Annotated in this window: 39 protein-coding genes and 4 tRNA genes; 12 read left to right on the top strand and 31 right to left on the bottom strand. The window is 48.5% G+C overall.

The window, feature by feature from the left end:
* Positions 1 to 180: 180 nt before the first annotated feature.
* The gene (locus AC1DWB_RS22250; protein WP_477543274.1) at positions 181 to 1149 is read left to right on the top strand and encodes a helix-turn-helix transcriptional regulator; all 969 of its coding nucleotides are present in this window, start codon (positions 181 to 183) and stop codon (positions 1147 to 1149) included.
* 221 nt (positions 1150 to 1370) lie between these two features.
* On the opposite strand, the gene AC1DWB_RS22245 is transcribed toward AC1DWB_RS22250, so the two are convergent.
* The 7 genes from AC1DWB_RS22245 to AC1DWB_RS22215 all read right to left on the bottom strand — a co-directional run bounded on the left by AC1DWB_RS22245 (position 1371) and on the right by AC1DWB_RS22215 (position 9084).
* Entirely contained in the window at positions 1371 to 1442 is a 72-nt protein-coding gene (locus AC1DWB_RS22245; RefSeq protein WP_477543281.1) for a hypothetical protein, read from the bottom strand.
* 382 nt (positions 1443 to 1824) lie between these two features.
* Entirely contained in the window at positions 1825 to 2685 is an 861-nt protein-coding gene (locus tag AC1DWB_RS22240; protein WP_477543280.1) for a carbohydrate ABC transporter permease, read from the bottom strand.
* Between the two features lie 66 nt (positions 2686 to 2751).
* Positions 2752 to 3651, bottom strand: coding sequence for a carbohydrate ABC transporter permease (locus AC1DWB_RS22235; RefSeq protein WP_477543279.1), 900 nt, complete (start codon positions 3649 to 3651; stop codon positions 2752 to 2754).
* A gap of 170 nt (positions 3652 to 3821) precedes the next feature.
* Positions 3822 to 5216, bottom strand: coding sequence for an ABC transporter substrate-binding protein (locus AC1DWB_RS22230; protein ID WP_477543273.1), 1395 nt, complete (start codon positions 5214 to 5216; stop codon positions 3822 to 3824).
* Positions 5217 to 5371: 155 nt separating this feature from the next.
* The gene (locus AC1DWB_RS22225) at positions 5372 to 6988 is read right to left on the bottom strand and encodes a response regulator (protein ID WP_477543272.1); all 1617 of its coding nucleotides are present in this window, start codon (positions 6986 to 6988) and stop codon (positions 5372 to 5374) included.
* Complete coding sequence (locus tag AC1DWB_RS22220; protein ID WP_477543278.1) at positions 6981 to 8768, bottom strand: sensor histidine kinase; 1788 nt, start codon at positions 8766 to 8768, stop codon at positions 6981 to 6983. Before AC1DWB_RS22220 ends, AC1DWB_RS22225 begins: the two co-directional genes overlap by 8 nt.
* Before the next feature lie 10 nt (positions 8769 to 8778).
* A complete protein-coding gene (locus tag AC1DWB_RS22215; protein WP_477543271.1) occupies positions 8779 to 9084 on the bottom strand; it encodes a hypothetical protein in 306 nt (101 codons plus the stop codon).
* Between the two features lie 604 nt (positions 9085 to 9688).
* Between AC1DWB_RS22215 and AC1DWB_RS22210 the strand changes: the two genes are divergently transcribed.
* The 8 genes from AC1DWB_RS22210 (at position 9689) to AC1DWB_RS22175 (ending at position 14766) form a co-directional block, all read left to right on the top strand.
* Positions 9689 to 10381, top strand: a complete 693-nt coding sequence (locus AC1DWB_RS22210) for a hypothetical protein (RefSeq protein ID WP_477543270.1) — start codon at positions 9689 to 9691, stop codon at positions 10379 to 10381.
* Positions 10382 to 11147: 766 nt separating this feature from the next.
* A complete protein-coding gene (locus AC1DWB_RS22205; RefSeq protein WP_477543269.1) occupies positions 11148 to 11273 on the top strand; it encodes a hypothetical protein in 126 nt (41 codons plus the stop codon).
* 930 nt (positions 11274 to 12203) lie between these two features.
* On the top strand, positions 12204 to 12290 hold the full coding sequence (locus tag AC1DWB_RS22200; protein WP_477543277.1) for a putative holin-like toxin: 87 nt from the start codon (positions 12204 to 12206) through the stop codon (positions 12288 to 12290).
* A 204-nt stretch (positions 12291 to 12494) separates the two neighbouring features.
* The gene (locus AC1DWB_RS22195; protein WP_477543276.1) at positions 12495 to 12791 is read left to right on the top strand and encodes an RNA polymerase sigma factor; all 297 of its coding nucleotides are present in this window, start codon (positions 12495 to 12497) and stop codon (positions 12789 to 12791) included.
* Between the two features lie 298 nt (positions 12792 to 13089).
* Positions 13090 to 13485, top strand: coding sequence for a VOC family protein (locus AC1DWB_RS22190; RefSeq protein ID WP_477543268.1), 396 nt, complete (start codon positions 13090 to 13092; stop codon positions 13483 to 13485).
* Between the two features lie 75 nt (positions 13486 to 13560).
* On the top strand, positions 13561 to 13908 hold the full coding sequence (locus tag AC1DWB_RS22185; RefSeq protein WP_477543267.1) for a VOC family protein: 348 nt from the start codon (positions 13561 to 13563) through the stop codon (positions 13906 to 13908).
* An 84-nt stretch (positions 13909 to 13992) separates the two neighbouring features.
* Positions 13993 to 14340 (top strand): hypothetical protein, encoded by a 348-nt coding sequence (locus AC1DWB_RS22180; protein WP_477543266.1) that lies wholly within the window; start codon positions 13993 to 13995, stop codon positions 14338 to 14340.
* 6 nt (positions 14341 to 14346) lie between these two features.
* Positions 14347 to 14766, top strand: coding sequence for a hypothetical protein (locus AC1DWB_RS22175; protein WP_477543265.1), 420 nt, complete (start codon positions 14347 to 14349; stop codon positions 14764 to 14766).
* A 326-nt stretch (positions 14767 to 15092) separates the two neighbouring features.
* On the opposite strand, the gene AC1DWB_RS22170 is transcribed toward AC1DWB_RS22175, so the two are convergent.
* Positions 15093 to 15248 carry a helix-turn-helix transcriptional regulator gene (locus tag AC1DWB_RS22170; protein ID WP_477543264.1) on the bottom strand — a complete coding sequence of 52 codons (156 nt, stop codon included), beginning with the start codon at positions 15246 to 15248 and terminating at the stop codon, positions 15093 to 15095.
* A 764-nt stretch (positions 15249 to 16012) separates the two neighbouring features.
* Here AC1DWB_RS22170 and AC1DWB_RS22165 point away from each other — a divergent pair.
* Entirely contained in the window at positions 16013 to 16162 is a 150-nt protein-coding gene (locus AC1DWB_RS22165; RefSeq protein ID WP_477543275.1) for an AraC family transcriptional regulator, read from the top strand.
* A gap of 183 nt (positions 16163 to 16345) precedes the next feature.
* Here the strand turns inward: AC1DWB_RS22165 and AC1DWB_RS22160 are convergent, their stop codons facing one another.
* The 8 genes from AC1DWB_RS22160 to AC1DWB_RS22125 form a co-directional block, all read right to left on the bottom strand.
* Complete coding sequence (locus tag AC1DWB_RS22160) at positions 16346 to 18424, bottom strand: DUF5054 domain-containing protein (protein WP_477543263.1); 2079 nt, start codon at positions 18422 to 18424, stop codon at positions 16346 to 16348.
* The gene (locus tag AC1DWB_RS22155) at positions 18421 to 18633 is read right to left on the bottom strand and encodes a hypothetical protein (protein WP_477543262.1); all 213 of its coding nucleotides are present in this window, start codon (positions 18631 to 18633) and stop codon (positions 18421 to 18423) included. The genes AC1DWB_RS22160 and AC1DWB_RS22155 overlap by 4 nt, the downstream gene beginning before the upstream one ends.
* Before the next feature lie 96 nt (positions 18634 to 18729).
* The gene (locus AC1DWB_RS22150) at positions 18730 to 19131 is read right to left on the bottom strand and encodes an enolase C-terminal domain-like protein (protein ID WP_477543261.1); all 402 of its coding nucleotides are present in this window, start codon (positions 19129 to 19131) and stop codon (positions 18730 to 18732) included.
* Between the two features lie 251 nt (positions 19132 to 19382).
* Positions 19383 to 19823: a discoidin domain-containing protein gene (locus tag AC1DWB_RS22145; RefSeq protein ID WP_477543260.1), complete on the bottom strand. Its 441-nt coding sequence runs from the start codon at positions 19821 to 19823 to the stop codon at positions 19383 to 19385.
* A 16-nt stretch (positions 19824 to 19839) separates the two neighbouring features.
* Positions 19840 to 20820, bottom strand: coding sequence for an alpha-L-fucosidase (locus tag AC1DWB_RS22140; protein ID WP_477543259.1), 981 nt, complete (start codon positions 20818 to 20820; stop codon positions 19840 to 19842).
* A 25-nt stretch (positions 20821 to 20845) separates the two neighbouring features.
* A complete protein-coding gene (locus tag AC1DWB_RS22135; protein WP_477543258.1) occupies positions 20846 to 22141 on the bottom strand; it encodes an alpha-L-fucosidase in 1296 nt (431 codons plus the stop codon).
* A gap of 111 nt (positions 22142 to 22252) precedes the next feature.
* Positions 22253 to 23530 (bottom strand): ABC transporter substrate-binding protein, encoded by a 1278-nt coding sequence (locus AC1DWB_RS22130; protein ID WP_477543257.1) that lies wholly within the window; start codon positions 23528 to 23530, stop codon positions 22253 to 22255.
* A 27-nt stretch (positions 23531 to 23557) separates the two neighbouring features.
* The gene (locus tag AC1DWB_RS22125) at positions 23558 to 24961 is read right to left on the bottom strand and encodes a sulfatase family protein (RefSeq protein WP_477543256.1); all 1404 of its coding nucleotides are present in this window, start codon (positions 24959 to 24961) and stop codon (positions 23558 to 23560) included.
* A 230-nt stretch (positions 24962 to 25191) separates the two neighbouring features.
* Between AC1DWB_RS22125 and AC1DWB_RS22120 the strand changes: the two genes are divergently transcribed.
* Together AC1DWB_RS22120 and AC1DWB_RS22115 are read left to right on the top strand one after the other, a co-directional pair.
* Entirely contained in the window at positions 25192 to 26085 is an 894-nt protein-coding gene (locus AC1DWB_RS22120) for an AraC family transcriptional regulator (protein ID WP_477543255.1), read from the top strand.
* Between the two features lie 5 nt (positions 26086 to 26090).
* Positions 26091 to 26324 carry a hypothetical protein gene (locus AC1DWB_RS22115; RefSeq protein WP_477543254.1) on the top strand — a complete coding sequence of 78 codons (234 nt, stop codon included), beginning with the start codon at positions 26091 to 26093 and terminating at the stop codon, positions 26322 to 26324.
* A gap of 152 nt (positions 26325 to 26476) precedes the next feature.
* Here the strand turns inward: AC1DWB_RS22115 and AC1DWB_RS22110 are convergent, their stop codons facing one another.
* The 15 genes from AC1DWB_RS22110 to AC1DWB_RS22040 all read right to left on the bottom strand — a co-directional run.
* The gene (locus AC1DWB_RS22110) at positions 26477 to 26629 is read right to left on the bottom strand and encodes a hypothetical protein (protein WP_477543253.1); all 153 of its coding nucleotides are present in this window, start codon (positions 26627 to 26629) and stop codon (positions 26477 to 26479) included.
* Positions 26630 to 26876: 247 nt separating this feature from the next.
* Positions 26877 to 28706: a glutamine--fructose-6-phosphate transaminase (isomerizing) gene (gene glmS / locus AC1DWB_RS22105; RefSeq protein WP_477543252.1), complete on the bottom strand. Its 1830-nt coding sequence runs from the start codon at positions 28704 to 28706 to the stop codon at positions 26877 to 26879.
* A 765-nt stretch (positions 28707 to 29471) separates the two neighbouring features.
* Complete coding sequence (gene glmM / locus AC1DWB_RS22100; RefSeq protein ID WP_477543251.1) at positions 29472 to 30815, bottom strand: phosphoglucosamine mutase; 1344 nt, start codon at positions 30813 to 30815, stop codon at positions 29472 to 29474.
* 435 nt (positions 30816 to 31250) lie between these two features.
* Positions 31251 to 31418 (bottom strand): hypothetical protein, encoded by a 168-nt coding sequence (locus tag AC1DWB_RS22095; RefSeq protein WP_477543250.1) that lies wholly within the window; start codon positions 31416 to 31418, stop codon positions 31251 to 31253.
* A 93-nt stretch (positions 31419 to 31511) separates the two neighbouring features.
* Positions 31512 to 32984, bottom strand: coding sequence for a CdaR family protein (locus AC1DWB_RS22090; RefSeq protein ID WP_477543249.1), 1473 nt, complete (start codon positions 32982 to 32984; stop codon positions 31512 to 31514).
* The gene (gene cdaA / locus AC1DWB_RS22085) at positions 32977 to 33792 is read right to left on the bottom strand and encodes a diadenylate cyclase CdaA (RefSeq protein WP_477543248.1); all 816 of its coding nucleotides are present in this window, start codon (positions 33790 to 33792) and stop codon (positions 32977 to 32979) included. Before cdaA ends, AC1DWB_RS22090 begins: the two co-directional genes overlap by 8 nt.
* A 120-nt stretch (positions 33793 to 33912) precedes the next feature.
* Positions 33913 to 34515, bottom strand: coding sequence for a zf-HC2 domain-containing protein (locus tag AC1DWB_RS22080; RefSeq protein WP_477543247.1), 603 nt, complete (start codon positions 34513 to 34515; stop codon positions 33913 to 33915).
* 125 nt (positions 34516 to 34640) lie between these two features.
* The gene (gene sigW, locus AC1DWB_RS22075) at positions 34641 to 35213 is read right to left on the bottom strand and encodes an RNA polymerase sigma factor SigW (RefSeq protein ID WP_477543246.1); all 573 of its coding nucleotides are present in this window, start codon (positions 35211 to 35213) and stop codon (positions 34641 to 34643) included.
* Positions 35214 to 35330: 117 nt separating this feature from the next.
* Positions 35331 to 36233 (bottom strand): EamA family transporter, encoded by a 903-nt coding sequence (locus tag AC1DWB_RS22070; protein ID WP_477543245.1) that lies wholly within the window; start codon positions 36231 to 36233, stop codon positions 35331 to 35333.
* Positions 36234 to 36363: 130 nt separating this feature from the next.
* Positions 36364 to 39156: a phosphoenolpyruvate carboxylase gene (gene ppc, locus AC1DWB_RS22065; RefSeq protein WP_477543244.1), complete on the bottom strand. Its 2793-nt coding sequence runs from the start codon at positions 39154 to 39156 to the stop codon at positions 36364 to 36366.
* A 239-nt stretch (positions 39157 to 39395) separates the two neighbouring features.
* A tRNA-Gly gene (locus AC1DWB_RS22060) sits at positions 39396 to 39469 on the bottom strand.
* 18 nt (positions 39470 to 39487) lie between these two features.
* Positions 39488 to 39564 (bottom strand) — tRNA-Pro (locus AC1DWB_RS22055).
* A 39-nt stretch (positions 39565 to 39603) separates the two neighbouring features.
* Positions 39604 to 39680 (bottom strand) — tRNA-Arg (locus AC1DWB_RS22050).
* Between the two features lie 13 nt (positions 39681 to 39693).
* A tRNA-Gly gene (locus tag AC1DWB_RS22045) sits at positions 39694 to 39768 on the bottom strand.
* A gap of 270 nt (positions 39769 to 40038) precedes the next feature.
* Positions 40039 to 40375 (bottom strand): ROK family protein (locus tag AC1DWB_RS22040; RefSeq protein WP_477543243.1); only part of this gene is annotated, 337 nt, incomplete at its 5' end.

Raw genomic sequence — 40375 nt, 5'->3', positions numbered from 1 at the left:
CATTTTGTTCTCTCCCTTGTGGATTTATTTTTTACAAGATTGATTCTATTAGTTAAATGTATCAAAAAATGATACTCTTTATTGAAAATCAAAAAAGTAAAGTTTTATTTACTTTTCCCCTGACAAGTTATCTATCAGTACTGACATTTTTTTTTGCTACATTTTTGGTACAATAAAATCATGAAGAAAACAGAACGAGTGAACTTGATCATGCGCTATATCAATAACCGCGCGCATTTTACGATTGCCGAGATTCAGCGGGAGTTCAAGATTTCCCGCGCGACGGCGATCCGCGACATTAACGAGATTCAGGCAATGGGTTTTCCGCTGACGACCGAGCTTGGACGTGGTGGCGGCTACTTTGTCCTGCAAAATCAGTATTTGCCCGCCGTCCGCTTCACGCCAGAAGAGCTGAAGGCGATTTTTATCAGCTTTATCGCCTCGAAAAATTCGCAGCTGCCTTATCTGCAAAATCGCCGTTCTATCACTGAAAAACTTATCGGCATCGCGTCGCAAACCCAGCAAGACGAGCTGATCGAGCTGAATAATATCTTGCTTTTTGAAAATACAAATCCTGCCAACCCGAATCTTTTGGAGCTCGATGATGCGGCGCCTGCGGAGCTGAACCAGCTGATTTCGCTTGCTGTGCGAGATAGGCACTTGCGCTTGACTTATGAGCTGAGTCCGGGCTGGCCGCAGTTGATGGACGTTTTTTTGCTGCATATTTTTAACTCGAACGCTCAGTGGCGGGTCGAGGTTTATGATTTTGATACGGATGAGTTTCGTTATTTGCCTGTTGAGATGCTGCGGGATTCGGTAATTTCTGAGCAGGAGATGAAGTGGTCTGAGCGAGAGATTTTAAGCAAAAAACTGCTTGGTGCACGTGAGTCCAATCTTGTTGTGAAGCTTGATATGACTGGGATTCAGCGTTTTAAGCGTATGCACCCGCCGGGGATTATTTTGTCCTTAACTGGGATGTTTCAGTCGAGCGGGATTTTCAATGTTCAACTGGATGTGACCGATGTTGAGGCGCTGGCGTATTATGCGGATTGGCTTTTGTATTTGGGGAAAGGGGTCGAGTTTGAACGGATTCCTGATGAGCTGCGCGTGATTTTGGAAGAGCGTTTAGGGGTACCGCCAACATTTTAACGAAAATATACACTAAGCCAATAAATGTAACCGGTGTCAGATAAAGTTGATCATTCACATATCTAGGGTAAACATGGAGATGATAATGCCACACGTCTTGATTGYCAGCAGGCTCATTATGTTGCCGCGTAGAAATCCCATCACATCCATATKTACTTTTCATTGCAAAYGCTGTAAGCTGWGCCGCGCGGTGAATTTCAACAGCGTAATCCGCAGGGAGTTCAAAGCTCGAAATGTTGATTAGGMACAACAAGAACATGTCCTTTATTGTTTGGCCACCATTTGCTCGCTATAAATGCCGTTACCTTTTCATTCTGATAGATGATATCCCTTTGTTAGGTTGGTTGGAACTTGCTGCCGGATGACCTTCGGTACCGGTGCAAATCTTGTTTCGGGTTGTATACCCGGTAGGCCATGCTTCTAGTCACGCGTCTACAGAAAGAGCAAAACACGGGCGATGTAACATGACTCGATTCATAGCGGCAACCGACGGCATGATGGATTCGCCACTCACGGCCATGGCGTTGCCGCTCACGTAATATGTCGGCGTGAAACTTACCGACAATGGCGTTAGAATGGTACCGTCGACCCGACAAACAAATATTTGCTCCGATGCCCGCATATGCAAAAATCAGCCCCCGCGAGAGCGAGGGCTGGCTTGTATGAAAGCCGGTATTATCCTTTTAGCGAACCTGCCGTCATCTGCATAAACGATTTGTTCGCAAACACGTAAACGACGAGTATGGGCAGGATCGACAGACAGGCGCCGGCCATCATATAGTGCGTTTGCGCAGCCGCAGAAGCGCCGTAGCGCAAGTTGGACAAGCCTACCGTGAGCGGCTGCAATGTCGGCTGGCTCATCGTGAACACGAGCGGCATAATGTATTCATTCCAGGCCGCACGGAACGTAAAAAGCGCCGATACCCCCAGCCCCGGCCCAAGCAAGGGCAGGATGATCCGCCAATACGTGCCCAGCATCGAGCTGCCGTCGATTTTGGCGGCCTCGTCCAGCTCTCTCGGGATTGCCCTGACGAAGCTGTACAGGATGAAGTAAGTGGCGGCATGGGCGCTGACCAACAAAATAACGACACCCCACAGCGAAGCTTGCAGGTGCAGCGCGACCATGAGTCGGAATTGCGGATGCAGCACCAGCGGACCAACAGAGATAAACATCGTGGCCGCTTGGATGAAGATGAACATTCGTCTGCCCGCAAATCGCAGCCGATCCACCCCATAGGCAGCCATCGAGGCGACGAGCAGCGTTCCTACGGTCGTGGTCAGACTGATGAACAAGCTGTTCCACGTATAACGGGAGAAATTGGCTGTCTTCCACGCTTCCGCGTAGTTGGAGATGTGCCAAGTCTTTGGCAGTACGGTGGCGCCAGTGGTCAATTCGGCATTCGTTTTGAACGAACCGAGGATGGCCACGAGCACCGGAAATAACATGAGAAACGCCATGACCAGCAAAAAGATCCATAGGACGATCGTTCCGGGTCGCAGAAAGACGGGAACGACGCCGCTCGGAGCGCTCGGCATGGGCTTTCCTGCAATTGCTTGCTGCATGATCGATTCCTCCAAGAAAAGACGATAAGTATAATGGGGTTACATGATTCGATTCAACCTTCTGGACAAATAAAAGTACAGGGCTGTCACGCCGCCGACGATTAACGCCGTCACGAATCCGACCGCGCTGCCGTAGCCGATTTGTTGCTCCAGTACATTGCTAGCCGACGGCGTCGGGAACAGAAGACGATACAGGTACAGAAACATCACTTCGGTTTTGCCGATCGGCCCGCCGTCCGTCAGCACCATGATACTTTCATAGCTTTTGAGCGAGTTGATGATCGCCAGCATGATGATCATCTGCAGCACCGGACCGAGCATCGGCACCGTGATGTACCAAAACTTTTGCAAGGCGCCCGCGCCGTCCAATTCTGCGCTTTCGATGACCTCGTTCGGAATATTCTGCAGACCGGCGATGAACAAAATCATATAGTTGCCGACCGCGCCCCATACCGCGATGAGAATGATCGTCAGCATAGCGTATTTCGGTCCCAGCCATTCGACACCTTTGGCGGTGATTCCAAGCTTGATCAGAAACTGGTTCAAAATGCCGTTGTACGAGTTGAACACGATGAAAAACACGACGGCCATCACCGCGGAGCTGATAATCGTCGGCAAGAAGTAAATCGCCCGCAAGAGCTGCCGCCCTTTGAGCGCGCGGTTGAGAATGACCGCCAAAATCAACGCCAGCGGCAGCGTCAAAATCAGCTTCCCTCCGGCATAGACGAATGTATTGACGACGGAATTCCACAGCAAATCATCCGACCATAAGGTGCGGAAGTTGTCCAGGCCGATGAAACGGGGTGTTCCGTACCCTTTGTAATCGTAAAACATGTACCGGAACACCCAAAATATCGGATAAACCGTAAACACGAGTGTCAAGAGAAGACTGGGCAAGGTGAAAAAAGCGCCCGCCGCATTCGTTCTCCATTGTTTCATGAATCCCACGAACCTTTCCCCCGAGATTTGTCATTCCTCCATTGTAGGGCAATGGGTTCACATGCATAAGGTCGCCAGGCGAAGGTAAAGATCAGCTTTTCGCACAAGTTCCCCCAGGAGCGACGAAAGGCCAGAAGTCGCTTCTGACCTTTCGCCCTGCCGGTCTAATCTTACTTCACTAACATATTTTGCAAATTTTTCGGATCGAAGCTTGGATCGGGCTTCACATCCACTTCCTTGGCGGCGATCGCTTTGTCAAGACCCTCGTTGTAGCGCTTGTTTAGATCGGCGATGATTTTGTCCAGATCGCCGCCTAGCAGCATGTACTTGAAGAACGCGTCCTGGTATTTTTCGCCTTGTACGGCTACGGTTGGCTGAATCGGCCACGCGCCGTCGTACTTTGTCGGAACAAACCCTTCCATGCCTTTGATATCCGCTTTTTTCGCCTTGCTCAGCACCGATGGCACCATCGAGAGCCCGATTCCTTTTTCGTGATAATCGAGCAATATTTGCTCGCCGTACATGAAATTCAGAAACTTGGCGGCTTCTTTCTTATGCTTGGAGTTTTTGCTGATACTGAGCCACTGGCCGCCAAGGAAGCCGGATGCGCCGCGCACGGTTCCGTCGAACGTAGGCACCTGCGCCGCCGCCCAGCGGATTTTGGCCGGAAACTGGTTCTGGTAGACGCCCGGCTCGGAAGAGAATGAGATGTACATGCCGATTTTGCCTTCGGCAAACTGGGCGCGGAGCGGGTCGATGTCGAGCGATTCCATGCCCGGCAGGGTGCTGCCGTCGACTTGCATCTGTCGGAACGCTTCGACAATGGGCTTGAACCCGCTAACATCGAATCGACCGGTTTTGAAATCGAAGCCGAAACCGCCATAGCCGTTCAGCTCGGCGATAGCGCGCGCCGAACGGTCGAAGGCGCTTGCCGGGCTCTTGAAGTTGAGGGCGAAGCCGTAAGCTCCATCCGCTTTGCCGACGGCAGTAAGCTTCTTCGCCGTTTCAACCATTTCCTGCAGCGTGCTCGGCGGATTTTTGATGCCGGCCTTCTCGAACAGATTAACGTTGTATACAAGCCGCATCGTGAAGCCGTAGTTCGGAAAACTGTACAATTTGCCATCAAACAGGTTCAGATCTTTCAGCGGCGTGAACTTGTTTTTAAACTCGGCGCTAAAATAATCGTCGAGTGGCTCCATATAGCCTTTTTTGTAGAACGTCTGGATCGTGTTCTCCTTGACGCGAAAAATGTCCGGCGACTGCGAGGATGCAAAAGCGAGATCGATCGCCTGATTGTACTCTTCCGTCTTGACAACATAATTGATTTCAATCCCAGGGTTTTCGGTTTGAAACTTGGCGATTTTTTCTCGCGTGTAATCGGCGTCCGTACGATCAACCGACCAGAACTCCAGCTTCACCTTATCTTCCGAACCCTTTTTACTTGCGGACGCGGAAGCGCCCGGGCTTGCACCGTCGGTACCGCCTGTGCCACCACTGCTGCTGCAAGCGGCCAGCGCCAACGTCATCAGAACGCTGAGTCCCATATACCCGATCTTTTTCCTCATGCCGAAAATCCTCCCTTTAGTTCGTTACCCGCGCTGCGGTAACATCGTGCGGGCCCCCTGAAGTTTACTGCTTGCTCTTCCAGTATGAAGCCTGGGACACCGACTGTACATGCGGCACGACCAACATCCAGGGTAACAAAACGGCGAAGTTTCGCTTACGGCCCGGTCTTGCCCAAGTACTCCTGCCTGAACTCCGACGGCGTCATGCCGGTCATCTTCTTGAACACTTCGCTAAAGTATCGCCGGTGCTCATAGCTTAGCGCATCGGCGATTTCCTGCACCTGATAGTCTTCGATCAGCATCTGCTTGGCCCGTTCGATCCGCTCTTGCGTGATGAACTGTTGCACGGTCACGCCGACGATTTTCTTGAACACGTTGGAGAAGTAACCGGCGCTGAGGTTAGCCTGTTTGGCGCACTGTTCGACGGTAAGTTGCTGCTTGAGATTGTCCCGGATGTACTGCATCGACTGCCGGACGATTTGTTCCGACTCGCTCGTTCGCTGCATCTCAATCCACTCACAGCCCTTGCGGCAAATGTCGTCGAGCAACTGCCGTCGCTCTTGCATCGTTGGCTCCGCCGCCTTGTTCTCGCGAATGCGCCGCTCCAATCCCCTAACTTGCTCATAAGGCAGCTTCTCCAGCAACACCCGCAGCATCATAAACGCCAGCTCGTAACAAACGCTGATCACATAATCGGGCTTTGGCGTCCCGGCGAATAAGTCGTTTAGCAGTTGCGCAAGCAACCCCGAGCTTTTCTCGAGGTTCCCCGAACGCAAAGCGAACAGCAGCTCCTGAGCGGCTCCAGACGCGAAATGCGGCGGTTCCTTATCAGCGCCGGCGATATGAGCAAAGCTGAACGCCCCATTGCCCCCGGTGTAGAAATGGTAGGAAAAGGCGTGCAACGCTTGCTCGTACGAATCCGGAAGCTGGCTAATATCGTCCGCAATCAAGCCGATGCCGATCGAGATGGTGAAGCGGGTATACTGCGCGATATGAGCGCAGCAGCGGTCGGCGATACGGCTGGCCAGCTCCGGATCGTCACAATTGAGGATACAGACGTGGCGATTGTCACTCTCCCGGAATACGACGCCTTTCGTAAACGTGCCAATCGTTTCCTCGAGAATGTTTTGCATGGCAAACCGGATCAGTTCCACTTCGTGGGTAGGCAGCGCCGCGTAGTTGCCATCGAAACGATCGATTTCCACAATCATCGCCACGAGCTGCACCGGTTCCAGCGGAATTTGAAAATACCGCCAACGATTCTCGGCCTGCTCGGCGTTTGTTCGGTGATGAACGAGCGTGTTCAAATATTCCTGGCGCAGGAGCGGCATGCTTTCCTTCAGCCGTTTCTCCATTTCGTGAACCTCGATCATGCTGCGCCGCTCCTCTTCCCACGCCTCCTTCGCTTTCAGCACCACTTTGACTATTTCTGCGCGCGAGAACGGCTTCTTCAAAAAATCGAACGCACCAAGCCGAATGGCTTGTTGCGCATAGGCAAAATCGGTATAGCCGCTCAAAATAACGACTTTGCAGTGCGGATCCAGCTTCATGATGTGAGCGGTCATTTCCAGACCGTCCATTCTCGGCATCCGAATGTCCGTCAACACGATATCCGGGCGCATCTCCTCGACGAGCCGCAGGCCGTCGACACCGCTTCCGGCCGTACCTGCAACCTCGATCCCGTATGACGTCCAATCGATCCGGCTCGTAATCATCTCGACGACACTACTGATATCGTCGATCACGCATAGTCGAATGAGCCGTTCAATCATCTGCGTCTCCTCCTTCCGTTACCGGCAGCCGCAGCACGACTTCCGCGCCGCAGCCCGGCTCGCTGTATAGATCCATCCGCGCTTGTTCGCCATAATACAATTGCAGCCGATGCGCAATGTTGCGCAGAGCATAGCCTTTATTGCTTGTGGCGGCATGACGCATGTTGCGATAAACCTCCTCGATGTCCATGCCGCAGCCGTTGTCCTTGACCGAAAGGACGAGCTGCGCCGCCTCTGCACGGATGGCGATGTCGATGTGCCCGCCGTTTTCGATGTTTTGAAAGCCATGGATAATCGCGTTCTCGACAAGAGGCTGCAGCAAAATTTTCAGTACGATCGACGACAGGTTCACCCCGCTGCCGATTTCGAGGCGGTAATCAAATAGCGTGTCGTAGCATTTATTCTGGATCGCCAAATACATCTTCATGTGGGTAATTTCATCTTCCAGCGTAACCCAATCGCGGCCGTTGCTAAGGCCGAGCTGGAACATGTGGGCGAGCGAAAGAATCATGTCGTTCACGTCGTCGTTTGCCCCGAGCTCCGATTTGCAATAAATCGTGTTCAGCGTGTTATAGAGGAAGTGCGGATCCATCTGGGCGGTCAACGCTTTGATTTCCGCCTTCCGCTTTTCCATTTCCCCGTCCGTGACGTCCTGGATCAATCGTTTGATTTCGTCCAGCATGCGATTGAAGCGAAACCCAACCTGGGCAACCTCATCCCGGTAATGGCTTGCATAACGCACGTTCAAGTCGTTATGCTCCACCCGCTTCATCAGCTCCTGCAGCTTGTATAGCGGCTTGAGCAGCAGCCTCGTCAGCCCGTTCGACACGAACAGGGAGAGCAGCAGGCAGCCGAACAGCGCGTACAGCGTCGATCGTTTGATGCCGTTGACTTGGGCGAGCAGACGCTCCTTGGACTGGACGCCAAGTAAAATCCAGTTCCCGCCCACTTCCAGACGCGCGTAGTTGATGAGCGATTCGTTGCCATTCAGCGGATAAAAAAAGTAGCCGGTTTGGTCCCTGTGCAGCCGTTCGAGGAAGGAAGATCGCCACTTGGCGTCGGTAGCCGCATAAAGAGGCAAGCGAACGATTTCCTGCCCTTCCTCGTTGATGAACATATAGCTCAGTCCGGTCTCGGTCGTATCCTGGTTGTCCGTAATCAAGCGAAGCAAATCGGTTTCCTTGACATTGACAATAATGTAGACGTCATAATCCTGATTCGGTATTTCCCCGATCGTGCCCAGCACGAGCGATATGACCTGCTCCCGATTCGAGAAGAAAGCGTCTTCGTGGCGCGGCACCCAGAACGGCCGTTTCTCGATTTTGGCCTGCTTGTACAATTCGCTGTCGTAGAACGACTGATTCGTCAGACGCATCGAATTCGTCGGGTAAAAGTCGCCGATCGGGGTGGCGATCAGAATCGATTGGATGTAGCTGTCGTAGAAACTGAATTGCGAGAACACCTTCTGCAACAGTGTCAAATGCTGGTAGTACCGGCTCGTATTCGCCGATGCGACATCGTCCATCATCTCTTTGAACGGATCGCTCATTGTCAGCGACATCATCGAGACGGTAATGTTGCGCAGGCGCTGATCGACGACCTGGGCCGTCTTGTTGATCGTATCTTCGCTGAGCCGGAAGGCGTTTTTTTGCACGACCTTGGCGGCGATTAAGTACGAGATCGTCCCGTTCGCGCTTACGGCCAGTGTGATGAGCAGGACAAACGTGAGCCAGACCCGGCTCCGAAACGATAATCCGTAGAACCATGCTTTTATACGCATCACCAACGACCTACTCCACCGCCGCATACAGCAACGCCTTGATATGATTGCGGTCGTCGCCGGCAAGATCAGGCACGTGGCCTTGATTGGCGCAGCGGTTGAAAGCGACCTTCTTCAGCTCGAGCAAAAGTTGTATGTTATATTGCTCCGCAAGCGGCACCAATCGTTGATAGGCAGAATAAAACCGCTTCCAATACGCCTCAAGCTGTTCGTGCGTCGGTCCGTTCGGCTCCATGCGCAACCGTTCGCCGCGTACGACGTTCGTTTCGTTCTTCTCGGCGAACCCGCGCGGCGCCGCAATCGCAATTCTCATCATCGTTTACCGCCCCCCATACGATTGATATGCACGCATACGCTTAAGGCACCGCTATCGACCAGCGCAGCGATTCCGCATCGTGCCGCACATGACATTGCATTTGCAGCCCTTCAGCCTGCTGACAAAGAAAAAGACATTGTTAATCTCCTCTAATGGATACATTTCTAGAAATATTCGCTAAATCCATCGGATATCCTTTAATTCCTACACGTTGAGTGATTGAACTAAGCTGCCCGTTACTTCAGCAAACCAAAAAGGAGCTGCTCACAAGCAACTCCTAAACAATCGTTCTCCGTAACAAATTCAGTGCCCCTCTGTAGTGCATAATCATTCAGATCAATATGACGTCTTTATTATCAAGAAGTTGCAAGGGCTAGTTGGAAAGACATAAATGTTCTCAAACTAACCTGCCCGTTAGCACAGCAGGCCACCGATAGGAGTGGTGGCCTGCTGCTGATTAATTGACGGTCGGAGCCATAATCTAATTTTTGGATTGCCACCGCAATAGCAAACGGAATCCAACTTAATAAAATATAATGCCGCTAAATTCCTTATTATGGTAATGTGTAGAATAGGGAAATTATAATTGAATGGAAGGGATTGGATGGAGCGAAGAGTAAGGCCGCCCTATGGATGTTTGGTGATTCTCTTTTGCATTGGGTTTGTTTTTTTAGGTTTCATATTTGCTTCTGTAGATTGGGATGCCAGGCGGGCAGAACAAGTAGATCTAGTGCTTGATGACGTGGTTTTCAGCTTTAAGCACTATCCCAACCAAGGGCTTTTCGATAATAGACCCGCCAGGGATGTATATGTGATGTATCAAGAAAAGAAATATAAACTAAATAACGACTCCAAGAGAATGGCATACGAATTACGTGATCTTACTTTATTGCGGGACGGTCAAAGCATAAATCAGCTCGCCATTAACATGAGTCAGACCTCTCAGCAAGACCAAATATCAATCAACTATAGTAACTTTATTCTAGATTTAAATACTATGATACCGGTTTCCATCGAGAATCCAGTCAATAAAATACTTAGTTTATACAAGCCCCAACCGCATCTTGATCAATTTGGTATTCGCGTGGAAACGAAGGAAGGAGTTTTTTGGCTTGTAGGATCATCCGAGGAGAAGCTGCTCGAGAATGTTCAAATCCCTCGAATTAATTTTTTGTTAATGGATGGTCAAGTTGTTGCAAAAGTGTTCGTAGGTATTGTATCAACTGTAGATCTGCTAGTGAAATATGAGTTTAAAGAGGGGACCTACCAAGTCAAGAAAATCGAAATTGAACGATAAATCATCGAAATAAAAGACGAAGGCGGCAACCCTGCAACACAAGGAATGCCGCCGTCTGAATCACTAAATCCCCCCAGAGGATCGATTCCGAACGTCACTGATCTACCCATTAGTTGAGAAAACGGCAGCCGATCGTCTGCCGGCTACCGTCGTGTCTTCATTGAACTATAGTGCCCTTTAGTTTATCGTTAGTTCCATGCACCTATAACTTTTTTGCCCTTTCCTTTTGAACAAAGATTTCTCTTATGAAAGCTCCTAAACAACCTGAGACAGCTACAATTACAATCAAATTAATAACCCTAACAAATAAATGAGGTGTTCCAATAACGGTTAAGCAGGATAACAATATCATCATAGGGAAGGAAATTAGCCCAACATACAGTTGCTTGTTTGTATTAATGAATCTTACCTCCTTTGAATATCTGTATATGTTTACTTTTATTTGCATTGTTATAATACGATTAAAATCCTCTTTAAGGGTATTCAGCTCAATTAATCTGCCCGTTACTTTAACGAACAACGGCAGCCGATCGCTTGGCTGGCTGCCGTTGTGACTTTTTTAGCTATCGTGCCCGTTAGTGTAAAAACATTTTCAAAACCATTGAGTTAACGTAATTGTCGTGCTCCAAAAACCCATACTCCGATTTCAAAAGAGGAACGTAAGAACTTAGCATATGAATTTAATCTGCTTTTCATGTTTCTTTAAGGTATCGGGCTGACGAAAGTAATATACTTGTGCTATTCTAAAAATGGGAGATGACTTCTTATGAAAGCATTGAGACCTGTTCAGGCACTGAAGTCCGTTATGTTTGGCATGATGATGGCATTCGTTTCGATCGGCGCGATGCCCATTTTGATTATCAAAAGCTTTACGGAAACGTTTCTCCCCTAAGCGGTTTTGCGTCCCCATAACTCAAGCAAACAAACACCCGTACCTTCGCGGCCGGGTGTTTCGATTTTGTCCGATTCATTATGGTCTTCCATTCCCGGCTATGTACAAGTAACTGAAAATACTCCATAGTTAATAAAAGGAATATCCAGACTGCAAAATAACGATTGAGATTGATTATAATCGCCCCCTTATTAAAGATAATTTTACCATATTTCAACAAGTGTGTTCCTACATTATCCTGCCCGTTCGTATTATGAGGTCACCAGATCTTTCTGGTGGACCTCATTTTTGTGTGGTCGTAAGATAGCGGTAGCCGGGAATCGAACGTTTCTGCCCGTGGGAGTTGGATCCCGAGAGCTATACAGTTCATCCCCCCTACTTGTCAGTTCTAAAAAATTTTGGGGAATCAATTTAACTAACTCAATAGTGTCTGTTAGCCTTGACATTGCTGCTGCGGCAACAGGAAATACCGCATTAGGGACAATAGGCGCAGCATTAACTGGGATTCTAGGTGCCCCATCGTTCAAGGAAATATTCACTGAGGGTGGGAATCTCATAGAACAAAAAAAGAAAATTAAAAATTCAGCAGTTGGCATTCTTTACAGTAATCAAAATAGGTGAGGACCTCAGAGCTCATTCTTAATGTACGTGAAGATAATGATGCATGCCGAAGGTACTCGATAAACTCTTCATGTTGAAATGGTATTGAACATTTTAAGCTGTTGATTAAAACTTTATGCTCATTCGACATAAACATGCCTTTTATGATAGCCGGCAATTGCAGCTTGCATTTTCTGTTTTAATATGTTGCTAGAAATATGGTATAAATAGGCCCTTCCTCACTGACATTATTACCCATTTTGTATTATCATTAACAACACGACGACTTGTATGAAGGCGGACACCTCACTCGAAAGGTGGAGGCTGTGAATGGAAACATTTCAAGCTCTTTCAACTGTGTTTACATTTGGGTTTTTCATACTCACATTGTTAACCTACATTGATAAGAGGAAATGATCTAGATTGGATTTAGTTTTGGTTTGAAACCATACTAAACAAATCCGCCAATTACAAGCCGCCATGCAAGTCAGGTCATTTTCATTGATCTGACTTTTTTTCTCTTGAGTACCTGCATCATAGCCTCGTTTCAGAACTGCAATTTCGGTCTTGTTCCTCTAACCCTTTTCGAGAGAAGAATACCGGAGTAGATGCTCCGATCTCATCTACATACATAGCCAGCTCGGCAATGAGACGGATGGTGAAGACCTGTATCAAATTACGCTTGAGAAAGCTTATCGGGTTTATAGCGTGAAGTCAGCGATGAACCGGGCCTATTTGTTCCGTATTGCGAAAAATGCATGGATCGATCACCACCGGACGAAAACCATTCACGAGATGCCGCTGTTGGATGAGCATGTCGCACATCATATAGTGTACGATGTGAATGTCATGGAAGCTTTCGAGGTCATGGCAGTGCGTCTGTCCACCAGGCAATCCATCCTTCTGTTATGCCGATAATCGCCCGAAACTTCCGTCTTTGTCAGCGGACGGGATGACGCGGGAATGGGTGGAGCTTTTTATCCGAGCGTTTCGAAGCGGAAACATCCAGCAAATCTTCACTGCGTATAGGCAGCTTCGTAATCGTGGTATCGACGTGGCCAAAGTTTGCTTGATGGAGGAGTACATATACTTTGAGTTTCTTGATCCGAACGGTCACTTAATGCGAATCTACTCGAAAAAAGTTTTTGGATGACCGTTTCTTTTACGCTCAGGGAATCGTTATATACATTGAAAACTATTGGGGGAGGGATCGTAGTTGACGGTAAAGAGATTTCATCTTCAAGTAATAGAAGTACCGGTAAGAAATGTGAAGGAATCGGTGGAGTGGTATACGGGCATGTTCGGGCTCGGCTTCTGTTTTCCCTACAACGAAGGAGACGATGAAGCCTGGCTAAACGTGAACGGGATGGGGTTCGGTTTGATCCATACGAATGAGGTTCCGAAAATGGAGTTTATCTCTGTTAAAGGGGAAAGGAAGATTTTCTTCTCTTTCCAAGTGGATAACATCCACGAACTATACGAAGAGATGAAGCAGAAAGGTACTGACGTCAAGGAGATGGTCTATAAACAAGGCGGCGGCTACAGCTTCCAATTTGTCGACCCAGATGGCAATTGCATGGGCATATGGGGTGGATGGCCAAAAGAGGAGTAATAGACGAGGAGTTGATGGTTACAACTGGAGTTTTTATAATGAACATTGTTAGAGAATTGATAAAGGAGTGAGTATATGAATCGCGTCGTTTTGTTTGATTTGGGATCCCAGGATCCGGATGGGGCAACTCAGTTTTACTCAAAGGTGTTTGATTGGAAAATCGGGGATGAAAATTGGGATTACTGGCCTGTAACGACAGGATCAAGTGATTTGCCCGGTATTGATGGTGGGATTACACGCAAGGCGGATTTTACACAACGGGTACAAGTCACAATTCAAGTGGAATCCATCGATGAAACCATTTCAAATGCCTTGGAAAACGGTGCAAAATTGGACAAGGACAAAATGGACTTCGGGGGTTTTTATCTTGCCTACTTGTTCGACCCACAGGAAATTCGTTTTGGTCTGATCCAATATAAATAACGGTAACTGTTGCTAGTCATATCAGGCAGAATCTTTGGTTCATGGAACTAGTATGGTGAGGTGAGTGAATTCAGGATGATGACGATGGGTCAGTACAGCGGGGGAAGGCGTGCAATGGAATATGAACAGTTTAAAAAGCGATATGATGCAACGGAATTTAATATTGGGGTTGTCCCAGTAGACGCTAGGAAATTCTTCACCGAATCTTCGCGACTTCGGGCAGAAGAAGTTTTAGGTGAACGGCTATTGGGGCAATTCATTCTTGTGAAGGGATGTTGGTTGTTCTTCTGGCTTTTTATGTTGCGCCATACCAGTTACATTTTTTATCTATATGTTCAATCACGGCATGGCAGTGAGGTCATATCAAAAGCATGGACGAAGTTTGATATTCCTTATGGTCTGTATAGCAGGTGCTGTGATATGGCTGAGTGATTATTTATGGAAGAAACGATTACCGAACTTTTAAACCACTGGGATTTAAAAATGGTTGAAGAGGAGATTCCCCGCAAGAAAATTTTTATTGCACTTATTACGCTCGATATGGTTTCCATTGATGATCTGTTTCAGGAAAATGCTCCTATTGTTCGCAAGTGCGTCATTGACTACCTCATAAATATGTATGGAAACAAGGATTACATTGAAACGCTAGTGAACGATATTTATTCGCCTGTCGCAAAACAAGCGATGGCTCCAGATTGCTATAACGCAGATGAAGGATTTAATTCGGTAATCTGCCATCGCTTAAGACAACCTGCAAGCAGTGAAGCGATCAGAACTATCTCGATTTTATATGGGCACATGATGCAGACATGGTATACCGTCAAAGCGCTTATGACGAGTAGTGAAGAAACAGCTTAAAGAATATTTGGAAGGGGGTTCCGGTGGGTCTGTTCTCTTTATTCTAGGTGGGGAGCAAACAAATGCAGCAGTCATTAAGCTCTAACGAAGAACAATAGATCCATAACAGAGTGATCCACTAGTCTTCCCACTTTGTTCATTGTTTGATCAATTTTCGAATACTTCAACAACTGGAGAATATATAACACCCAAACTTTATCCTGAACCGCATAGCAGCATGTCGTATTTTATTTTCTAATACTTTATTTATTTTTCAGTCTAATACTCTATTTTCACAGAACATTATTCACATAATAGCCAATTAAGATCTATTCCAAATTCCTTTCTCAAAGCAATAAAGTCTCCGCAGATGGTTTTGTTTTGTCTTTTTCAATCTCACTTAATCGGCCTTGAAAAATACCAATACTTAATGAAAAATCGACTTGACTTATTTCCCTGGATTTTCTTATCTTTCTGATCTTTTTACCAATAGTATCTTCCATATTTATCACCCTTTGAAAAAGAGGGCAACCGTTATAAGATGCTTGCCCTCCCTGATGTTTAACAGAACAAAACTTAATTGTTCAAAACAACACTTTATTGGAATGAATCAATTGTTGGGTGACAAAAAAGGTTTGAAGTGCGGCAACCAAGTATTTCAAGGGTTTAATGGTTTTTATTGTAAAACAAATTCGCAAATATAGTTTTGAAATAGTGTTCCGTGGAAAAAAGTAAAAATTTGAAGCGCTTGAAATAAAACATATTATTAAATGATAGCGTACTAAGTTTATAATAATCTTCAACGGAGAAGTTAAGCTGCGTTCAAACCGCTTAATCCAGCCTGAAGTTGATTCCACTTAGGATTTTTTAAAAAAGTTAGTAACAAGCTGCCGTTCCGGATTCTGATCTTTGGCCGAAACCCGACCGTATGCCAATTTCTTAGTGGCACTCCCCCATTTATCGTGCCAAAATACCACTTCAAAACATGGCACATGTCTAAACTCATGTAGGGGCATTTGGGCATAATGAAACAAACCCTTTTCAAGCTGCCGAAAAGCATGCTTTCTGACACAGTTCCTAAGTATAGGAAAAGCTTCTGATTGAAGCCCATTCGATGAAATCCAAGTAATTTCGCAGACTGCTTTATCGAAGCATCGCTTTAGCGAGCTTAAAAATTCTGAAAGTTAAAAAAGCCGTCGAAGTAATCAGCGGCCTCCGGCTTCCCGACAAGTTTCTTACAATAAAAGAAATCGGTTGAGCGGTTGGCATTGTCGCTCCCTATTATTTCTCCAGATTGTTCAAAAAAATAATGGGTATTTCTCCGAAGGAATACGGGAAAATTCGGGTGGTTAATTCGCTGCCGTCGCATTCATTGAAAGTAAGTTCGGAAAAGTCGGGATTATTCTCTCGACGCTAAGTAGGGGGTTCAAATTCCAATTAAGAAGGCAACCGATTGCCAAACAGCTCGACCCTTTTCAGAAACAGTTTCCCTAGGAACGTTATGAACAATCATCGCTTGTCAGTGCAAATAGAAGAAGATCGCCTTCTGTTCAGCGCGATCGCTTACGTAGGACTCTTCCTATATCTATTTGGAATGCCGCTATCTCATCCGATTCGACTGCAGCATCAGCCGGAATCGAAACTTTATATCGTCTTCAAACCACATCGCGAAATTGGTGCCCCATACGTTATTGTGCAGGTTAAAATGAAACCCGCCGCCCAGCGGAGCAAACGTATTATCGAACTGTAGCAGCCGCCGTTCCCCCGGGCAAACGAGAGGCGCGTCAAGCGTCTCGATGACCGAGCAGCCTTCCGGACCTTCGTAGTACAATCCGCTGTCCACGCCATGCATATTCCGGTTTCCATCCTTCACGACAAATAATGGCGAAATCCGCGCACCCATCTTATCCATCGTCCATTGGTGCGGGCTGTCCGTAAGCGGCGCGAATGAAAACCATCCCGCCTCCGGCAAACGGCATGCCTGTTTATTCTGCGCATGCAGGTCGATATCGATTTTCGGTTCCCGATTGAAGAAGGTGTAAACAACGGCCAGCTTCCGGGGCGCACCGAAATGCTCGCAAGCGGCGGGAGGCAGTTTCATCTCGGCCAGGACAATGTCGCGATCCGCAAGCCGTTCCAGACTTAGTGACCTTACAGTAGCGCCAAACTGTTTATGCTCCGGCTTCGGCACCGCATATTCCATCCCGGGTTTGCCCAAGTCGTTGTCCGCCCAGCCATGATGCTGCTTCAAATTGGTTACGTATTCATTGAAAAAGCGGTCGTAATTTTCTTTCGCGAACGTTTCGTACCGATAAGTCCCGAGCCTGTGCTCGTCGTCCGCCCACTTTTTCCCTTTCGCATCAAGCAATAGGTTGATAGAACCGTCCGAAGCAAAGCGGACACGGAACATCCCCAAATCATAGCATTCGTTCACTTCCAGGCTGGCCGTCTCCTTATTAGTAATGACGGTTGTTCCAGGCTGCATACGTTCAAACGCCTCATGCGCTTCAGCTTTCAGCTCCTTATCGAGCACGGCCAGCGCCTGATCAAGATAGGCTCGCTGTTCCATCCAAGAGCTTTCAAAGAAGCTGTACGACCGATCGGGTTTTGCAGCCCTGGAGAGATAGTCATATTTTCTTATTTTTGCTTCCCTCACCTTGTCATGGGCTCTGGCTGAAGCGAAATCGGCTGCGGAATAGTGGTCGTAGTCGACCAAATAAACTTGTTCGTTCAGTCCCCACGTATGTTCCGGGATAAGCATCAAACGATTGCAAAACTGCGCGTACTGTTCGCCAAACGGGTCCAAGGCTCTGGATGCAACCCATTTGTCCCGCAAGCGAAGCAGTTCCCGGTACCGTGCCATTTTCCACGGATCGGAAGCGGCTCCGTGAATCCAGGTATCCCCTATTTCTTCGCAAATAACCGGAAGATGCTGCTTGCTTCCGACAAGCTTCTCGGCAAATGCGTCAAGCGTCGACGCCATGATGTGCGCACCCGGAAATTGCTCTTGCAATTGTGCGAACAAAGCGCGGACATCTTCTATTTTTGAAGGACCATGATTATCTCCCGTATGCGCGAAGTAAAGCGCATCTTCGAGACCGTCCATTTGCAGCGGGGTACCATAATTGTCCGAATAGTTCACGATAATTTCCGATCCGTCCGCCGCACGCCATACGAACACCGGCGGCACATGTGGATTTTTGCATACCGGGTTTACGCCCAAATGCAAAAATTGAATGCCGTTTCGTGCCAGAATCGGCACCATCGCAATCGTATGCCCCGGTACGTCGGTCATTTTCGCGGCGATCGTCATTTTGCCGAACTTCCGATCCAGCTTCTTCGAAAGAGACAAGCCGAATTCGAACAATTTCGTATCCATCAATTCCGTGTGCGTTGTAAACGGCAACCCGTGCCAGGCAATGCGACCCTGCCGGATGGCTTCTTCCATGCGGATACACATATCCGCATCCGCCGTATTCAGGTATTCGTGAATCAACCATGAACCGGTCGTCCATATGAATTTCGCATTCCCATCTTCCTGTGCCAGCTGCTCGGACAAATCCAACGCCTGCGGGATAAATTGCTTCATATAACGCTCAATCACATGCTCGGCCATATTCGTATAGCCGATATCCAAATGCGTTTTGAAAATAACATGAACTCTTTTGATCGTTGTCATGTTTTCTTTGCCTCCACTACGCCATTTTTTTGTTCCCTCTCTTCAATACCGGTAACTATACTTGCTAAAACGAATAAATTAGCAGAATCTGAATCATCGTGACCTTCAGCTTTGCGGCGTTCTGTCACGGTTGCGAGGGACAGTGGTAATTTAATTTCTTTATAACACATATTTTTCCATGCGTGACTCAGCTCCAACCCGATCAGCAAACAAGCCTTGCTGATCAGCTCGGCAAGCTAGTGCAAAGGATGATCAGGTTTCCCGGAGGATGTGAGATAGAACCGTCTTCGGCGTTTTACCCGCAATTAAGAAATATGAATGCGCAGGGTATCCAGTATATCGTTGCTTGAACGGCCAACGATCACCCGTTCAATACCGCGTAGGATCCGCCCAGCGCTCATTCGGCACGGGCGGGTACCATCCGGCCTTCCAGGGTCCTTATCGTAAGGATATCCGCCAAGTTCACGATATAATTCCGCATATTGGCGCACCTTATCGTGGTTGACCTGGATACCAAGACCCGGACCGTCTGGTACCTGTATGGCGCCGTTTACATATTTCATTTTGCCGCCGACTAGAATATCGTCTTGCAAATGATGGTAATGGGAATCCGCTGCATGTGAACAAATTCGGGACGACCGCCCCCCATGCAGTGTCGTCGCCAATTGAATACCCAGTTCTCCCGATGAGTGAACCGCTATTCCCATTTGGAACGTTTCGCATACGCCCGCCGCCTTGATGCACGGCCTGATTCCGCCCCAAACGTGGTATCCAGCAAAATCACATCCACAGCCAAATCAAGGATATTGGCGGCAAGCTTCAACTGACTGCCCCATCTTAGGCTAATTTACACCCGTTCCAAGCCTCTTTCTTCCTCTAACAACTTCAACTTCTTCTTATTTGTTCGGATAGAAGACCTTAATGTTATGCCGACATTCGCCGAGTCTTGCTGTCAAGTTTAAGCTTTGAGACTACTGTAGACACCGAAGCCGCTTATCATCGGGTACAATCTGTATTCGACGATCCGAAGCCGGATATATCTTGCGTTGGTTGCATTCAATTGGCATATTCTCTTATAACCGATCACCGTACCGTCATACAATGGTTTCCACTCTTCCTTATCTCTTTCCTTATATTCTAACTGGAAGCGTTCGATCCGTTGTCCGGAGCGGATATACTCTTGCAGCACGATACGGTCGAAAAGCGTGATGTCGCCAAGATCAAACTCAAGTATGGCTGGCTCGAATCCTTCCGAAAGGGACCAATACGTATCGGATCGTCCGTCTAGGACTCGGGATGCATCTCCGTCTCCTGCTCCGCTTCGGGAAGCCCATACGCTCGCACCCGCAGCCAAATTCATTCCATACGTACCGCGAATCCTTTGACCCAGTTCAGCCATATTCCGAACGTCATTCTCATGGATCAGACCTCGCGGATTCCGGGGGGAGATTCAGAAGGAAACACGCATTGCCGCCGACAATTTTCTCATAAAGCTCCACCAACTGATCGACCGTTTTCACCCGATCGTCGTCGACCCAATCATAGAACCACTTCGGCCGGATGGACGTATTCACTTCCGACGGATACCAGATCACTTCGTCCACCTGGGCAAGAACTTCACGACTTCCCAGATCTTCTTCCTTCGAATTGATCAATGTCGAGAAAATGCCATCATCTTCTTTTTGCGATTTCGCATGAATTTTCTCATTATCTTTCATCGTTGCAGGCACTACGCTCCACTCCGATACGCGCGTATGCCCAGCTTCATTACCGCACCAGCGTACATCGGGACCGCAAACAGAAATGACAGCATTCGGCTGCAGCTCACGGATTACAGAATAATAAGCATCCCAATCATACTGTTGTCTTTTCCCGTTCTTGCCTTCGCCGCACGCTCCATCGAACCAAACGCTAAAGATCTCCCCGTAGTTCGTAAGGAGTTCTCTCAATTGATTCAGAAAATACGCATTATAGGCTGGACTATCCCCGTAGCTCGGATCATGGCGGTCCCACGGGGACAAATAAACGCCAAATTTCAAACCTTTAGCGCGAGAAGCATCGGCCACCTCGCGAACCATGTCCCCTTGTCCATTTTTCCAGGGGCTGGATTTGACTGAATAGCCAGTATAGCTTGAAGGCCATAGGCAAAATCCATCATGATGCTTGCATGTCAAGATAATGCCGGTCATCCCGGCAGAGTGGCACACGTCCACCCATTGAGACGCATCAAATTCCGTCGGATTAAAGATTGTGGGATCTTCGTCGCCCGCCCCCCATTGCTTGCCTGTAAACATATTAATGCCGAAGTGAATAAACCCATAAAACTCCAGCTCCTGCCATGCAAGTTGACGAGCAGAAGGTACGATTGTTGCTGCCTTTTCTATTGTAACCGCCATGTATCCTTGCTCCTTTTAGTGGTTGTTAAGCATATAAAGTGAAATCCTTAATTATAACGGTGTCCACACTTTGGTTAATAACAAGACTAGCCTTTTTAATTTTTTTATTCAGTTTTATTAAGCGTCTATGCCCAACACATTCCGCATTAAATATTTCCTCAGTGCCGCTTTCAGTTTCAACTGTCACGGTAAAGTCACGGACACGTTCACCATAGTGGATATCCTCCATTATGGAAATGTTTTTAATAAACGTTGATTCTGGCAAGTCTATCTCATATTTGTTTCCCGTTCCTCTAGTCGAATGGACAGGATTTGCATAGATTTCCCTTACCAGACTGCCGAATTCCTTAAATTGCTCAACATCAGGAAAATAACCGTCTCGATGGATCGCCATTCCCAGCAACAAGTTTGAATTTCGGCCAACCGTATTGTAGTAACAGTCAAGCAGGTGTTCTGGAGTGAACACCAAGCGGTCTTCTCCCTCTCTCCAGTTCCATCCGCCGCCGCTTGCCTGCTTGGACCTGTTCCCCATGTCAGATTCGGCAGGCATCCAATATTTCCCTTCTGGGTTTCCCTTGCCGATTCCACGGTCCTCCTCAGTCCCACCGAAAGAACAGGTGTTTTTACTGTTGGTCGACCAGCAGTTTACAGGTGCCTCTCCTCTCTCATTGCCTACCCACCTTAGATTATGATTTTGCTCCTGCAGACCCTGGAAGCATATGGCATCAGGCTGGTACTTTCCGATCAACTCCATAACATTCGGTCCACCCTGACTATGCGGAATGACTCCGCCATCAAACCATATTTCAAACATCTCTCCGTAATTCCCCCAAAGCTCTTCCAGTTGGCTTTCTACCACCTTGATATAATTTTTGTATTTCTCCGATTGCGTATCATTAAGCACATCGTCATTTATCCCGTAATATCCGTTGCAGCCGGTCGAATAATATAGTCCAGGCTTAATACCGTACTTTTTACATGAATCAATAAAATCTTTCACTATATCCGCTTTGCCATCCAAATAGGGCGAGCCTTCGACAGAATATTTGTTTTGATTGGTCGGCCACATGGAAAACCCTGTTACGTGTTTTGCAACAAAAACAGCATACTTTGCGCCCATCGCTTTCGCAGCTTCCATCCACTGATCCGTATCGACCTTTTTGGGAGCAAAAGTATCAGCTGTCATGATATCCGGAGAACACTTCCATTTGCTACTCGGAACATCCGGATGGAAGGTTTCCAAGTTATAATGAATGATTACGCCTAATTCACAGTCTGCCCATTCTTTTTGTTGTTTTGTCGGTACTGGATATTTACTCATGTTTTCAATCATCCTCGTTTCATATCGTGTAGTCGGTTCACGGTCGAATGGATATAGAGGGCATGCTTTAGAATACCGCTTGCCCTCTTGTTAATTTCATTCCCTAAGAGTTTATTTAGTTGGTAGAGCAGCAATCTGTTTATTGATTTCATCCTCTGCAGAGCGTAATGCTGAATTGACATCCGTTTGGTTCTGTAAGACTTGGTTCACATATTTAGTAAAAATACCATTCGCAATTATTCCAGCACTAGTCGAGTTTGCTTTATCAAACTGTACTCCTGCGGCCTTAAATAAAGCTTGAATATTTTTCCCTTTTAGCGAAGGCATTTCAGTTGCAAATACTTTTTCAATTTCGGGACTTTTGAGAACGGATACATTTCCGCTTTTGGACAATTCCATTCCAATTGAATCCGATAATATTGTGGAAACAACTTTAAATGCATCATCCTTGTGTTCGCTTAATGCGGTTACCGAAACTGTTCGCAGTGCGCCAGTCGGTACTAAACCTGGAGTATCATCAAACGTAGGAACGGTAACCAGATCCCAATTGAAATTCAAATTCGCGGTACGAGCCGGCGATAAGTTGGGCAAAGGCATCATGGCTAAAGTTCCTTTTAAAAACTGATCGGTTGGAGTCCCTACAGCTGCAGGCGCATTTCCCGGTATTTGATATATCGTTTGAAACATGCTCAACAACGAAGCGTATTTTGGGTTATTTATTGCTGCAGCATTGTTCGCTACAAGAGGTAGACGATAAGGCATAATAAAATGTAAAAATGAAAGATGATCCAATCCTCGAATTTGTTGCCCGCCTTCAAATCTTGTTACTTTTTTAGCCAATTCAATGGCTTCCGACCACTTCATATTGTCTTTCGGATACTCCACTCCGAATCGATCGAAAATATCTTTGTTATAAAACATATTGATAGGAGCTTGCAAATAACCTAAAGCATAGATTTTATTATCGTTCCAATTCCTGATGCTTTCGACAACACCGGGTGAGAAACGATTTAAATCGAAATTATTTTTCTTGATCAAGTCAGTCATGTCGTAAGCCAAACCGAGATCTTTCATATCAAGTGTCCTGCCTAAATCCGAATGCAGTATATCCGGTTTAACCCCTTTTGCTAACATCTGCTCCAGACCTTTTGTACTGTTATCCCAAAATTCAATATTAAGCGTAATATAAGGAAGCTTTTCTTTAATTGTTTTTTCAAAAATCTTATAATCTATATGCGCCCATCCATTTTCCGCTCCAGCTATCGCGTAAGTAAGAGTTACAGGTTTAGGGGCAGTATCCTTTTGAACAGGCTCGTCGGCTTTCTTGCTGCATGCACCCGTCATGAGCATCGCAATGATCGTTATTGCCGTAAGTGTTTTTCTTTTCATCAGTAATGACCTCCCGATTCATGTTCATTACACATATTGCCTAAAAGAAAGCTTGCCTTGACCCGCAGGTCCGGCTAATCCGATTTGTCCCTTTCCCGTTACGGGTTCGTGAGTTCCATCCAGACGCGGATCTACATACGTTACAAACCAATCATCCAGCATCGCTTTCATGGATTCGACAACATCCTGCTTCGTTTCATCATCGATCAGGTTTACACTCTCATTCGGATCATTTACGAGGTCAAAAAGTTCATGCTTTCCATACGGATACCGGTGTATATACTTCCATTCCTTCCCCCGAATCATCCTTACGGGCCCATACTCGTCAAAAACGACGAGATTTTCCCGTTCCTTCATATCTTCACCAACTAGCAGCTGTTTAAAGGAACGGCCCGGGAGGTTCCCCTCTTCGAGATGGGGCAAATTAACATAGTCAAGAAGTGTCGGCATGAAGTCGTAAGCGCTTACCAAAGCATCCGTTACGACATTCATCGGAATGCGTCCAGGCTGACTGAATATCGCGGGAACCTTCACTGACTCTTCATACATATTTACCGGACGAGTTGCATTCCCTTTCCCAATAATCCCGTGATGACCAAAACTAAAACCGTTATCGCTCATAAATACAATCAAAGTGTTTTCTCTTAAACCCTTCTCCTCCAACCAATCGATCAACCGGCCAATATTAGCATCCATAGCCGTAATAGAGGCATAGTATGCTTTTAAGTGATTCAGGAAGTTTTCACTTTTGAGGTTTGGCACGCTCACAAAAGGACAATCATCGTACATCGATAAGTATTCCTCCGGATGATCATAATCGTGCCAAGGCGCATGCGGAGCCGTATAATGCACACTAAGGTAGAAAGGATCATCATTACCCTGCATGCTGTTCATGTATTCGATTCCTTCGTCCGTAATCACATCCGTAATGTATCGCTCTTCGTTGATGACTTTACCATCCCTGATCATAGGCGCTCCGTAATAAGAAGCTCCCCCGCACTGGTGAACGTACCAAAAATCAAATCCCTTTTGAGGGGTTCGGCTATCGCCAAGATGCCACTTGCCGCTCAAACCGCATTTCCAACCATGCTCCGCCAAAATATCGGTATATCCAATCATCCCTTTTAAATATTCAATGACTTTTTCTTGCTTCAGCCAACCGATCGTGTTGTCAGCCCCCATATCCCCATCCGCAATCCAATCGTGAACGCCATGCTGGGACGGAATGCGCCCGGTTAACAACGTAGCACGAGCTGGAGAGCATACGGGAGAAGCACAAAAGAAATTTGAAAAACGCATGCCCGTATCAGCCAGGCGATCCAAATTAGGCGTTATAAGTTCCGAATTTCCGGCACAACGCATTGCCCATGGCCCTTGATCGTCTGACAAAATAAACAGGATATTAGGCTTTGTATGATCTCCACTTGCCATTTGTTCACTTCGACTCCTTTATAATTGGGAAATACGACCTTTGGCTTTACGCCGCTTCAATTTTTATCACAATCTCACTCCGATATCCTTGCCTTGAATGCGGCCCCCCCCATTGTTAAACCTCCTTAACATTCTTATATATTCAGTATGGTATAATAAGATTGTGGGAACTGTATGCAACAATATCGCTAAATTTTATAACTAGTCTGTCATGGAGAGAAGGTATTTTTTTGAATTACGCCTTATATTCGACTAGTAGTATCATGCATACTCCAAGCGAGATGGCAAAATCTTTTTTATTTTATGTTTTGGGCGTTGGATGGTCCGAATGTCGACCGGGCTTCCGGATACGTCAAACGTTTTTCCCGTATTCGATCCGGTATGTCATTCACGGCAAAGGGTATGGAGTTTGGAGAGGGAAAACATACGAAATCGGCCCGAATCAGATGTTGTTTCTGGACTTGACGGAGGAGCATGAATTTTACGCCGATCCCGACGATCCGTGTAAATTCTTTTGGGTTCGGTTCGGAGGCATGCAAACAGCCAGTTATCATCGGCTTCTCGAATGCGATAAAAATCCGGTTCTCTACGTTCGAAACGCCAAATTGACGCGGCAGTTGTTCGAATTATTATTCGCACTGTTCGAGCAATGTACGCCCGGCTTCGAAGCGGTGGCGTCGTCTTACATCACGAGGATTTTGACGGATGCTATTGTCATTCATATGGGAGGGAACGAATCGCTGGATGACAGGGCGCCTCTTCAATATGCGGAAACCGTTCAGCAAGCGATTCGTTATATTAGCGATAATCACCAAGAACCGATTAAAGTCGAGGATATTGCAGACTATGTGCACTTAAGCCCCAACTACTTTTCCCGATTATTCAAGCAGGCAACCGGATGTACAACCACAGAATATCTTATTAAATATAGACTACGGATCGCAAAGGAGCTGTTAGCGGGAACAGATGTCTCGCTTGGGGAAGTAGCCCAAACAGCCGGCTTTTGCAGCCAAAGCTATTTCTCTAAAATGTTCAGACGGTTCGAGGGGATGACGCCTTTTGAATATCGCCAGTCGATCAGAATGGATCTTGCCCTCCTTACATCTCGAAAGTCAAAAGTCTAATATGATTGTTCCAACTCCTGAGTGATCCTCTCTCAGCGCTGGCACATCCAGCATGGCGGGTATTCGCCTTTCACCTGCTCAACCGTTTCGGCTCTGAACACGATGCTGCCGATTTCCGACAGACGGCGCAGCTGTTCCAACCAATAGCCGCACTGCCGCAGATGAGGGGGCAGTTTATCGGGATGCAGAAAAAACGCTTCGGACGTCCAGAACAGTCGAGTCGCGTTCGGCAGTTATGAATCCACAACCACGCCCTTTTTGTCCTCCCTGGCTTTGATTTTGTCCGATGTTAACACATAATAAGCCCAGCAGCGAAGTAATTCGACGGTTCCTTGCTACTCGTTCACCTCACTCTATATTCATCGAAGTACTTAGGTAAAATATCTGCGGCCTATAATTCACTGCCGTCGCATTCATCTAGCTTATAACCGGAAACTCCAATCGAAAGGTGTTCGCGGCGATGTTGCTTCTTGTATGCGTCTTTCGCTTCTTCCAACGAATAATCCGGCGTTAGAGCGCCCCACACCGTATACGAATTCGACAACGGACTCAGCTTCTCGTGAAGTCCGGATTCTGGCGATCCGTACGTATCTCTTTTCGCTTTGTTCCCTCATACTCTAGAAAAAAAGCCGGGCAAAATTCAGGAAATAATCCTGGATCTGCTCGGCTTTTGTTTGGAAGGTTACACTCTTTATTGTTCAGTTACAATCTTTTTTATTCAGTTACAAAGTATCTTGTTCAGTTATAAACAATATTTAACGCATTCAACTTTAATCTAGATGCACAGCATTTCACTCCACCGTCACACTCTTCGCAAGGTTACGCGGCTTATCGACATCATTCCCCCGCGCAAGCGAGGCATAATAAGCTAGCAATTGCAATGGAATAACCGATAAAGCAGGAGTCAACAGTGGATGCGTGCGCGGGATCTCATAGACTTCGTCCACAGCCTTGTGCAGCTCTTCATTGCCAGCGAGTGTGACACCGAACACACGGCCGCCCCGAGCTTTCACTTCCTTGATGTTGCTGATGGTTTTCTCCAGTAGCGTCTCTTGCGTGGCAAGAGCGATGACGGGAATCCCCTCCTCGATCAAGGCCAGCGTACCGTGCTTCAGTTCTCCAGCGGCATAAGCCTCCGAGTGGATGTAGGAAATTTCCTTGAGCTTCAGGGAGCCTTCGAGTGCTACGGCATAATCCAGACCGCGACCGATGAAGAACAAGCTGTGGTGCTCTGCAATCTGCTGCGCATACTCCTGAATCGGCTCGCTATGGCCGAGCAAGTACTCTACTTGCTCAGGCAGCAGCCGCAGCGCCGCGATCACTTCGCGGACGTATTCCGCCGATTGCGTGTTCAGTGTCTGGGCGAGGTACAAACCGACCATGTAAAATGCAACGAGCTGCGACGTATAAGCCTTCGTCGAGGCGACGGCAATCTCCGGGCCTGCCCAGGTGACGATGACATCGTCGGCCTCGCGAGCTACTGAGCTGCCGACTACGTTCGTTATGGCAAGCACTCGCGCGCCGCACCGTTTCGCTTCACGCAGAGCGGCAAGTGTATCAGCAGTCTCACCGGATTGACTTACTACGATGACAAGTGTCTCAGGTGTAATAATCGGAGAACGATAGCGATATTCGGAGGCCACATCGGTCTCTACTGGAATACGTGCGAGCTTCTCGATCACACTTTTGCCGATCATACCGGCATGGAAGGCAGTCCCGCAAGCCACGATATGAATGTTGCGGATGGCCTTCACCATCTGCGCACTCATCCCAATTTCAGAAAGTATGATTTGCGTACCGTCTGGGGAGATACGGCTTCCCATCGTGTCTTTATATGCTTTGGGCTGCTCATGGATCTCTTTCAACATGAAGTGATCGAATCCGGCTTTTTCCGCCGTAATCAGATCCCAATCGACATGAAATAATTCCCGGGAAATAAAATTCCCCTCTAAGGTCATTAATTCGACACCTTCACGGGTCAATACCGCCATTTCGCCGTCGTTCAGTATATAGACTTGTCGTGTATATTCCAGAATCGCCGGGATGTCCGAACCGATGAAGTTCTCGCCTTCTCCTACGCCAATAATCAAAGGACTAGCCAGGCGAACCGCTACCAATTTATCAGGTTCATACTCGGTCAAGACGCCAAGTGCGAAGGCCCCTGTCATTTTCTGAACGGCATGTTGAACCGCCTTAACAATGTCGCCTTCATACAAATCTGCGATCAGGTGGGAAATCACTTCGGTATCCGTCTCCGAGACGAACCGGTGGCCCTTGGCCGTCAATTCTTCCTTCAACCCCATGTAGTTCTCGATAATCCCGTTATGCACGACCGAGAATTTCATCGAATTATCCGTATGTGGATGCGAATTGACGTCAGATGGCTTGCCATGAGTAGCCCAACGGGTATGGCCGATCCCGATCGTTCCTTGCAGCGGAGCTACTTCCAACTGCGACTCCAACACAGCCAGACGGCCTTTGGCTTTCTTGATCTCCAATCCGTTCCCGGTAAACACCGCCACACCCGCAGAATCATATCCGCGATACTCCAGCTTCTTCAATCCTTCCAGAAGAATAGACTGCGAGTTCCGGTTCCCTATATATCCAACTATTCCACACATCGATTCATGACCTCCGTCTCATGTTTCGTCCGTGCGGCTCTTCATGATTAGGGCATGACCAAAGAAAACGTTCCTGCTATTCAGTTGTCAACCCGCCTTTCCCATGAAAAGACAGCACGAAACCAAGCTTCCTTAGGAAGCGAATTTTTAATAATCCGTATAATAAATGCCATTAATTTAGATACGATCGGTCAAAACATTTCTAGATCAACGAGCTCTCTACCTTACATGCTCGTCACCTTCAGCCTCGTCCAAATCAGATGCCGCGTTCCGTTCGCTGCACCCGCTTCTATACTCTTCATTTCATCATCATTACAGGAGTCTTGTGAGACAGGTCACCCCATCCATTTCCCCACCTGTTCACGGCCCTGATGCAGCCGAGAGGTCCCCGCCGATATCCGAACACCTCTACCTCGTCAACTTGGAGTTTCTCGCTATCTCCGCTTTCCGTCCGGGAGACAACGCCCGCAAGTTCTGGCGCTTTTATTGCTGTCTAACCTCTGTCCACCTTTCCATTTCAAAGTGCTATTCTCTATAGTATTCAAATTATCGCCCGTATGCAACTAATATTTCGTCCTACTCCAAAAAGTTCCAGCAACTGTTACATGTAAAAATAGCGCAACTGACTTCCCTTATCTGCGGTTTATACCTTTCGGCAGCCGGAATAGAGGAACTCAGTCACGCTATAGATTCAAAGAGAATATATACCATTTAATTATTTATTAGTCCGCAAAAGAATGAACTGTGATCCTCTGATTCTGTGTTCTAACTCAGTTCAACTCGTACCACTTCGGATATTTCGTCTACATATGCCTTCACAATCGCTTCGTCCGGACCTTCAGCCATAACACGGACGAGTGATTCCGTCCCTGATGGACGCACCAGAACCCGACCATTGCCAGCAAACCGCTCTTCTACACTGCGAATCGCAGCCTCGATAGCCGTATTGCCATTCAGCTTGCTCTTGTCTGCCACGCGAACGTTGACTAAGACTTGTGGGTACTTCTTCATTACACCAGCGAGCTCGCCTAGCGACTTGCCCGACTGCACGACGGTCTGAACAAGCTGCAGCGCGCTCAACATCCCGTCACCGGTCGTGATGTGGTCCAGGAAGATCATATGGCCAGACTGTTCGCCGCCCAGATTGTAGCCGCCCTTGCGCATCTCTTCCATCACATAACGATCTCCGACCGCCGTCTGTGCGGTTTGCAACCCTAAGTCCTTGGCGGCCTTGAAGAAGCCAAGGTTGCCCATCACCGTCGTCACGACGGTGTTGTGGTTCAACCGCCCGGCGCGATTCAGCGCATCGCCGCAGATGCACAGCATGAAGTCGCCGTCTACTTCGGCGCCCGTCTCGGTCACGGCGATCAGCCGGTCGGCATCGCCATCGAAGGACAGCCCGAGGTGCGCGCCTTGCCGCAGCACCTCGGCCCGCAGCTTCTCCGGATGCGTGGAGCCGCATCCGTCGTTGATGTTGCTGCCATCCGGCTCCGCGCCGATGGCAATCACTTCAGCGCCGAGCTCGCGGAAGAGCCGCGGCGCCAGTTCGTAGGCTGCGCCGTTCGCGCAGTCCAGCACGAGCTTCAAGCCCTGAAACGACACATCCACGGTCGTCTTCAGGAAATCGATGTAAGCGTACTTCGCCTGAGCGTCGTCACGTACGGAACCGAGAAGTGTACCGACAGGCCGCGGGAGCTCATCCCGGTCGGCGTCCAGCAATCGTTCAATCTCCAGCTCGGTCTCATCGAACAGTTTGAAGCCGTCGCTGCCAAAAAACTTAATGCCATTATCTTCAACAGGATTATGCGAAGCGGAGATCATCACACCAGCACTCGCCCCCAATTGGCGCGTCAAATAAGCCACACCTGGTGTAGAAATCACGCCCAGACGAACAACATCCGCACCAATCGACAGCAAGCCAGCGACAAGCGCCGCTTCCAGCATCGGTCCCGATACGCGTGTATCCTGTCCGATCAGTACAACAGGTTTCTCTGAAGCGTGTTGAGTCAGCACATACCCGCCGCAGCGGCCTATCTTATAAGCCAGCTCTGGCGTAAGCTCCTTATTGGCTACACCACGTACACCGTCTGTTCCAAAATATTTCCCCATATCGATCTCTCTCCTTCAATGTTCACTTGCCCTCATTGTCTGCACGCTTATGTTGCTACTTAGATTGGGATCAGAAATAACGGAACTTTTTGCCGCTATTGCCCAATATAATAGTTCAGAAGCATAAATAGAGGAAATTTTTTCCGTTAATTATAATCTGATAAAGGTTTTATGGCAGAAGTGGAGAATTAGCGGCAATTATTTCCGTTAATTCGATAACAAGAACGCTCATATCAGCATTAGCGGTAATTATTTCCGTTATCTTCTACGCCTTCTTCACTCTACACTCAATCTCCGTAAGTACACCAAGTAGTCACTGTTATGTCCAACTTACTTCTTGATTGGCCGATAGGTGGGTGGCTCGTTGTTGGCCAACAGTTGAGTAGCGATTGGTTGACCGTGTGCATCAGTTGAGCAACTCATCCATTGTACTCACTACCACAAGCGCCATACGCCACCGTACTTCCGCATAAAGGCTCGTACACGCCCGCTACCGCATGCCGGCGTGCTCGCAGGCGTCGGCAGCACCGCACCCGCGCCTAGGCTACCTCGTACCCGCACCTGCGGCTTCCTTGCCGCCGCTAGCGCCGCCTGCCGCGGCACTGCCCGCGCCTTCGCGCCTACGCTACCGCGTACCCGCGGCTTCTTTGCCGCCACTAGCGTCGCACGCCGCGGCACCACCCGGTCGCGCCTACGCTACCGCGTACCCCCAGCGCCTGCGGCTTCCTTGCCGCCGCCGCCCGGGCTCGCGCCCGCACCGCTTGCCGGCGTACTCGCCGGCGTCGGTGTCGGCGTCGGCGTGCTCGTCGGCACCGGAGTGCCTGCGCCGGCTGGCGTCGACGCGCCGCTGCCAGCGGCTGTGCCGCCAGCCGGGCTCGCGCCGTTGCCGCCGCTCACGCCCGCATTGGCGCCCGCCGCCGCGCCGCCAGGGCCCGTTGGCGATCCCGCTCCCGGCTTCGCGCTGATCTCGACCGACGCTTTCAGCTCCGGCCCCGACTTGCGCACGAACGGGGAGACGTTCACGCTCACCGGCACATCATGCTTGCCTGGTGGCAAGTTACTGACGTCGACAATGGCCTGCACATCTTGCAGCTTCAGCTTCTCCAGCACGGCAGGAGCGCCTTCCAGCGTCAAGGCCACATTGCCACCGACGGGTGCTGTGATTTTCGTGTCATACACATCATTTTGCCCCACAATGGTCAGAGGTACCTGATCGAACGATCGCGTTGTTGACGGTACGATCTCCACCCTTACTTCCACCTTAGCTGGGTCCAGCGTCGTGACCTTGTTCACCAGTGGGATGTCGAGCGTGAACGTCTTACTCTCTTTCAACCCGCTCAAATCAACAGGAGGTCCTTCGTAGAACTCCAGCTTATTCAACAGCTCTTGCGGCCCATACACGGTAATCTGCTCTGCACTCGGCGTGAAGGAGGCTACGCTGAATCCAGCGGCTAGCGTCCCCGTCGTCTTGATGCGCAACGGCATCTTCTTGAATGGCTGCGTAATCGGAACCTCCACATCCACGACCTGCGGATTCATCGATACTTCCATCTGCTTGCCGTTGCGGTCATATGCGATCAGCTTCACTTGCTTCGTTACCGCGCTGGTCGCATTCTCCACGTTCACATCGGCCCGAACAGTGGCTACACTGTCGATCATGCTGCTAGGGGCCGTCACAATGACCCGTGTTGGCTTGATCACCGGCTGTCCTGCCTTGTACCCATTGGCCGGATTGCCGTTCACATTGGCCTGTACAGGCATTTCCTTCTGATCCTTGCCCTCAAGGACAACCTTTACATAGGGAGGATAGATGGACACTTCTACACCGCTTGGGAACTTCTCAGGCTTCAGCGGGAGTGTGTTCTCCCCTACCTTCGCACTCGATAAATCCAGCACGATCCGATAGGTGGCGGTATTCACTTTCTTCAGCGCTGTATCCTTACCCTTGACCTTGATCATCACTTCGGACGGGTCCATCGATTGAATATAGAAGGAGTCTCCGTCGAATACAGGCGTTATCTTCACATTCGTAATCGTATTCTCTTTCTCCGTCGGAATAGAACTTCCTGGAGTTATCTTCTCATCCGTCTGCACGGCGAACCATAGCAATATCCCGAGAATCAGTGCAATAACTTTAACTACATTTGGTTTACCCAGCCATTTATTCATGCTTGTCCCCCTTCCTCTTCCAGAAAGGAGTTTTCTCTTTGGCCTTCGTCGTCGGACGAAGTTCCTCATAGAGCTTGGACACAAGCGATTCTTCCTTAATATCCCGCACGATCTGACCGTTCAGCGCGAGCGAGATTTGCCCGGTCTCTTCAGAGACGACTACGCATACAGCGTCTGATACTTCGCTCATCCCGATTGCGGCACGATGGCGAGTCCCGAGTTCCTTGCTTATAAAAGGATTTTCCGATAAAGGCAAATAACAGCCTGCCGCGACAATTTGTCCACCCCGAATCATGACCGCACCATCATGCAGCGGCGTATTCGGAATGAATATATTAATAAGCAGCTCTGAAGTAATGTGAGAACCGATCTGAATGCCGGATTCCACGTATTCATTGAGACCTGTATGCCGTTCGAATACGACAAGCGCTCCAATTTTACGTTTGGCCAGATGATTCATCGCTTTCAATATGTGAGCAATACGCTGGGTAACTTCCTGATCCTCATTCGTCGATGTCCGGCTGAATAACTTCCCGCGACCCAACTGTTCCAAGGCACGACGAAGCTCCGGCTGAAAAATAATAATGATGGCCAGCACACCGAGCGTCAACATCTGATCCATGAGCCACTTGAGCGTGTTCAGCTTAAACCATATGCTAAGCGCCCACGTGAGGACCACGACGAAGATCCCTTGCAGCAATTGAACCGCTCTAGTCCCTCGCACGAGTAGGATTATTTTATAAATGACGTAACTGACGATCAAGATGTCAACGACATCATTGATGCCAATCTCCTTAATCCAGTCCATCCGTCAACCCCCACGCAACCTTATATAGAACCCTTTTAATGGCTGCTTATGTTCATCATACCATATTTTCAGCAAAAAACCTCCCCTCATACGTGAAGGGAGGTCTTGATTCCTATCTCCTTACTGGGCTACCGCGCTAATAAACTGATTCGTCTTGTACCAGAGCCATTGAACAGCCTGATCGACTGACTTGATGTCCCCGGATATACGGGCCGTTGAGGCGAGTGCATAGGTGCCGTCAATGACGACCAGATTCCCCTCAATCGTACCATCAACCTGTACCGATCCGTTCTCCACGACCAAATTCCCACGCACGGTACGTCCTGGAGGAACATAGACCTGGTTGCCTTTAATGACAAGCTCCTCAATATCGCCCCGGACAATCAAGTCGGTGTCTTGATTCCATAAGGAGAAGAAGCTGCTCAACATGACAACGGCGAATATCGCTGCGGCCGTAGCCGCCGGGTGTCGACGAATCCAGTTCATCCAAGCCTTGCTGCGTGGAGGAGCCGGAAGCGCTCGAAGCACACGGTCTGTTATATGCGGGGGAGCTGCAACTACCCCTAGTGAGCGGAATAAGTGATCCGCTTTCTCTAATTGTTGAAATCGTTTGTGACAAGCCGAGCAGGTTGACATATGGGCTTTTAACTCCATCGCCTGCGTGCTGGACAAATCTCCATCCAAATAATCGTGGATTAATGGGACGGCTTCTTTGCAATCCATCGGAGAGCCACTCCTCTCTGCTTCACGTTTTCGCTATTCCTGTAAAATTCGTAATGTACTATACGTGTGACTTCGGATATTGTTTCAACCATTCCTGCAATTGGACGAATTTTTTTGTCGCTCATCTACAGCATGGCATCCTTTTCCAATTTTTGACGCAAATACTCCCGGCCTCGGTGCACCCGTGTCTTCACAGTCGTTACAGGCATGTCCAGCACATCGCTAATTTCCTGCAGCGACATATCGTGCAGATACCGTAAGATAACAGCCGACTTGTATTTCTCAGGCAGCGAATCGATCGCTGTGCGAACCTGCAGTTGTGTCTCCGAGAGTAAAAGCTCACCCTCTGGTGTTAGATCCGGACTGGAGAGCATCGAGTACCAGTCGGTTCCGTCGCTGTCCGTCACATCTGCATCCAGAGAATAGCTCGGTTTCCGCTTGCGCAGCCTATCAATACACAGGTTCGTTCCAATCCGATAAATCCACGTCGAGAACTTCTGATTCTCGTCATACCTATGAAGGTTCGTATATACCCTCAAGAACGTTTCCTGTACGATATCTTCCGACTCTTGTACGTTATGCAGCATCCGGTACGCCAGATGGTATATTTTATCCTTATACAAATCCACTAAATCAATAAAGGCGCGCCGGTCCCCGTTGCGAGCAAGCTTGGCCAAGCGCGTTTCCACATAATTCACCGACATTCCTCCCAAGAACAAATCCCCCAAAAGCGAAGCATGCCATCGAAGATAATGATTATACCTTCCCCCAATACGGTACGAACAAATCGGAGAAAAGTTCCATTCTGTTACCGATCATTCAGCCTGTACACGCATAGACGGTTGCCGCTCTGACACGAAGATCCCAATCAGAATCAACAGGATTCCGCACCATTGCATCCAGCCCACCAGCTCGCCCAGAATAAGATACGAGGCGGTAGTCGCCACAGGCAGCTCCATCGATGCCAGCATAGCGGCAAGCGAGCTTCCAATACGCGGTATGCCAATATTGAAGGCAACGGCCGGGAAAGCCTGTCCCAACATGCCGAGCAGGACACCCCACAGCAGCAGCGAACCTGTACCCGTTTGGAATACTTGTGTCGGGGGGTAAATCAAATAGATGACTGGAAGCGCCGCGGTCAGCATGACGGTCGACTTCATGACCGGATGCAGCGTGGACTTGACACGTCCTGTGAAGAACAAGAACAGGCAGTACGACACCCCAGACAACAAGCCGAACACGAGCCCCAGACTATCCATTACACGAAACGAATTTCCTGTCAGGTTGACGGCTAGCAGCGTACCTGCCATGACCAGCACGATCGCACCTAACTGATAACGCGTCGGTTTCTTCCGATCCCAGATGCATTCCAGCAAGATCGTCATCCATGTGAATTGAAACAGCAGCACAATCGCTAACGAAGCATCCAATCTCGACAAGCTGTTGTTGTAGAAAAAAGTAGTCAGCGCCAACCCGAAGATGCCGATCAGCGATAAGCGAATCCATGGGCCCTTGAACGGATTGGACCAGGCTTGCGGAGTGACCAGCAACAGCACCCACAGCAGCAACGCGCCCATCGTAACCTGGCTGGTGCTAACTTGAATATTGGTCCATCCATGACCATACGCCATCTTCACAAAGGGGGACAGCATCCCGTAACTTGCTGACCCGAGCAGGACCAGAACGATCGCCATCCATCGCAGGGTGGGAGCCTTCATGCTGCCTACCTCCCGAACATTACTTCATTGGCTCTACTCTATCGGATTTCAAACAAAAAGTCGAGCCGCCGTCTCAAATTGCAGAGGGGCGCTCGACTATTCTTAGTGGCATGGGTCTGGTTCCAATGTATCAACCGGTGTTCCGTAAGCCGGCTGCTATACCATTAATCGTGAGCAGTACTTCCCGCAGCAGTTCGGCGTATTCACTTGCCTGCTCCTCCTGGGAACGAAGCTCCGTCAACAGCTGAACTTGCAAATAGCTGAGCGGATCGACATAAGGATTACGCAAGCGAATCGACTCTTGAATAACCGGTACGTTATCCAGTATTTCCTTCTGACCCGTTATTTGCAGAATCAGATCCGACGTCAACTTGTACTCTTGCTCGATTTGTCCATAGATACGTTCAGCTATAGTCGCATCTGTAATCATACCCGAATACTCCTTGGCAATCGGCAGATCAGCTTTGCCAAGCGCCATCTGAAGGTTGTCGATCATCGTACTGAAGAACGACCATTCTTCATACATTTGCTTCAGCGTTTGCAAGTTGTCCGGATTTTCCTGGAAGTACTTCTGAAGTCCTGTCCCCGCTGCATACCAAGCTGGCAGCAAGTAGCGGCTTTGCGTCCAAGCGAACACCCACGGAATCGCACGAAGATCCTCGAACCGATCACTGTTCTTACGCTTGGAAGGTCTGGACCCAATGTTTAGTTCTCCGATCTCCGGCAGCGGCGTGGACTCCTTGAAGAATACGAGGAAGTCCGGATCGCGGAAGATCAGATCTTGATACTTCGTCTGTGCATTTTCCGAGATGTCTTTCATGACCGAATCCCAGACGTTTTCCTTCTCATCGGCTTCTTGTACGTTCTTAGCTAATCTGGCTGCCGTTATTAGCGCCGACGTAGCCTGCTCCAAGCTGCGGTAAGCAATGCCCTTCAAGGAATAACGGGAAGATAGCACTTCGCCTTGCTCCGTAATCTTAATGCCCCCACCGAGCGTCTCAGGCGGTTGAGCCATAATACTGCGGTTGAGCGGCATCCCTCCACGACCAAGGGCTCCTCCACGGCCATGGAAGAACTTCAGCTTCACTTGGTTCCGTTTGGCTACCTTCGTAATATCCTTGAGCGCGACGCGCAACTCCCAGTTCGCCGTTAATACACCGCCGTCTTTGTTGCTATCGGAATAGCCCAGCATAATTTCCTGCAATCCGCCCAAGCTGTCGATGCTTGCTTTATACGCCGGAATATCGAATAAGGTTTGCATAATACCAGGTGCAGCATGCAAGTCGTCAATGGTCTCGAACAGAGGGGCTGGCTGAAGCGTACAAGTAACATTACCATCGGCTTCGCGACGATATAGACCTACTTCCTTGCTGAGTACCATAACTTCCAGCAAGTCGCTGGCCCCTGTAGTCATACTGATCAAGTACGTGGAGATGCAACGATTACCGAACTCTTGTTGGGCCGCTTTGATCGTCTTGTATACATTAATGCATTCCCGCGTTCCTTCGGTATACTCCATGTAAGGAGAAACCAAGGGGCGTGGATCGTTCAGCAACCCACTCAGCAGTTCAATCTTCTCTTCCTCAGTTAGTGCCGCATAGTTGTCCACGATCTGCATCTTGGCTAGAATTTCAGCCATTGCCGACTCGTGCTCCTTGCTATGCTGACGTATATCCAGTGTCGCCAGATGGAAGCCGAACAGGTCAACCTGGCGGATGATCTTCTGTACATAATGGTCTGCCGCATAATCCGCGTAATGATGGCGTAAACTTTTCTCAATGACCTTCAAATCCGCTGTGAACTCATCCGGGGAGTTGTACTTCAATACTTGTTTGCCAGCCCCCGCTTGCGTATTCTCCAGCTTTTCCAGCATATATGTGAGTTTTATCCGATAAGGCTCGTTCTCGTTGCGCCATATATCTTCCGTTCTCAGCTTCAACTGCTGCTTGTCCAGCTCGATGGATGCTAACAGCTCAGCGGTAACATCCACGATCGATGTGCTGAAGCTCATCTGCTCCATCAGGGCAGTTAACGCTAGCTTGTACTTCTGCAGGGTAAGTCCGCGTTGTAACGTCAGCGTCTCCCAAGTAACCTCCGCTTTCACCCAAGGGTTCCCGTCGCGGTCGCCACCAATCCATGAGCCGAAGCGCAGGAATGAGGGCACCTCCCACTTTTGGCCCGGGTAGTACTTGTCCAAGCAACGCTCCACCTCGCGATACAAATCAGGCAGCACATCGAACAGCGTCTCGTCGAAGTAATACATCCCGTTACGCACTTCATCGAGTACCGTCGGCTTGCGGTCCCGCAACTCATCGGTTTGCCACAAGGTCAGCACTTCGTTCACGAGCTTCTCCCGCTGCTGCTCCCGTTCCCGGTATGTGAGCGAAGGGTTTTCCAGCTCTATAACTTCCTGAGAGATCCGTTGATGAATATCAAGCACCGCTCGACGGCTAGCTTCTGTCGGATGAGCCGTCATCACTAGTTCCAGCGAGATCGTATTCAAGATTTCCTGCACTTCTTGTACAGGCATATTGGATGCACGCAGCTCGTTGATGACCCCTTCGATCGAACCGGGCTGAATTTGCTCCACAGCCGATCTTTCGTAATCCCGCTTGCGTCGAATACGATGATTCTGTTCAGCAATGTTCACCAGTTGAAAGTAAATGGCGAACGCCCGAATGACCTGATGCCGATTCTCCTTACTAAGCGAGCGAATGACATTCTTGAAATCCTGGGACAGGGCCGGATCGGCAGAATCCCTCATTTTCTTGCTCATCTCACGAATTTGCTCCACAATCGTCAGCAGCTCTTGGCCGCCTTGATGCACAAGCACTTCACCAAGAATGTTCCCGAGAAACCGCACATCTCTGCGCAGCAAATGATTAGAGCTCACTCTGTGTGTATCATTCAAGTGTTCTGACATGGTTCTCTCTCACCTCATCTGATCTATCCGTATTTAATTCGACAATCTTCACAACATTCCTGCTTTAACGCGTTAAACATAAATTTGGTATAGGTAACAAAAAAATCCCCGCCAAGCGACGTCAAGCCTCAAGGCCTAGTCCGTCTGCTTTGCGGGGAGCCCCGAAAAAGTTATACATTTCATTAGAAAAGTAAGGCTCTACATAAAAAAAGACCTCTTCGGTCTCTCTGTGTCGATAGTGGAGCGGGTGATGGGAATCGAACCCACGCTACCAGCTTGGAAGGCTGGAGTTCTACCATTGAACTACACCCGCATATGATGAGGAAAAAGATGGTCGGGACGACACGATTTGAACATGCGACCCCCTGGTCCCAAACCAGGTGCTCTACCAAGCTGAGCTACGTCCCGACAATAAAATGGTGTTACTGGTATTCAGTAAAACTTAAATGGCGTGCCTTGAGAGATTCGAACTCCCGACCTTTTGATTCGTAGTCAAACGCTCTATCCGGCTGAGCTAAAGGCACACGAAAGCTTATATGGAGCGGACGACGAGATTCGAACTCGCGACCCTCGCCTTGGCAAGGCGATGCTCTACCACTGAGCCACGTCCGCATATTTAATGCGCTTGAGGGAATAAGTTCCCTTATTCAATCATCCGCTTTTTTAATGTTTCCGTTTGCGGCGACAAGAAATAATATATCAAAGCCCGGACTAAAATGCAAGTGTTTTTTTAACTTTTTTTATTTTATATCTATGAGTTTACTTTTTGGGGAGACTACGGGCGTGTTATCGTGTCGGAATTGACCTTTCCTTAATATGGGACGCCTACATTGTGCCTTTGCGGGCTTCTGTAATTTTCATGTTTTTCGCGAAGGCCTGCACTTATTCCGAGCTGATATTCATCTCATCTAGGATATCCAACGGCCTCTCCATCAATTCGCCAAACACAAGTGAAGCCGCTCCTACCGCACTTTGCGAAGTGCCAAAGGATGCAGACTCTATCATCACATTACTTCTTGCGGATGGATACACACTTGCTTGCACATGATGACGAATTCGCGGTAAATACCTTTCAAGGTAAGGATATAATTTTCCACCTATGATAATCAGAGCCGGATCGTACACGTTGAAAAGTGTTGTTAGTGTAGATTCCATAGTCTGAAGCGTCCATTCCAAGCAGCGTTCTGCACTTGGATCTTTGGCCTGCACTGCCTTAAAA

It is taken from the genome of Paenibacillus sp. P4_E11, from assembly GCF_056401635.1.
Note: the sequence above shows the minus strand (reverse complement) of the source record. Positions and strands in the feature narration are given on the sequence as shown.

Excerpts from the sequence above, each read along its gene's own strand:
- glmM (WP_477543251.1), bottom strand. The coding sequence starts at position 30,815 with ATGGGGAAATATTTTGGAACAGACGGTGTACGTGGTGTAGCCAATAAG.
- AC1DWB_RS22150 (WP_477543261.1), bottom strand. The coding sequence starts at position 19,131 with ATGGGAATAGCGGTTCACTCATCGGGAGAACTGGGTATTCAATTGGCG.
- AC1DWB_RS22235 (WP_477543279.1), bottom strand. The coding sequence starts at position 3,651 with ATGAAACAATGGAGAACGAATGCGGCGGGCGCTTTTTTCACCTTGCCC.
- AC1DWB_RS22250 (WP_477543274.1), top strand. The coding sequence starts at position 181 with ATGAAGAAAACAGAACGAGTGAACTTGATCATGCGCTATATCAATAAC.
- AC1DWB_RS22240 (WP_477543280.1), bottom strand. The coding sequence starts at position 2,685 with ATGCCGAGCGCTCCGAGCGGCGTCGTTCCCGTCTTTCTGCGACCCGGA.
- AC1DWB_RS22170 (WP_477543264.1), bottom strand. The coding sequence starts at position 15,248 with ATGGAAGATACTATTGGTAAAAAGATCAGAAAGATAAGAAAATCCAGG.
- AC1DWB_RS22125 (WP_477543256.1), bottom strand. The coding sequence starts at position 24,961 with ATGGCAAGTGGAGATCATACAAAGCCTAATATCCTGTTTATTTTGTCA.
- cdaA (WP_477543248.1), bottom strand. The coding sequence starts at position 33,792 with ATGGACTGGATTAAGGAGATTGGCATCAATGATGTCGTTGACATCTTG.
- ppc (WP_477543244.1), bottom strand. The coding sequence starts at position 39,156 with ATGTCAGAACACTTGAATGATACACACAGAGTGAGCTCTAATCATTTG.
- AC1DWB_RS22210 (WP_477543270.1), top strand. The coding sequence starts at position 9,689 with ATGGAGCGAAGAGTAAGGCCGCCCTATGGATGTTTGGTGATTCTCTTT.
- AC1DWB_RS22090 (WP_477543249.1), bottom strand. The coding sequence starts at position 32,984 with ATGAATAAATGGCTGGGTAAACCAAATGTAGTTAAAGTTATTGCACTG.
- AC1DWB_RS22225 (WP_477543272.1), bottom strand. The coding sequence starts at position 6,988 with ATGATTGAACGGCTCATTCGACTATGCGTGATCGACGATATCAGTAGT.
- glmS (WP_477543252.1), bottom strand. The coding sequence starts at position 28,706 with ATGTGTGGAATAGTTGGATATATAGGGAACCGGAACTCGCAGTCTATT.
- AC1DWB_RS22220 (WP_477543278.1), bottom strand. The coding sequence starts at position 8,768 with ATGCGTATAAAAGCATGGTTCTACGGATTATCGTTTCGGAGCCGGGTC.
- AC1DWB_RS22230 (WP_477543273.1), bottom strand. The coding sequence starts at position 5,216 with ATGAGGAAAAAGATCGGGTATATGGGACTCAGCGTTCTGATGACGTTG.
- AC1DWB_RS22145 (WP_477543260.1), bottom strand. The coding sequence starts at position 19,823 with ATGGCTGAACTGGGTCAAAGGATTCGCGGTACGTATGGAATGAATTTG.
- AC1DWB_RS22140 (WP_477543259.1), bottom strand. The coding sequence starts at position 20,820 with ATGGCGGTTACAATAGAAAAGGCAGCAACAATCGTACCTTCTGCTCGT.
- AC1DWB_RS22070 (WP_477543245.1), bottom strand. The coding sequence starts at position 36,233 with ATGAAGGCTCCCACCCTGCGATGGATGGCGATCGTTCTGGTCCTGCTC.
- AC1DWB_RS22205 (WP_477543269.1), top strand. The coding sequence starts at position 11,148 with ATGAAAGCATTGAGACCTGTTCAGGCACTGAAGTCCGTTATGTTTGGC.
- AC1DWB_RS22130 (WP_477543257.1), bottom strand. The coding sequence starts at position 23,530 with ATGAAAAGAAAAACACTTACGGCAATAACGATCATTGCGATGCTCATG.
- AC1DWB_RS22080 (WP_477543247.1), bottom strand. The coding sequence starts at position 34,515 with ATGGATTGCAAAGAAGCCGTCCCATTAATCCACGATTATTTGGATGGA.
- AC1DWB_RS22160 (WP_477543263.1), bottom strand. The coding sequence starts at position 18,424 with ATGACAACGATCAAAAGAGTTCATGTTATTTTCAAAACGCATTTGGAT.
- AC1DWB_RS22175 (WP_477543265.1), top strand. The coding sequence starts at position 14,347 with ATGGAAGAAACGATTACCGAACTTTTAAACCACTGGGATTTAAAAATG.
- AC1DWB_RS22180 (WP_477543266.1), top strand. The coding sequence starts at position 13,993 with ATGGGTCAGTACAGCGGGGGAAGGCGTGCAATGGAATATGAACAGTTT.
- AC1DWB_RS22200 (WP_477543277.1), top strand. The coding sequence starts at position 12,204 with ATGGAAACATTTCAAGCTCTTTCAACTGTGTTTACATTTGGGTTTTTC.
- AC1DWB_RS22135 (WP_477543258.1), bottom strand. The coding sequence starts at position 22,141 with ATGAGTAAATATCCAGTACCGACAAAACAACAAAAAGAATGGGCAGAC.
- AC1DWB_RS22215 (WP_477543271.1), bottom strand. The coding sequence starts at position 9,084 with ATGATGAGAATTGCGATTGCGGCGCCGCGCGGGTTCGCCGAGAAGAAC.
- AC1DWB_RS22185 (WP_477543267.1), top strand. The coding sequence starts at position 13,561 with ATGAATCGCGTCGTTTTGTTTGATTTGGGATCCCAGGATCCGGATGGG.